Below are 51,606 nucleotides of genomic sequence, written 5' to 3'. Positions count from 1 at the left end.
AGTCTCTATCTTTGCACCCGCTTTCAGGAAATAATTACTGGGAAGCGGAATATAAAAAGCGATCTTTAGGATATTTACATATACGTTTTAAAGAAGACAAAGCAGAGTATACAAGGGATCTCGGGGCGTTAAGCCGCCGAGATCAAATTGGTACCCGTTCAATAAAAACAGGAACTATTTCGATAAGCCGGGGACAGAGGCAAACTTGTTTTGCCATGACAAGGCGCGGAATAGTGTCCGGCAGGAAAAAAAGAGATAAATCGTGAATTCGGAGGGTCCGGGGGAGAGAGTCTTTGCGTGGTTTTTTGTTTGTCCGCTTCACGGTTCAGTCCGTGGAGGCGGGGGAGGATATTTCAAGGAAATATAAAAAAACAAATATACAACGAAGAGTTTGATCCTGGCTCAGGATGAACGCTAGCGATAGGCCTAACACATGCAAGTCGAGGGGCATCACATGAAGTAGCAATACGGATGGTGGCGACCGGCGCACGGGTGAGTAACACGTATGCAACCTGCCTTCAACAAGGGGATAACCCGTTGAAAGACGGACTAATACCCTATAACACAGGGGCCCCGCATGGGGATATTTGTTAAAGATTAATCGGTTGAAGATGGGCATGCGTTCCATTAGCTAGTTGGTGGGGTAATGGCCCACCAAGGCAACGATGGATAGGGGAACTGAGAGGTTTATCCCCCACACTGGTACTGAGACACGGACCAGACTCCTACGGGAGGCAGCAGTGAGGAATATTGGTCAATGGACGCAAGTCTGAACCAGCCACGTCGCGTGAAGGAAGACGGCCCTACGGGTTGTAAACTTCTTTTGCAAGGGAATAAAGTGAGTCACGTGTGACTTTTTGCAAGTACCTTGCGAATAAGGATCGGCTAACTCCGTGCCAGCAGCCGCGGTAATACGGAGGATCCGAGCGTTATCCGGATTTATTGGGTTTAAAGGGTGCTCAGGCGGGCGATTAAGTCGGCGGTGAAATTTTGCGGCTCAACCGTAAAAGTGCCTTCGAAACTGGTTGCCTTGAGTGTGGATGAGGTAGGCGGAATTTGTGGTGTAGCGGTGAAATGCATAGATATCACGAGGAACTCCGATTGCGCAGGCAGCTTACTAAGCCATAACTGACGCTCAAGCACGAAGGCGTGGGGATCAAACAGGATTAGATACCCTGGTAGTCCACGCAGTAAACGATGATTACTGGCTGTTTGCGATATAATGTAAGCGGCTGAGCGAAAGCGTTAAGTAATCCACCTGGGGAGTACGTTCGCAAGAATGAAACTCAAAGGAATTGACGGGGGCCCGCACAAGCGGAGGAACATGTGGTTTAATTCGATGATACGCGAGGAACCTTACCCGGGCTTGAAATGCATCTGGCGTCTCCAGAGATGGGGATTTCCTTCGGGACAGATGTGTAGGTGCTGCATGGTTGTCGTCAGCTCGTGCCGTGAGGTGTCGGCTTAAGTGCCATAACGAGCGCAACCCTCATCGTTAGTTGCCATCAGGTCAAGCTGGGGACTCTAACGAGACTGCCATCGTAAGATGCGAGGAAGGTGGGGATGACGTCAAATCAGCACGGCCCTTACGTCCGGGGCGACACACGTGTTACAATGGGTGGTACAAAGGGCAGCTACATGGCGACATGATGCCAATCTCCAAAACCACTCTCAGTTCGGATCGGAGTCTGCAACTCGACTCCGTGAAGCTGGATTCGCTAGTAATCGCGCATCAGCCACGGCGCGGTGAATACGTTCCCGGGCCTTGTACACACCGCCCGTCAAGCCATGGAAGCTGGGGGTGCCTGAAGTCCGTAACCGGTGAGGAGCGGCCTAGGGTAAAACCGGTGACTGGGGCTAAGTCGTAACAAGGTAGCCGTACCGGAAGGTGCGGCTGGAACACCTCCTTTCTGGAGAAATGCCGCCTTGCTTGAGGCAAACGGAAATACAACCGGCAAAAAGCTTTATTGACGGAGCTTCCGGTTCACGGTTATTTTTTTTCTGAAAAGAAAAGGAAGAAGACAGGGTACCAATGGTATAGATGTATAAAGCTTTGTGAAAAGATGAAAGGTCCTGATTTTGAATCTTGAATCTTGAATTGACGTAAACGTATATTTAAATGAATGATATAATCCACTATAAGGGAAGACATCCCCCCGTTGCAGACGGCAAGCAAGTATGGAACGAGGCAGAAAAAGAGGGATGCCGACACGAAACCAGCCAGTCCTATAGCTCAGTTGGTTAGAGCGCTACACTGATAATGTAGAGGTCGGCAGTTCAACTCTGCCTGGGACTACTTGAAAATCAATTGACAATTGACAGTTGACAATTGACAATGAAGGAAACGGGGAATTAGCTCAGCTGGCTAGAGCATCTGCCTTGCACGCAGAGGGTCAACGGTTCGAATCCGTTATTCTCCACCGTTTTTTTAAGGGTGAAAAGGTGACAGGGCGGGAAGGCTTGAAAAGCAGTGGACAAGAAGGCGGGAGGCATGCGAGCCCGAAGCGCGAATAAAGGAAATATTGATGTTTGAAGTCCGTCGGGGACACGAATAATGGAAGCATGGACAGGATGCGGTGGAAAACCGGAGGATCCTTCATTTTCAATTGTCAACTGTCAATTGTCCATTAGGGAAGAGCGGTTCGACTCCGTGCCAGACAGCTATCGATTGCCCGTGTGACCGAAGGGACGCACAAGGGGATGACAATTGAAGAGAGATCTTTGACATGATGAAATAAAAACAAGAGCAAAAAACAAAAAAAAGAGTTCATTGAAAATGGCTTTCCCGCCATGGCAGACGTCAAGTTTGCCCCCATATGGCAATAAGGGGAAAGACAGACAGATCAAAGACGCTAAAGTATATTTATCATACCCGGCTGTCTTTTTATCCGGTGCGAGCACTGAAAGGAAAAGACATACCGGACGGCGAAATAAAAGTGAATAAGGGCACATGGGGGATGCCTAGGCTCTGGAAGGCGAGGAAGGACGTGATAAGCTGCGAAAAGCCGCGGGGATTGGCAAATACGAATCGATCCGCGGATATCCGAATGGGGCAACCCGGCACGCGAAGAGCGTGCCATTCCGTTGAATGACGGGAGGCGAACGTGGGGAACTGAAACATCTAAGTACCCATAGGAGGAGAAAACAAAAGTGATTCCCGGAGTAGTGGCGAGCGAAACGGGAGGAGCCCAAACCGGATCTGTTTCGGCAGATACGGGGTTGTAGGACTGAGGCATGGCAAGAGACCAGGAAAGTGGAACCATCTGGAAAGTTGGATCATAGAGGGTGAAAATCCCGTACACGACTTTCTGGCGAAGCCTATCAGCATCCTGAGTAACGCGGGACACGAGAAATCCTGTGTGAAACCGGCGGGACCATCCGCCAAGGCTAAATACTCTCCAGAGACCGATAGTGAACCAGTACCGTGAGGGAAAGGTGAAAAGAACCTCGAACAGAGGAGTGAAATAGACCCTGAAACCATGTGCCTTCAAGCGGTCGGAGCCCGTTTACGGGTGACGGCGTGCCTTTTGCATAATGAACCTACGAGTTACTCTTGCCTGGCAAGGTTAAGTACAACGATGTATACAGCCGCAGCGAAAGCGAGTCTTCACAGGGCGCACAGTCAGCAGGAGTAGACGCGAAACCAAGTGATCTACCCTTGGGCAGGTTGAAGTATTGGTAACACAATATGGAGGACCGCACCGGTAAACGTTGAAAAGTTTTCGGATGACCTGAGGGTAGGGGTGAAAGGCTAATCAAACTTGGAGATAGCTCGTACTCCCCGAAATGCATTTAGGTGCAGCCTCGGACTACGAACTTATATGAGGTAGAGCTACTGATTGGATGCGAGGGCTTCGCCGCCTATCAAGTCCAGCCAAACTCCGAATGCGTATAAGTGATATCCGGGAGTGAGGGCGCGGGTGCTAAGGTCCGCGTCCGAGAGAGGAACAACTCAGACCATCAGCTAAGGTCCCGAAATATATGCTCAGTTGCATTTAACGAAGTCCTGCCGCAGCGACAGCTAGGATGTTGGCTTGGAAGCAGCCATTCATTTAAAGAGTGCGTAACAGCTCACTAGTCGAGTGGCGGGGCGTGGATAATAATCGGGCATAAGCATATTACCGAAGCTATGGAATTGGCAAATCGCCGCAAGGCAATTTGCCACATTGGTAGGGGAGCATTCCATCACGGCGTTGAAGGCGCACCGCAAGGTGTTCTGGAGCGGATGGAAAAGCAAATGTAGGTATAAGTAACGACAAAGGGGGAGAGAAACCCCCTCGCCGAAAAACCAAGGTTTCCTGATCAACGCTAATCGGATCAGGGTTAGTCGATCCTAAGGATAAGCCTAGAGGCGATTCCGATGGAAGAAACGGTTAATATTCCGTTACTGTCATGATAAGCTACGCGGGGACGCAGGAGTGACACCACTGCCCACTGACGGAAATGTGGGTTGAAGGGGGTAGGCGTCGAGAGGGGTAGGCAAATCCGCCCCTCGAGCCGAACCTGAAAGTATGGCAAGTCTTCGGATGAGCCAATAACGTGGGTAAGCCGACTGCCAAGAAAAACCGCTACGCGCCAATTATCATGGCAATCGTACCGCAAACCGACACAGGTGGTTGGGTTGAGAATACTAAGGCGCTCGAGTGATTCACGGTTAAGGAACTAGGCAAAATAGTCCTGTAACTTCGGGAGAAAGGACGCCGGCAGCAATGTTGGCCGCAGAGAAATGGAGAAGGCGACTGTTTAACAAAAACACATGGCTATGCAAAGTCGAAAGACGCGGTATATAGCCTGACACCTGCCCGGTGCTGGAAGGTTAAGAGGAGATGTCATCTGTCAAAGGAGAAGCATTGAATTGAAGCCCCAGTAAACGGCGGCCGTAACTATAACGGTCCTAAGGTAGCGAAATTCCTTGTCGGGTAAGTTCCGACCTGCACGAATGGTGTAACGATCTTCTCACTGTCTCGACCGTGAGCTCGGTGAAATTGTAGTATCGGTGAAGATGCCGATTACCCGCGATGGGACGAAAAGACCCCGTGAACCTTTACTATAGCTTTACATTGATGTTGGGCATCCGATGTGTAGGATAGGCCGGAGGCAATGAATCGGTGACGCCAGTCATCGTGGAGCCGACGTTGAAATACGGCCCTTCGGGTGTTTGACCTCTAACCCCTTTTGAAGGGGGACACTGTATGGTGGGTAGTTTGACTGGGGTGGTCGCCTCCAAAAAAGTAACGGAGGCTTCTAAAGGTGCGCTCGGGACGATTGGTAACCGTCTTTGTAGAGTGTAATGGCATAAGCGCGCTTGACTGGGAGACCCACAAGTCGATCAGGTAGGAAACTAGAGCATAGTGATCCGGTGGTTTCAGCATGGAATGGCCATCGCTCAAAGGATAAAAGGTACTCCGGGGATAACAGGCTGATCATTCCCAAGAGCTCATATCGACGGAATGGTTTGGCACCTCGATGTCGGCTCGTCACATCCTGGGGCTGGAGAAGGTCCCAAGGGTTGGGCTGTTCGCCCATTAAAGTGGCACGCGAGCTGGGTTCAGAACGTCGTGAGACAGTTCGGTCTCTATCTATCGTGGGCGTTAGAGATTTGCGAGGCCCCGACACTAGTACGAGAGGACCGTGTTGGACAGACCTCTGGTTTGCCGGTTGTTCCGCCAGGAGCACTGCCGGGTAGCTAAGTCTGGGCAGGGATAAGCGCTGAAAGCATCTAAGCGCGAAGCCTACCTCAAGATTAGATCTCTTTATAAGGGTGGTTGCAGACTACGACCTTGATAGGCTGCAGGTGTAAAGGCGGTAACGTCACAGCCGAGCAGTACTAATTGCCCGTAAGCTTTGTTTTGTCAGGTCCCTGCAGGGTTTGATAAATAGCATTTGGAGCGTCCGGAAGGATTTGAAGGTGATCTTGGATATTTTTGGATAATTGCTCTTGTTTTTCGTCATGTCAATTTTATGGATTAAGGGTTAAGGGTGAAGAATTTCATTATTCACTATTCATTATTAACTTACAATATTAAGGTGGTTATAGCGTTGGGGATCCACCTCTTCCCATTCCGAACAGAGAAGTTAAGCCCAATGGCGCCGATGGTACTGCATCATTTGTGGGAGAGTAGGTAGCCGCCGTCCTTTACACAGTCAAGCCTCCGAAGTGAACTCTTCGGGGGCTTTTTTATTGCCATGGAACATTATCTTTATAAGCGAAATACCATCACCCTCAGTGGAAAATATAATTTACTTCGCAACAATTGCTTGAACAAGAACAAGAATAAAAATATGTAAACTTTTTGTATTCCGTTCAGCTTATGTTATATTTCGAGAATACAAGAGGCGCCTCGGAAAAGCCCAAACAAGCTTGGCTTTTCTCTCGACTTATGTTATATTTGTAGCGATTAAGACAAAACAATTGGCAATCGTCTTAAAAAAATAAAAATAGAATTATTTTTTTAAACCTTAGTGAAAAAATGCGTCAAAGTGTAGTATTTCGGAAAAATAAACCATGAGCATATCAATACGTTCGCTGAATAAGGTTTACCCAAATGGTAACCATGCATTAAAAAATATCAGTATGGAGATCCCGACTGGTATGTTTGGACTGTTGGGACCTAACGGAGCGGGAAAATCCACGCTTATGCGAATCCTTGTGGCCCTTATGGAGCCGTCGTCCGGAGAAGTCGATGTATTTGGATATAACCTGCTGAAAGAGCGTAAAGAGGTGCGTGCTATCCTTGGCTATTTACCCCAGGATTTTCGTTTTTTTGCCAAATATAAAACACATGAATTTTTAGACTATGCTGCACGATTGTCCGGTATGAACAACAAAAAGAAACGTCGCCAGGCGGTTGATGAGATGTTGGAAAGTGTCGGATTGTTTGATGTGCGGGAACGGTATGCCGGAAGATTGTCGGGTGGGATGAAACGTCGTTTGGGCATCGCGCAGGCGTTGATTCACAATCCGAAATTGATTATCGTGGATGAACCCACCACAGGATTAGATCCGGAAGAACGTATCCGTTTTCGTAACCTGCTTGCAAAGATCAGTGAACAGGATGTAACGATCATTTTATCGACGCATATCGTGGGTGATATATCAAGTACCTGTAATTGCATGGCTTTGATGAACAAAGGCGAAATTGCTTTCTTCGGTTCGCCGGAAGATATGCGAAAGACAGCGGAAGGGAAAGTCTGGCGTATGCAAATCAGTGGCGACGACTTGCCCCTGATAGATAAAAAATATCCGGTTATTACTACCATACCATCCGGCACAGGATGGGAAATTCAGGTCGTTGCCGACGAGATAAAGGGCTACGATGCGGAACCCTATCCGCCCAATCTCGAACATGCGTATGTATATTATATGGAGAAAAAGCTGAACCGGTGGATTGATGGTTAGTAAGGTTGAAGCTGAATGACGTACGAAGAAAAGAATTGAAACAAGGGTTGAATGGGAATATTTTTTGAAACAAAGAGATAAAGCATGTCCAAACTGCACAATATACAGTCTGTTGCTAAGTACGAGAGTAAGCTTCTGATGCGAAGCTGGTTTTACCGTATCTTTCTCGTGCTGGCAATCTTGTTTTTGTGCATATTTAATTTTGCAACATTGGTCGCTGATGGTGGCGGATTCTGGATGATGAAGGCATTGCCGGCCAACATCCCCTATGTTAACCTGATGTTTCTGAATACCGGACAGGCTATCATAGCCGTATTTCTGTCATCCGAATTTTTGAAATCAGATAAAAAGCTCGATACTTCCGAAGTTTTCTATGTGCATCCCCTTAGCAATGCGGAATATGTGATCGGTAAGATTTTGGGAAATATGGGGGTTTTTATCCGGTTAGACCTTTTTATCATTGTGTTGGTTGTTGCTTTCAATCTTATTTCAGGCGTATCCATCGACTGGATGGCTTATCTTGTTTATTTTCTGTTGATCTGTATCCCCACTTTGGTTTATATTTTCGGCCTCTCCATCGGACTTATGCTTGTCCTTAAAAGCCAGGCCATTACTTTTGTTGTTTTATTGGGATATATTGCACTTACACTGTTCTATATTGGTGATAAGTTCTATTACCTGTTTGATTATATGGTGTATAATCTGCCTCTGGTAAAATCTACGATCATTGGATTTTCAAATTGGGGAGCGTTGATCAATCACCGTATGATTTACCTTTTGCTTGGATTGGGATTTATTTGTTTGTCCATCTTCCTGTTCAGGCGACTTCCCAATACAAAACAGGGAAGTTATCGTTGGATTTTCCTGTCGTTGCTTTTCGTTGCCGCCGGGATATGGGCTGCATATAATCATGTGGTGTCCATCACCCAAGCGGCAAAAATGCGTCAATTATATACCGAAGTGAACAATCAATATGTGAACAGGCCGAAAATGGTGATCGACCATTATGATATCAGCCTGGATCAGCACCCTCAAACGATCTCATCGGAAGTGGAGATGCGTGCGGTAGCATTGGACGGAGCGGCTGTTTTCACGTTTTGCCTGAATCCCGGATTGACCGTGAGCGAAGTGACGGAAAATGATAAAGCGTTGTCATTTACGCGGGATCATCAAATCCTGTTGATTGATTTTGGACGTGAAATTGCGCAGGGAGATTCGGTTCGGTTTAAAGTGAAATATACCGGATCTATTTATGAAGACTTTTGTTATCTGGATATTCCTGCCGGGTTATTACAGGAGGAATATGCAAGAGAAATGTTCAAGATAGATAAGAAATACAGTTTTCAGGATAAAAACTATTTGCTTTTCACACCTGAAACTTATTGGTATCCACGTCCCGGCACGTCTTATAGTAGTGAAAACCCGGATTGGCAACAGGCTTATTTTAGTCATTTCCGTTTGAAAGTGAAGACGATAGATAATTTGAAAGCGTTGTCTCAGGGTACCATGAAATGGCCGGTCGTGAAAAGGATCGAGGTCGATCCCGATAAAACAGAAGAGTCTGACAGCGAGTTGACAGCTTCGGGAGAAGATGATCGTACTGTCAGGGATAGGTTCTCTCGAAGAGATTCAATCCGAATCTCTGGTCGGGATAGAGATACAACCCGAGCCTTCGCCCGGGATTCGCTTCGTAGACAACGAGGAAATCGGGAGGGGAGAATCGATGCGGGAAGAAGCCAGGAAGAAGGAGTGGTTCGGGGTGAAGGGCGAGAAGGAAGAACGGGCAGGGAAAGAGGTACAGATCGGGGAGAAAATCGTGAATGGGGTGAAGGAGGTAGAAGTCGTGAAGGAAGACCGGAAAGAGGAGAGAATCGAAGGAGACCAGACAGAGGGGGCGATGTAGGAAATAATCGAGGCCGGGAAAGGATTACGGATAGAGGTGCTGGGCAGGATTCAGTTGCGGTCAAAGGTAAGGAGTTGGTGGAAAAAAGGCCGAAAGTGATCACGGAAGTTTCCTACGATAGTATTTTTATTTATGAAACTGATTTTCTGACCCCATCCATCTCGCTTATTATCGGCGATTATGAACAGAAAAGTATTGATGTGGATGAGACACTTTTTAGTATATGGTATTTGAAAGGGCATGATTATTTTTCAACTGTGTTCGATCAGATCGCCGATACGATCCCGGCACAGATCAGAGAGCGCAGACGCTCGATTGAAATCGCCTATTCACTTGATTATTCCTTTAGTCGCTTTTCTCTTGTCGAGGTTCCTGTGCAGTTTTACAGTTATGCGCGTACATGGACACAGGCACAGGAAGTGATGCAACCCGAGATGGTGTTATTCCCTGAAAAAGGCAGTCTGATCAATGATGCGGATGTGGTGAAAGGAATTCAGGATGAAAAAAACCGGGCAAGACGAAACGGACAGGAGATCAGCGATGAAGAAGCGGCTATGCGTGTCTTGAACCGGTTTACACGATTGTTTGAGCGGACGGAAAGCAATGTTGACTGGTCGCAGGACCGGGGGACGGTGAATGTTTCCGTGAAACCGAATCCTTATTTTGTTTTCCCGCAATTGTATAATTTCAGGTACAATATTTTTTCTTCCGAGTGGCCGATTGCCAACCGCTTAATTGAACTATACCTGCAGGATAAAGCGGATAATAACAATTGGATCAGGCAAATGAACGGGATCAGCAATAATGAAAAAGCAAACTTGCTGATGGAGAAATCACCATTCAAAGAACTTCTTGCCGATGTAGAACAGCGGGATTTACTCGATAATGTCACTTCTCTGAAAGCCAATTATTTATTTGCTCACGCAGAGCGGAATGTAGGGTATAAGGAATACAGGGATTCGTTACGTGCTGTTTTGCAGCGTAATATATTTACCAACCTGAGATTCGAGAGCCTGTTGGATACCATGGGGATGATTGCTGATGTGGACCTGCGTGCTTCTCTTGGGGCATGGTATCATCCTACTCCTCTTCCTGTCTATCTCATCGGAACACCGGAAGTTGTCCAGATTACGAATCGTGACAGGGAAGTATTTGTTGTGAAGCTACAGATTACAAATGATTCAGATCATGATGGGGTGATCAACGTGGAAATAAATATGGGAGGGGGACAAGGCGGTGCAATATATGACCCGCGTGCAAAGCGGAAAGTACCTCTCAAGGCGCGTGAAACGAAAAACTTAGTGTCGGTATGGGACGAACCGCCGCGTAATATCAATGTCAACACGCTGATATCGGCAAACCTACCCAGCGTGATCGATCTTCCGGTAAACAATATCATTCGTGAACGGAATAAACCGGTAGATGAAGAAGGTGATTTTGTCGTGGAAAACGCTTCCCACGACATACCCGGAGAGGTAATTGTCGACAATGAAGACTCGACACTGTTCGTGTTGTCAGTACCAGATGTCGTGGGGCTTTTGCCGCAATGGCTTGATCAGGTGGATGACAACTCGTTCCGCTATTCGGGTGTATCGGGATGGCGTCCACCGTTGCAGTGGACATTGACTACGAATGATAAATATTATGGCAAGCATGTCCGCTCTGCTTATGTGATCAAAAGCGGGAGCGGAAGCCAGATCGCGACATGGAAAATTCCTGTTCCCGAGTCCGGCCAGTACGACTTATATTATTATATCTACAAGCCGGATGAACTTCGCAGAGGTCGAGGCAGACGCGGCCGTGGCCGGACCGGCGGAGATCCCGAATATCACTTTAAAGTACGATATGACGGTGACGAAGAAAATGCATACATTAATTTGCAGCGCTCGGAAGAGGGCTGGAGTATATTAGGTACTTACTTTTTTAGTAATGATACGGTGCAAGTTGTTTTGAGTAATGATTCCAGGCTATCTACCGTAACGGCCGATGCCGTGAGGATTGTAAGGAGATAGTTTAAAAATAAATAATTATGGATATGAAACGGTTAAGGATAAAACTTTCCTGCTTACTGGTCTTTTTTGTGGTGATATCATTGTTATCAGTCACCTATGCGCAAGTACCGTTAACCATTGAACAGGCGTTGGATATCGCGGAAGAGCATAATCCGGATCTGAAAGCATCGAAGCTCAACCTTGAAAGGTATCAACAGAATCTTGTCGCGCAGCGTGCATCACTAAAATCCAGATTTTCATTGGATCTTAATCCTCTTAATTACAGCAGGTCAAGGAGATTTGACAACAGGTTGTCTCAGTGGTATACCAATGAAACCCTTAACACAAGCGGAACCTTCATGATATCACAACCAATCTTATTGACCGACGGTGAAATTTCACTTATCAATACGTTTGGCTGGCAGGACAATAAATCGACAGTGGAAGGTGTGGATAATAGTAACAGGGCATTTAGCAACGATCTTTATTTGCGACTGACACAGCCGATTTTTACTTACAATCGTCGAAAGATGGAATTGCAACAGATTGAGTTTGACTATGAAAACGCGGGCATACGATATGCCCTGCAACGGTTAAACACGGAAAGAAGCATTACCAATCAGTTCTATGCCGTATATATGGCTCAGAATAACCTGGCCATCAGTAAGGAAGAACTTGAAAATACGCAACAGAGTTTTGAGATCATCAAAAATAAGGTAGAGGCCGACTTATCGGCAAGAGAAGAGCTATACCAGGCGGAACTGAATCTCGCCAATGCACAATCGGCTGTTGAGGAACGTGTCGTTTCACTTGAAAACGCGAAGGATCAGCTGAAACAAAGTTTAGGAATGCCGTTGAATGAAGACATTGCAGTGACTGCTGAAATAGAGGTGAGTCCTATAGCCGTTGATTTGAACCACGCTGTTCAGAGCGGCCTGAGTTCAAGAATGGAAATTCGGCAGCGTGAAATTGATATTGAACTGGGAGAACTTCAGATGATCCAGACCAAAAGCCTGAACGAGTTCAGGGGAGATATTTCACTATCGGTAGGAATCATTGGTGACAACGAAAGGTTTGGCAATATTTACGAGAATCCTACCCAAAATCCGCGTATAGCAGTAAGTCTTGCCGTTCCTATCTTTGATTGGGGTGAAAAAAGAGCACGGGTAAGAGCACAAAAAATAGCGCAAACCATAGCAAAGCTGGAGCAGGAAAATCTGCGAGTCGATATCGAACTGGATGTGAGGCAAGTATGGAGAAGACTTGAAAATCTCCGTACCCAAATTGATATTGCAGAAAAAAGTGTACGCAATGCAGAACTTACGTACGATATTAACTTGACGAGGTATCATGAAGGCGATCTTACAGGGATGGAGATCAGTCAGTTCCAGACCCAGTTGTCTAATAGGAAAATGGCTTATGCACAGGCGCTTATCAACTATAAAATTGAACTGCTCAACCTTAAGATCCTCTCTTTGTATGACTTTGAAAAGGATGAACCCATTGTACCGGTCAGGGAATTGGTAGAAGTTAATTATTGAATTTACTAACAAGAGGAAATAAATATTTTAATCATATGAAGTACAGGATCTTATTATCCGTGATAGTTATTGCTTTACTTACGGCATGTGGAAATCAGACCCAAAGCAGTCAAAGCGATATTGAAACTCCTGTCTCGGTGCAGGAACTTAAAAAAGGTTCGATCAGTAGGTTGATCAATACGACGGGAACGGCGCAGGCAACTTATAGCGTAGAACTCAATGCCGAGATGAACGGATTTTACAACCTTCAGACGAATCCCTCCACCGGCAGGCCTTATAAGCTGGGTGACGCGGTTAGAAAAGGGCAGCTGATCATACGACTTGAAAACAAGGAGTATGAAAACGGGATCGCGCTCGAATCTAAAAAACTGAGTCTTGAAATTGCTGAACAAGAACAAAACAAACAAAAAGCGCTGCATGAAAAAGGGGGCGTTACCTTAAGTGAAATGCGCAATACCGAGGTGAGAGTCACCAATGCCCGTTACGACCTTGAAAATGCAACCATAAATCTTGAGAAAATGAATGTAAGGGCTCCCTTTGACGGAATCATCGTATCCCTGCCGCATTACACGCAACAGGGTCAGGTCACGCAAGGAAGTCTGATGGTTGGATTGATGGCCTATACGCGTATGTATATGGATATCAATCTCCCGGAAAGTGCGATTGGATATGTAAAATCAAATCAACCGGTACACATTACCCATTATACTTTACCTGATGATACGCTTCGGGGAGAGATAAGCGAATTGTCACCGGCTATCAGTACGGAAACACGTACATTCAAAGGGAAAATATTGATTGATAACGACCGGTTGAAACTGCGTCCCGGTATGTTTGTAAAAGCCGATATCGTGGTAGATCAGGCGGATAGCGCAATTATTATTCCGAAAGACGTTGTCCTTTCAAGAAGGAACAGAAAATATGTCTATATCGTGGAAAGAAACACGGCCATTTTACGGGATATTCAAACCGGGCTTGAAGATGAAGATAACGTAGAGGTTATCGAGGGGCTGAAAGAAAATGATAATCTGATCATCAGGGGATACGAGACGCTGCGTGAAAATAGCCGTGTCAAAGTATTGAAATAGCCTGTCCGGTAGAATAAATATATTTTTAACATGACAAAATAAATGAGGAATATAGTCAGATTCGCATTAAAAAATCCCGTTACCATCAGTATGATCGTATTTGCGATCTTGCTGTTAGGGAAGATCTCGTACGACCGGCTAAGTGTGGATCTATTGCCTGATATGAATACTCCACGCCTCTTTGTAGAGATTGAAGCCGGGGAGCGCCCGCCGGAAGAGATCGAGAAAATGTTTATCGAAAGTATGGAGTCGATGGCTATCCGGCAAAGCGATGTCACGCAGGTATCTTCCATTATCAGGGCAGGATCTGCCCGTGTAACGGTGGAATACGTGCAAAATAAAGATATGGATGAGGCTTTCCTCGATCTTCAGAAAGCCATGACCCCGTTTTCACAGAACCAGGATATTGAATCGGTCAATATCACGCAGCACGATCCGAATATGGCGCCGGTTATGCTGATCGCCATGTCTCACCATTCAATAACGGATATGGCAGAGTTGCGGAAAATGGCGGATAGCTATATACGTAACGAGCTCATTCGTCTCGAAGGGGTAGCCGAAGTGGCTTTGTCGGGTCAGGAAGTACCTGTGTTAACCATAGAGACCGATCCCTATAAACTGAGTGCTTTCGGTATCACCATGGAAGAGATTGCCTCGAAAATCGAAACAAATAATCAGAGTATCTCCGGAGGAAGAGTGAGTGAATTGGGATTGCAGTATTTAGTGAAAAGTTCATCGATGTTTACTTCCGAATCGGATTTCAAGAATCTGATCATTAGTTATAAGCCTATCGAGACAAGCACTACAGGAGCCGCTTCGCAAAATACAGATGGCTATACAGAAAGGGCGCCTTTGTTTTTAGGTGAAGTGGCAACCGTAAAGTTTGAAAATGCACGTCCCGATAATATTGTGCGGATCAACGGGGAGCGTTGTATCGGCCTCTCCGTCTACAAAGAGACACAATTTAATACGGTCAGGGCTGTCAATTTAATAGAAAATCAGTTGCGTATTATTGAGCAGGCGCTGCCGGGATATGAGTTCCAGGTCATCAGCAATCAGGGAACCTTTATTAAACAAGCGATTGGGGAGGTAAGAGACAGTGCTCTCTTCGGTATGTTACTGGCCGTATTGGTCTTGTTTTTCTTTCTTCGCCGGATAGGTACAACGCTTATTGTAAGCATATCCATACCAATATCCATCATCGCTACGTTTAATATGATGTATTTCAATGGTTTGACACTTAATATTATGACGTTGAGCGGTCTGGCTTTGGGAGCAGGGATGCTTATCGACAATGCTATCGTGGTGATAGAAAGTATATTCCGAAACCGGGAACAAGGCCTGGATCGTGAAGAATCGATTGTCAAAGGGACAACTGAAATATCTGGTGCTGTCATTGCCTCTACCTTGACAACCATCGTTGTATTTATTCCGATTGTCTATTTGCATGGCGCTTCGGGAGAACTTTTCAGGGATCAGGCATGGACCGTGACCTTTTCGTTGCTGTCATCACTATTTGTCGCCTTATTGGTGATCCCCATGTTATATGACAGGTTTTCGGGACGGAAGAATGTGAAAACCGAGACAAAGGCCGTACAATTCAAAGGGTATAGTAATCAACTTCGGGCTTTGCTCAAACATCGCTGGTTGGTGATTGGTGTTTCGACAGCTATATTGGTTATTTCCCTGTTTCTTCTTCCATTTATCGGTACCGAGTTTCTGCCCCGTACCGAAGGAAAAGATTTTACGGTATCGGTCAAACTGCCGGAAGGCACCCGCCTGGAACGGACCGATGCAGTAGTGAATAATCTGGAATACCTGCTTCATACAATAAGTGAGGATAGTCTGGCCACGATATATAGCCATATCGGTAAGGGGTCTTCAAATGAGATATTCGAAGGTGAACATACGGCCATGATGAAAGTTATTTTATCCGAACAGAGCCGTTTATCACCTGAAGAGGTGATCTCCCGTTTTCTGGAAGCGACAGATAACATAGAAGGTCTGGAACTTTCGTTTAAGCAGGATGACCATTCATTGGGTGAATTTCTGGGAAGTGATGAAGCGCCCATTGTTGTGGAAGTCAAAGGGGAAGATCTGGATGAGATCGCTTTTCTCACTGATGAAGTTTTATCGGAAATGGCATCTGTGGACGGTATTTATAATATTAAGTCGTCGATGGCAGACGGGGCACCTGAATTGAACGTCTCTATTAACCGTACAATTGCGGGAATCAATAACATTACGGTTGCCACTGTAGTCCAGCAGATAGGGCAACAACTGCAGGGACGGGAAGTCGGGAAAATGGATTATAGGGGGGAGATGCGTGATATCCTCATCAAAGTGCCGGATATCACCAGGAGCGAATTGGGAAATCTGGTGATAAGAAGCGGAAGTCAGGAATTCCGGTTAAATGAAATAGCTACCATCACCGGCTCACAAGCGCCGAAAGAGATATTCCGTCGTAACCAAAGCCGCATCAACAAGATAGTTTCCGATATGGAAACAGGCAGGTCACTTGACAGGGTAGCCCAGGATATTCGCGTTGCTGTCCGGGATATAGAGCTTCCCTCCAATTATTCCATCACAGTAACAGGAGAAGAGGAGAAACGTAAGGAGTCGATGGAGAGTCTTTTGTTTGCATTATTGCTTTCCGTGGTTTTGGTATACATGGTTTTGTCTTCCCAGTACGAATCATTACTCTATCCGTTCGTGATATTATTAACCATACCGTTTGGCCTGGTGGGTGCCGTCATGATCTTTCTGATAACGGGGATACCTCTTAATATCATGGGTGTGATAGGTATCATCATGTTGGCCGGGATAGCTATCAACAATTCAATCCTGTTGGTCGCGCGCATCAACCAGTTGAAGACAACGATGGAACTGACAGAGGCGATCGTGCAAGCGGGACAACAGCGTATACGGCCGATCATCATGACAACGCTTACGACCATACTGGTGCTGTTGCCGATGACATTTGGTTTCGGGGAAGGGGCATCAATGCGTTCGTCAATGGCGGTGGCCGTGATTGGCGGACTGGTTACTTCAACGTTGATGAGTCTGGTTGTTATCCCCTGTGTATATTACGTCTTTGAACAAATGAAGCGGAGTTTGGGGAGACGAGGAGACAGGGTTTGAATGAGATTGATGGAAGCTGAATAAGATTGAAACGAAAAGGATGGACTTTCTTTTAAATAGAAGAATAACAATCAGTATGTTGTTTATTGCATTTACCCTGTTGGGGTATGTGTCTTATAAACAATTACCGGTAGAGCTGCTTCCCAATGCGGAGTTGCCGATGCTGTTCGTATCTGTCAGTTCACAACAGGATATGGATCCTGCCTATGTGGAATCGGAAGTAATCATCCCGCTTGAAGGAGCCATCAGCTCCGTGGGTGGAGTTGACAAGATACAATCGGAGATCAGCAGCCGGCAATCATCCATACGCATTGATTTTAAGAGCAATGTGAATTTCAAGACCACTTCGTTGAGGCTGGAAGAGAAGATGAAGGAAGTATCGGCTTCACTTCCCGATGGTTTCACCGTACGTGTGCAGAAAATGGACGTGTCGATGATGAGTAATGCTTTCATGTCACTGCAGGTGCGTGGGTACGGGGGAGTCGATCGGGTACGTAATATTGTGGACGAGGAAGTGGTATCCGAACTGGAGAATATCGACGGGATCGCCGCGGTTCAGGTTTTCGGTGGACGTGAGCGGGCCATCGAGATACAATTGAATAAAGAGGCGGGCAGGGCATTGAATATCACTCCCTCCCAGATAAGCAATTTGCTGAACAGTAACGCGCGTGAAAAAGTCTTTGTCGGTACTGTTAAAGAAACCGAAAGCCAGTATTTCGTGCACATAAACTCATCGTATACCAAAGTGTCGGATCTGGAAAATCTTGTGATTGCCCCTGGGCCCATTCTATTAAAAGATGTGGCAACTATATTCTTCGATTTGAAGGAAGAAACCTCTTTTAGCCGTGTCAATGGCATGGAGGCGATATCTGTTTCACTTGTCAATGATGCACAGACAAATCTGATTGACCTGTCGCATCGTACGTTAGAAACCATTGACGAACTGAATGAACGCCTGGCAATTCTGGATGTGGAGATCGTTGTCGACTCCAATACGGCCGAAACGATGGAGAATAATATCAACCAGATCATCAATCTTGCCTTGATGGGGGGATTGCTGGCTGTCCTGGTGCTTTGGTTCTTCCTGAAAAATGTCCGGTTGGTATTTTTTATTGTTCTTTCTATCCCGATATCAGTCTTTACCGCTTTCAACTTCTTCTATTATGCAGGGATCTCTGTCAATAGCCTTACGCTTGTCGGGATGGCTTTGGCTGTAGGTATGTTGCTGGATAACAGTATAGTAGTCCTGGAAAATATCTACCGGTTGTCTGGCACGGGTATGCCGCCCGGCGAGTCGGTTAAGCAGGGAACTAAAGAGGTGTGGCGTTCGATTGTGGCGGCAACGTTTACCACGGTAATTGTTTTTCTTCCTTTTATTTTTTCGGATAATTTTTTGCTCAAACTCATGGGAAGCCATATCGGTGTATCGATCATCTCTACCCTTTTGGTCTCTCTGGCCGTGGCGCTTTTGTTCGTGCCGATGACCACCTATTTTGTTTTGCGCAGTAAGAAAGACGAAAGTGTTTTTTATGAAAAAGTATCCTTGTCGCAACGCCCGACTCAGGTATACCTCGTGCTGTTAAAGACATGTATGCGCAACCCCGGTGTGACCATCTTCGGCGCCATCATCCTGCTTTTTCTTGCCCTGATCTTATCGCTTTCGACAGCTACGCGACAAAACAGGGAGGTGGATTCGGACCGTTTTAATATTTATGTTACGATGCCCGCCGGAAGCACATTGGAAAATACCGATAATATAGTTGTAGTGTTGGAAGAACGCCTTGAGGAGATCCCCGAAAAACAAGACCTTATCAGCCGTGTCAATGAGGAAGAGGCTGTATTGACGCTTGTTTTGCAGGAGAACTTCCAAAAGATCGGGAAACGTAAAATATCCGATATCAAAGCGGATGTACAGGCCCGAATTCCCAATGTCGGGGGAGCAGAGATATATGTGGCTGACGCTACGGGAGGTCGACAGAGTGATGCCGGAGGATTGAGCGGAATGGTCGGTTTCATGAGCATGTTGGGTATTGGAGATAATCAGGAGCGGATTGTTATCAAAGGGTCGGATTATGAAATGATGCAACTGGTGGGCGAAGATATTCAATATCAAATCGACCAGCAGGATTATATACAAAATTCCCGGGTCTCTTTTATGCGTCGTCAGCCGGAGATCCTGCTCGATTTCGATCAGATATTACTCACTTCCTATGATATTACACGTGCTAATATATTGACCGGGTTATCCGAATTGAATACGGAGTTTTCGTCGGGAACCACGTTCAGGGTAGGCGATGAATCGTATGATATTATTATCCGGGATCAAACACCCGAAGAAGAGGAGGAGCAACGTAGAAAACAAAAAACGATAGATGATCTTGAAGCGGTACAGATCATGAATACAAGCGGAGGTTTGCATAACCTGCAAGATATTTCGACTATCAACAAAGGATTCGGACGAGCCCGTATCACGCGTGTCAATCAGGATAAACAACTTGAGGTACGCTACTCATTCTTACGGAGCGCCGAGCAATCCAAAACGTTGCTTGATAGTTATCGCAACAATATTGATGAGTTGATTGCCAACTATAATCTGCCGGCAGGTGTAGCTGTCGAGGTGATCCATGAAGAAGATCAGTTCGGGGAGTTTAGATTTCTTATCCTTGCTGCTTTTTTATTTATATTCATGATCCTGGCGGTTGTGTTTGAGTCTGTCACTACCCCTTTGGTCATGCTCTTTTCCATCCCGCTGGCTGCCATCGGTTCGTTGCTTGCATTGATCATCACCGGAAACAGCCTGCTGAATGCGAATACATTAATGGGATTCCTCATCTTGCTGGGTGTGGTGGTAAATAACGGTATCATTCTGATCGACTACGCGAATATCCTTCGAAAGCGCGGATTCCGCCGTGAACGGGCGTTGATGACAGCCGGACTGTCGCGTATCCGTCCGATCCTGATCACGGCTATCACGACGATTATAGCCATGCTTCCGTTAGCTATGGGCGATACGGAATATGCGGGAGCTATCGGCGCCCCATTTGCCATCACCGTGATCGGAGGTCTTGCGTTTTCAACTTTGTTGACACTGGTGATCATCCCAACAGTGAATATGGGACTGGAAAATGCGTTGGAATGGTATCGTACGCTGCCGGTAAAAACAAAAATAATCCATCTCGTGCTTTTTGTGATGGGTGTGGCATGCATCTATCTGTATGGAGACGGAGTGTTGTATCAGGTGTTATACCTGACGGCGCTGACAGCACTTATCCCGGGGGTTACCTATTTCATGCAGACCAGCCTGCGGCGTGCCAAAGCGGATGTGGTTGATCCGGATCAGGAAATACATATCGTGGTGCGTAGCCTAGTGAAGATATATGACCGCTCCGGACGTTTTGTCCGTGAATGGAGCAGCGGATTGGCAATACGACGACGTTTGGGACTGAGTGGTGAGTACCATTCGCTGAAAGATTTTGTCAATGTCAGCTGGCAATTTATCCTTTGGGGATTTGGCTTCTATTTCACTTACTTTTATATCGAAAGCAAGTTATGGAGTTTCCTGCTCTCTTTTGTTATGTATGCTGCCACACTTTATTTGTGGCGCAAGATAAGGGCATACCTTTTTTATCGGTTTGAAGGAAGCAGGGTGGTGAGATATGTGAACCGACTCATTTTCTGGAGTATACCGCCTTTGATCTTGTTTGGTCTCTACACGAAACTGGATAATCTCCCGATGATCTTGATTATTGGAGTTTTGTGGGGAGCAGGTATTGCTATTTATGTCACGTCTCAATACCTGTATGCAAAGAATATCAATATCGAACGCGTAAAAGGCCGGTTTGCAGGGTTGAAACGTTCCTATTTCCGTCTGGTCATGAATATTCCTGTAATCGGAAAGCGTCGTCGTCCGTTTAAGGCACTGCGTAGTGTATCGTTCGAAATAAAAACAGGTATGTTCGGATTGCTTGGACCGAACGGAGCGGGAAAATCCACCTTGATGCGTATTGTTACGGGTATCCTGGAACAAAGCTATGGAAGCATCTGGATCAACGGGTTGGATACCCGTGTATACCGGGAAGAACTGCAAAGTCTGATCGGCTTCCTTCCGCAGGAGTTCGGTACGTATGAAAACATGACTTCCCGGGAGTTTCTGGATTATCAGGCTATACTTAAAGGATTGACCGACACCAAAGTGCGCAGTGAACGGATCGAGTATGTATTGAAAGCGGTACACATGTACGAACGCAAGGATGATAAGATCGGTTCTTTCTCGGGCGGAATGAAGCAGCGGATAGGTATTGCCCTGATACTTTTGCATTTGCCGCGTATTCTTGTTGTAGATGAACCTACGGCAGGGCTCGACCCGCGTGAGAGGATCCGCTTTCGTAACCTATTGGTAGAGTTGAGTAAAGATCGCATAGTCATCTTTTCCACACATATCATTGAAGATATTTCCAGCTCTTGTAACCAGGTCGTGGTGGTCGACAAAGGGGAGCTGAAATACTTCGGAGTACCGGAGAAGATGGTGGATATGGCTGTGGGTAAAGTATGGCAGTTCCTGATCGATAAGGAGTCGTTTGAGGAAAAATTAGATAAATCGTTGGTAGTAAATAATATCCAGGTGGGAGACCGGATACAGGTACGCTATATCTCTGTGACGGAGCCTTATCCGGATGCAGTACAGGTAGAAGCCAACCTTGAAGATGCTTACTTATGTTTGTTGAAAAATATATGATGCTATGAGCTTAAAAGAATATATAGTTTTAACAACCAGAACCGTACGGTATAACTTAAAAATAATATTTGCCGGTAAATTTTTCTGGTTTCTTTTGGCGGCTTTTGGCTTTTTTTCCTTTTTCATGTTTCAACAGGCATGGAACCGGGCGGAGATCAATGAAGGCTCGATCTATAGTTTATTACTGTTTCCCTGTTTACTGCTCATTTTCTATCCGGTTGTTTTCGGTATTCAGAATGATGAAGACAACCGGATTCTGGAGATTATTTTCGGTATACCCAATTACCGTTATAAGGTATGGGGTGTGCGTATGCTGATGATGTATGTGGCAAATTATTTTATCCTGGTTGTTTTTGCTTATGTTGCCCGTATTTTACTTTATCCGGTCAATGTGTTTGAAATGGCTGCACAGCTTATTTTCCCGATGCTGTTTTTCGGCAATCTGGCTTTTATGTTTTCGACCATCACCAGGAGCGGTAACGGTACGGCTGTGATCATGATTATTTTAGGGCTTCTGTTATTTATCTTCATGAATGCCAATCGCCAGATTGCTAATTCCTTTTGGAATGTTTTCCTGAACCCTTTTTCCATACCTGAAAACATCCACCCTATGATCTGGCAAAACACTATCCTTAAAAGCCGTCTTTTTCTGATAATCGGCGGTATAGTGTGGCTGATGGTCGGCTTTCTTAACCTGCAAAAACGTGAGAAATTTGTGTAAATTTATAGTTTAACTTTCGTAATCATACAACACCCGAAAGTTGAATTTATAATTTCAAGGGATTGGGATACTCCTTTCCCATTATTTTTTTGTATTCTATCAGGAAAGAAAGATACTTGATCTTGGCGCCTTCATGCATCCCCAGTTTCTGCATCGCCTTGATCATACAATTGAGTGCCGTTTCATTCATAGGGTCGATATGAAAAGCGGCTTGTGCAAGATCAATAGTCGTCTGCCACTGCTCCTTATCATAACTCTCTTCCATAGCACGGATGATGAGCGGTTCAATCCGTTTTTCCGTCTTCTCCTTCAACGAATCGTAAAACGGTTTATCTTCATTTTCCATAAATTTGCCGCGGATTACAATCTCGATCAGCTCTTTGTATTCAGCTTCCCACTGATTTGAAGAAAGAATCTCCATACACCTTGTATAATCACAGTAAATCGGACTTTTTAGCGTGATAGTGAACATACCTTTCTCATAAAGAAGTTCTATCCCATCCAGCTCTTCCAATATCTTGCGGAGACGGTTTAAAGTTACATTCCTTATGTTTTTTACTTCCTGAAGCGGTTTTTCAGGCCATAACAGCCTGCTCAGATGCTGTGAGGTGATACCTTCCTTTTCCTGGCTGTATTGTAATAGCAAACAAAATGTTTCTTTCAGCTTTTTACTGAACATATAGGTGATATTGCGATTATCGCGGTTACACACTGTAAATTCACCGAACAGATAAATAGAATTGGTCTTAGGTTGTACTTTGTTTTTGTGATTGAGTTTATTAAAAGTGTTACTGATATCAAATATCTGTACATCTTTTCTTTTACCCCTGCCCGACCTGTATAAAACAATTCCTGTGCCGGTTAAGATCGCTACTATTATCAGGTAAATAATCCATGTGTCACTTTTCTTTCCTGTTGGCGGATGGTTGGCAAGCTCCTTTTCCGTAATCGGAGGAAAAGCGAGAGAATAGATATGCAAATCGGATTTAATATCATCTTCAAATTCATGAACAACAGCATAAAGGGTGTTCAAATCCTCGTCATAGTAGAGATTGGCGTTGGTATTGATTTTGTCTGAGTAGATCGGGATGGAGTCACCCAATATGGTATAGTCTCCATCCTGCAGGGAGAATCGATAAAGTTTCAGGAACGACTCGGTGAAGTGCTCCGGGTAACACAATGTATAGAAAAACGATTTGTCATTGATAACCATTCCCCTCACCGGTACTGCATTTTCCTGATTCCATGGGATTTCCCATACTTTTTTGAGCACATTGGTTTGTAAATTCAACCTGTAAAGATCATAAAAATACTCCCTCCCCAGTAACTGGTCTCCCGACAAGTTTCCCGTACCCCCGAAAAGATAAAGTCGGTGACTTTCTTCATGATGTCCCAATGATGTAAAGTATCTGGGAGTGATACCCCCTTGATTATCTATAGGGAAGGAATTCCATTCCTGTGCATCGAGACTATATCGGTAAAACTGGTCGCTGAAGCGCATATTGCCGAATCCGCCGAATATCATGTATTGCCGTGACGATGCGTCGAACCATGAAGCATGATGATGAAGCTGAGTGGGTAGCCTATCGTAGCTCTCGATCCGCCATTCGAAAGTGTGCAGATCAAGACTTGCAACGGTCGGACCTTGATAGGTGCTGTCATAGTATACTTCGTAGCAATATAGCCGGTCGTTCTCCTGGTCCATGAAGTTTGTACCTAATTGAAGATCAACGGGACAAGGTGCATTGAATATGACGGTTTCAGAATTCCGCGTTCTTAAATTGAATATCAGGATTGAATCACGATTAAAATAATAGAGTTCTTTTCGTCCGTCATGATAATTTGTACCTGAAACAGTAGAAGAACTGAATTGGGATTCTAATTTCCAGTGATAGGAGTCGTTGATCAGCCAATCGGGATTGGCAACACTTCCCATTTTCTTTCCCCGGATATCATGCACTATATTACCCTGATATTCATCGAGGAGAAATCTGAACTTTCTGTTGTTACCGACAGAGAGATCCTTAATGGCAAAAGGGGGTACATCTATGATGTGGTCGCTTCTTCCGAATACAATAGTCGGAGCGAAATTATCAGGAAGAGAGATATTATCCGACTGATAGATCTGATCTGCAACAGTAAGAGTAATTATATTACGTTTAAGATCGAATCCGATATGTATAGAAAACCATTCACGTGGAGGATAGACCGACTTATCCAGAGCGACGCTGATCAGATTGCTTCGCCCTTCTTCATTCAACAGGAAAAGATGATCTTTCTCATGCCCGTCGTAAAACAGATTGAATATACGATTGTCACTGTCTTTAATCCGGACAATATTGCCTATGTCGGATGTTAAGTATAAAGAAAGATCAAAGCTGATTTCGTAATTATCTGAAAATGTGACAGGATGCTCACTGAAAACATTATAGGAGGTTCTTTTGTCTATCGGATAACCGTTACCGAAAAAACGGAGTCCTTCCGCAAAAATTCCCTGTAAATTCAATGAGTAAAATATAAAAAAAATATATAATAGTTTCTTAGTGACTACATACATACGATGAATTCCTATTCCTGAGTCATATCATAATCCCCGATATTTAAGAATACCGTTATAAAAAACTCTTTCTACAAAGATAATATAACCACTCACATAATACAAACGGATCACTTTCGTACGGATGATAAAACAGATAGAAGAATAGTTAATAGTTTGATGGATTACTGTTAATTTAAAAAATGTAACCCTTATTTAACCCGCTGATTAACCACGCCGCCTCTATATTTGAAGCCAACGACGAGGTGCATATTTTTAAATATGTGAAAAATGTCAGTGAGGCTGAATGTATTATGTGAAAAACAGAGAAATGTAAATAAATTTATAAATCAGATGAAAAACTTATTCTATGTTGCATTAATCGGATTAATGCTATTGTGCCAGGTTTCCTGTGAAAAAGATGAAGGAACTGTAGATAATCGACTCGGTAAAATTGCCGGTATTGTTACAGACGCCAATGGTGACCCTATTCCCGGAATACAGATCACTCTTTCGGGTATCAAAGAAGAGGATATGTCCACAACGAGTGGGGATGATGGTAGGTACATTTTTGAAAATGTAACCTACAAAACGCATGCTCTCACTTTCTCTAAAGATGGATGGCTTACGGTTAGCCTTACGGTTACTGCCGATAAATTTGATGAGAGTGGTATGGCGAATGCCGATATGGAGATGATCAAGGCTTCTGCCAGAATTATCGGGAAGGTTACAGATGCCAAGAATGACGGTGCACCGCTTTCAGGAGTGAAGGTCACTATTGGTGTCGCAGGGACTGTAACAACAGGTGAAGACGGAACCTATGAGATACGTAACCTGGTTGAGGATGATTATACCGTAACATTTACCAAGGATAATTATGTAACGGTAGTACAGCAGGTGTCAAGTTCCGATTTTGTGGACGAGGTGGTAACAGTGAATGTGCAGATGGGCGGAGAAGAGTTACTCCGGGGCCTGACTGCCGCAGATTTGCAAAAAGCGGAGAAATGGTACTATAATGAATACCGGGGAGGTAGGAATGCCGATGATTATCCGCACTGGGACTGGGCATGTAACTATATGAGTACGCTCGATTTCAGGGGTGCATGGCAGGAACAGAATGAAGGTACCACGCTCCAGATCCGTAACAACGGAGATGAACAGAAAAACCCTGCTGATCTGGATGTATTCGACTCTTTCGTGTTCGGTAGCAAGTTGATCACCAATGAGAACAGAATTCTTTCATTAAGACTGCGTACCCATAATGCAGATGAATCGGCTCCTGCCTACTTTGGCGTGCAGGTAGTGGATCTTTCTGCTGAACAGCCCAAAGCTGAAAAAGTGGGTGAAACCCGTACGTATGGTTCGGGAGACTATACCGATTTCGATTTCGACCTGAGCGCTTATGTCGGAAAGGAAGTGATCATCGCCATCGGGATCTACCGGCAAACCACCGGTGACTACTGGAAACAGCTTGTACTTCGTGCTATCCGCTTTGCCGATAGAAAAGTAGAGGGATGGGGTTGGTTGCCCGGAACCGAAGTCATTGACGGATGGAAACTCAGTCGTGAAACTGTACTTTCTACCATGCCGCATACCAAGAAGAAGTTTACCGGAATCAGTCCTGTTGGCGGAAACCGTGACGAATATGTTACCGCGTACCGTGCATGGAGAGGGGTAGCTCATGTAGCAGCGGAGTGGATGTTTATGCCTCTGAAAAAAGATCCGGAAGTGTTCCCGTCAGAAGGATATCTGATCAAAACACGTGGTGATGCTGAGGTGAATACCACTGTGCCGGAAGCATACCTCTACGCGAAATTCCCCATAGCCTCCGGAAACAACCGACTGACTCTTAGTACCCGCAATTTCGGGAGCAACTATACCTATTTTAAATTAACCGCGATTGAAGATGACGGTACGGTAACTCATCTTGCACCGGTATCCAATACAGCAGACGAGGCGGAAGCCGCGGAAAACGGATGCTGGAGATTCAAACACGGGGATGGTGGTAAAGATAATCCCGAAGGATATGCTCTGTTTAATTACGACCTCTCACAGTTCAATGGCTCCAATGTTACCCTGGCACTTGGTATCTATAAGGGAGAAACCAACAGGGATGAAAATAAACTGGTACTGCATAATATCGAACTGAAATAAAAATTGATTGATGTGATGAACCCGATAAATCGGGACAACCTTGTCCCGATTTATCGGAAAGTAGTGATGATTTAACGATGTAATGACGTGTCAAACGGAATAAAATAAGTGTCGTTAATCCAATTTAATCTTATTAATATAGAAAATAAAATAAATAGTATGAAGAAAAATGTGATTATTGTAATAGGCACTCTTTTCCTGCTCATGACCTGTGCTTGCGGAGAGACTACGCCGGAAAATGGTAACCAGGAACCTCCTCCTTCGCAGGAGGAGAGTCTTGCGGAAAGGAATCTGACGCGAGCCATGGAACTCGCCGATAACGCGATTGCCGCTCATTTTACGGGAAGTGCGATGACTATGGCCCGGTATTACAATCCTTATACCGATACCCGTTCAGATGAGGTGGGGAGTATATGGATGTATACCAGTGCTATAGAAGCAGTCAATGCGATCCTTCACGCACTTCAGGCAGAAAAAGAGCAGGGAAACGATTCGCGCTACAATGAGCACTTCGACCGCTACTCGGAGCAACTCAGTAACCTTTATGACAATGCTGATTACTATCTGGGAACATTCACGCTAACCTCATATACCCAGACGAAGGAATGGACGGTCTACGGTGTCAACCGGGGAGCATCCAAAGGAGGGGCCCGGGTAGATGGGATTGAAAATGTGTATGATGACCAGATGTGGTTGATACGGGAATTGCTGGAATCTTATAAACTGACGGGCGAAGAGCAATATCTTGAAAAAGCAGAATACCTTACTGAATATGTACTCGATGGTTGGGACTGTACTTTTGATGCGGATGGAAACGAGATCGGAGGTATCCCATGGGGGCCGGGATATGTCACCAAACACTCTTGCAGCAACGGACCGGTGGTGAGTCCTTTAGTCTGGCTCCATGAACTCTATAAAGGAAAAGATGATGAGGTGACCCATCGCTATATCGATCCGGAAGACAGGAGAACAAGGAAGACGCAACAGATGAAGAAAAGCGAATACTATCTCATGTTTGCCGAAAAGGTATATGACTGGCAAAAGCAATACCTGCTCCGGGCCGATGGTGTGTATGACGATATGATGGGTGGATGTACCCCGGGAAATCCTGAATTGGAAACAATCGACGGAGTTACATACCGCAAGGGGATCACCTGCCGCGACAGGGTAGGACCCGCAATCACCTATAACAGCGGTACCATGCTGTCGGGTGCTGCCGATCTTTACAGGGCGACGGGCAATGGGAAGTATTTATCCGACGGGTCGGGGCTGTCAGATGCGAGTTTCACCTATTTCGCCAGGAAAGACATGAATGTGGAAGGATATTATACCTATGATATCAGTGGCTTCAGAAATTGGTTTAACGGAGTACTGATGAGAGGATATGTGGATTTTTACCCCTCCTATTCGAAAGCTGGTACTTACATCGACTCTTTTCAGAAGAATCTGGATTATGGTTACGACCAGTTCCTCTATAATGGGTTTCTACCCACCAACCTGCTGGTCGGATGGAGCCGGGCCAACAGTAACAACAATACGGAAGGGATGTTCAATTTTGCTTTTGCGGCTGAATATGCAGTGCTGTCACGGTATGAGCTGACAAAATAAAACCAATAAAAATTTTAAGGGTATGATAAAAAGATTTTTTACCGGAGTGAGCGCTTTTCTGCAACTGGCATTGCTGGTGCTTCTTCTGGTTCCGGCCACATCATTGGCGCAGAATATCAATGTAACGGGGGTGGTCAGGGATACCGATAATGAGCCACTGCCCGGAGCAACGGTAATGGTAAAGAACAGTACTGTGGGAACTGTTACCGATATCGACGGGCGTTATTCGATCAATGCCCCGGAAGACGGGGTCCTGGAATTTATGTTCCTGGGATTCATTACAAAGGAAGAACCGGTGAACGGTCGTTCCGTGATCGATATGATTCTGGAATATGAACAGCAGAGCCTCGATGAGGTGGTTGTAGTAGGTTATGCCACACAGAGAAAAGTTACGCTGACAGGTGCGGTATCGGGAGTGAAAGGTTCAGAAATGATACAGACCAAGAATGAAAACCCTCAGAATATGCTTACCGGGCGTATACCCGGTGTAAGGGTATGGCAAAAAAGTGCGGAACCCGGTACATTCAACAATAATTTTGATATCCGGGGACTGGGTAGCCCGTTGGTAGTGATTGACGGGATACCCCGGAGTACCGGAGAATTTCAGCGGCTCAATCCCAACGATATCGAAGACATATCAGTGTTGAAAGATGCGTCGGCTGCCATTTACGGAGTACGTGCAGCCAATGGGGTAGTGCTGGTGACAACCAAGAAAGGTTCCAGGGAAGGAAAGACCAGTATAGAACTCAATACCTCGTATACTTTCCAGCGGCCATCGGGCATGCCGGTGCTGGCCGATCCCTATGAGACGATGACGATCTATAACGAACGGGCTATGAATAATATCAGCGGGGGAAATATCATTTATACGGAAGCAGATTTTGAAGCGTTTCGCAATGGTACGCGCCGTACCACTGACTGGACTTCACTGCTCTTCTCCAACTATTCTCCGCAAACCCAGTCGGATCTGAGTATTACCGGTGGGACTGAGAAAACCCAGTATTATATCGGATTAGGGCATCTTTATCAGGAAGGATTTTTCAAGTCGGGCGATCTCAACTATAATAAGATCAACCTCCGGTCGAATATCACAACTGAGATCATCGACGGCCTTACTTTTGATCTTAACCTGAGTGGTATTGCCGATCAACGCAATACCCCCTATGCCAGTTCGGTAGATATTATCCGGAATTACTGGCGTCAGGGAGTACTCTTCCCGGCCTATGCAGATCCCGAAAATACGATGCTCAATCATGAAGGGCTTGATCTTGAAGAGAATACGGTGGCGATGATCTATTCCGATGTGTCGGGTTACCGGAAATACGCCCAGAAGTACTTTCAGTCCTCTGCTGCCCTGAACTATGACTTCAGTAAGATTTCCGGCAGCCTGCAAGGCTTGTCGGCCAAAGCACTGGTCAGCTATGACTACCGGATGGATGATAATAATATCAATAGGAGAGAGTATTATCAGTATGCTTATAATACAGTAACCGGCTCCTACGATGCGAAACTGTATAACAGGAGTTCTCCCAACCAGATCAGAAGGGAGATGTATAGTAAGAGCCAACTCCTGGGTCAGTTTATCCTGAACTATAACCGTACGTTCGACGACAGACACTCTGTAAGCGGTTTGTTAGGGTGGGAAACACAGAAACGTGTCGGTGATAATTTCTATGCCCAGCGCGATCTCGCATTCAGGATGGAATACCTTTTCGCCGGTGTGGACGAGAACCAGATCGGAGGAATGAGATCCGGACAAGACGATATCTATGAACTGGCCAATTCGGCACTGATCGGTAGGCTTAATTATACCTACGGAGACCGGTATATCGCTGAGGCACAATTTCGTTATGACGGCTCTTCAAAATTTGCCGAAGGTTATCAATGGGGATTCTTCCCTTCGGCATCCGTCGGATGGCGTATCTCTGAGGAGTCGTTCTTCAAAGAGTGGGAACAAGCATCATTTGTAGACCAGTTGAAGCTGCGGGCAAGTTACGGGGTGCTGGGTGATGACGGTGAGTTGAGGTACGACTGGGCAACCGGTTACACCTATCCGGCCACATCCGGAAATGCCGAGAATGGGTATTACAACCAGTATGCTCCCGGTTATATTTTTGGAGATGAATTTGTATACGGGGTTTCGACCCTGGCGTTGCCCAACAGGATGATTACCTGGTTTACCGCGCATACGTTCAACGCAGGGATCGATTTTGACGGCTGGAACGGACTCTTCGGCTTTTCATTCGACTTCTTTAACAGGGAAAGGCATGGACGTTTTGCCCGCCGTGTGGGTGACCTGCCTACAGTGGTGGGAGCGGAGGCCCCACGGGAAAATCTCGACAGCGACCGCCATTTCGGAATGGATCTGGAATTGTCTCACAGAAACAGGGTTGGTAATCTCTATTACAGGATGAAAGCAATGGGGACAATCACCCGCCAGAAATATCTGACCGCTTCTGAGAAAGGACCTTGGGGAAATTCATACGACAGATGGCGTAATGATAACCTTACCAATCGTTACCAGGGGATGCAGTTCGGTTTTGCTACGGACGGACGATACCTGAGTTGGGAGGATATATGGAGTTACCCTATCTATAAAGAGCGGGGTACTTTGCCAGGCGATTATAAATACCTCGACTGGAACGGCGATGGAGAGATCAACGATCAGGACCAACACCCTATTGCCTTTGACCAGACTCCGTGGTTCAACTACAGTTTCACGTTCGACGCGACCTATAAGAATGTGGATCTTAGCCTTCTCCTGCAAGGATCGGCGCTTGGTTCCATGGAATATAAGGAAGCGCTCTACGGAATATGGGGAAGTAACGGCGGTGGCACACTGACGCAATACCTTGACAGGTGGCGTCCCGTCGATCCGTTGGCTGATCCCTGGGATCCGTCCATTGAATGGATCAGCGGTTACTATGGATTTACCGGGAACTATCCCCGTGCAAACTCTGGCTTTAACCGTGTAAGTACCGCCTATCTCCGTCTTAAAAGTATTGAAATAGGGTATACATTACCTAAACTGAGATCTTTCTCGTCAATGGACCTGAGACTATTTGCCAACGCATATAACCTGCTGACATTTACCGGAGTGAAATTTGTGGATCCGGAACATCCGGATGATGAACTGGGAAGACTCTACCCATTGAATAAGACATTTACCGTGGGACTCTCTCTTAAATTTTAATGCTGCTTTTTGAGTAATATATTAAATGAAAACCGTATGAAACAAGAGTATAAACCAATAACACATATAAGATAAGAATTAAATGTCTTGTGTCTTGATTCTTGTGTCTTACGTCTAAATTAATAATCGTATGAACAAAATATATCAATTAATATTGGTACTGCTTCTCTTCATTACCTCATGTGCGGATCTCGATATCCCGCCGAAGAATATTATCAGTGATGAAGATCTGCTGACCAGCGAGTCGGGTATGAATATCTATCTGGCACGTATGTATAGTAATATGCCGTTTGAAGATTTCAAATACATGGCAGAATGGGGTGTAGAATTCAATTCCTGGCTCGGAGCACTGGGTATTGAGGGTACGGGTGAAGCACTGAATCGTGACGGTATCAGTACTGCTTTTAGAGGTGAGAGAACTCCTTACTGGGGTAAAGCTTTTACTCTTTTGAGGGATGCAAACTACCTGATTGAGAATCTGCCTCTCTATGAAGGTTCTTTCCCTGAAAACATGTATAACCACTATTTGGGTGAAGCTTATTTTGTAAGGGCATTTGTATTCAATGCCATGGCAAGGCGTTTTGGCGGCGTGCCGCTGGTTACAAAGGTCATTCAGTATCCTGCAGAACAGGATGCCCTGGAGGTACCCCGTGCAAGCGAAGAGGAGACCTGGGACCAGGTGCTTGCCGATTTCGACCGGGCGGTTGAACTGTTACAGCCGGCAAGTCCCAAAAAAGGTTATGCCAACAAATATGTTGCACTGGCTTTTAAATCGGAAGCGATGTTATATGCCGGAAGTGTGGCTAAATACAATGAAACGGTATCCGGCCGTCTTACCGGCTTCGGTGAAAAGACCGGAGTACGTGTGATTGGTTTTGCTGAAAACGCATGGGAAGCAGCTTCCAGAAGATATTTCAAGGAAGCCTACCTCGCTGCCCGGGAAGTGATCGAAAGCGGAAACTATGCTCTTTACAAGAAAAGATGGGCTGCCAATAATTCCGAAGCACAATATCAGAATATGGTGGATATGTTCAGTGATCCCGAAAGTCCTGAGAACATTTATGTGAAACAATATTCCTATCCCACTATGACTCACGGATATGATGCTTATAGTGCCCCCTTTATCTTTAAAGCACCACTTGCTTCCGGCACCTGTCCGACGCTCGATTTTCTGGAACTGTTCGAAGGATTTGACAGGTATCCTGACGGTACGGTGAAAGTAACTACCGGCAATTCCAACACCCAGGGCGAATACCTTATGTATGACTCTCCTCTCGACTTCTTTGCCGAAGCTGAACCGCGGCTGCGGGCCTATGTGATTTTTCCGGGCGATCGATTCAAAGGAAGAGATATCGAAATACGTGCCGGTATCTATACCGGAAACGAACCTGTTAGTCCGCTCTTTAATGATTATTCTTATCAGACAGCTGAAACCAGATATCAGCATCTGGATGCTTACAGAACGAATCCCAAAACCCTTTATCTTAGTCCGAGAGAGGGCAATAGTCAGGAATTGGTTGAATATAACGGCACACAGATGACAGCAGCCGGCGCGAACGGCCCTTTCTATGACAATGGGGAAGGATGCCTGACCGGCCTCTATGGAAGGAAATGGCTGAATCCCGATCCCTCTTTCGAAGCAGGTGAAGGAAAATCGGATCAACATTTTGTACTGATGCGTTATGCCGATGTATTATTGAATGCCGCAGAGGCTGCCGTTGAACTTGCTCTGTTCGGTGAACCCTCTCCCGACGGTGCAGATCTGATGCAGGTAGCCACTGATGCTGTGAATAATATCCGGGAAAGGGCAGGTGCAACTTTGCTTACCGGTTCCGTCACTCCCGATGTGAGTGGGCGTAATATCGTGCGAAAAGAGAGACGTAAGGAGTTGGCGCTGGAACATAAGACAAAGTGGGACCTGCGTCGCTGGAGAGTACAGCATTACGAAAACCGGGATGGTTTCTGGGGTGAAGTGAGGAATAAAGATTCCTTCAGCAGCAATACCCGTTACCGCTTCCGCGGCCTCTATCCTTTCTTCTCTACCGGGAGTGGAAAATATTTCTTCGATGCCCGCTTCCAGTGGGTCAGCCTGAAAACCTTTGAGTATAATATTATAGATTACTACTTTGGTATTCCAGGCGGAGAAGTGACCAAGAGTCCGGTTATCGATCAGCAACCCAACAGATAATATTTCACAATGTAATGATTCGGTGATGTGATGATGTATGTAACGATGTGGCGATTCATTTTTAATTCCCATATCCCAAATCAAACATCCCAAATCTTTACGCTTTACTCTAATAAAATTAATCAAATGAAGAAGATCGCATATTTTATAATATTGGTTGCCCTGCTCTCTGTATCTTCCTGCAGTATGTTTGAGCTGGATAACTATGAAGCTCCCAAAGAGACGTTACAGGGAGTAGTGGTGGATGCAGCTACCGGAGAGCCGGTACTGACCGACCAGGGGAGCGAAGGGATCAGAGTACGGCTTACAGAACTCAGCTGGGGAGATAATGTGACGCATAATCCCGATTTTTTCTGCATGCCCGACGGTACTTTCCGGCACACGAAACTGTTCAAAGGACACTACAATGTCCGGATTGACGGCCCGTTCATTCCCCTGTTAAGAGAAGACGACCGTGGTGTTCCTCTTGCCGACGAAACGCAGGATGTGGATATTGAGGGTGTGACCGAGGTTAAGTTTGAAGTGCAACCATTCCTGAAAGTGGAGTGGGTGGATGAACCTCAGGTAATTAACGGTAAGGTACGGGCAAAGGTGAAAGTGACCCGTGGAGTATCGGAAAGTGAATTCCGTGAGAAAATTGAACCGATGGGCGGTTATAGTAACAGCTTCCTGAATGTGACGGATATTCAGCTTTTCGTGAGCTATTCTCCCACAGTGGGATACCGTGCCCGCGACGAGCGGTGGTCGAGTTCCATCGAATATTCCGGCACCTCTTTTAACAACCTGCTGGGAGAAACAGTTACTATAGAATCCAACGGAACGATCCCATCCGGGCGGGTTGTCTTTATCCGTGCCGCAGCCCGGATAAACTACGATACGCCCAAAGGTAGTGGTACCCGCCGGTGGAATTATAATGCACCATTGGAGGTGTTGGTACCGTAAAATATGCTATATTTGAAGTTTAAAGTCTTTCTGATCGAAGGAAAGACTTTAAACTTCTTTTTAATAAAATATAACCTATGAAGAGATCAATGATCACCCTGTTTATCGGATTGTGTCTTTTGATACCATTGAGCGCCCAACAGGAGAAGAAAGTGAAAACTACACTCCAGACATCCCGGGAGTGGAGGCCCACTATTGATGTGAGATCAGATGCCGTGATGGTGTATGGAGTAGGAGGAAATCCTTCCGATAAATCAAGAAGAATACCTTTTGAAGACCGGGTACAATCCTGGCGTGACAGAGGTTATATAACCCATTTTATGACCGGGATAGCATGGGGTGAATACCAGGATTATTTTACCGGGAAATGGGATGGCAAGATGCATCTCGACGAAGGACAGGTGCAGCAGAGCGGCGATACCATCTGGCATGGACATATGGTGCCTTATATTGTCCCGTCGGAGAATTTCCTGCGCTATCTCAAGGAGATGCATGTGAAGAGAGTGATCGATGCCGGTATTGATGTTATCTTCATGGAAGAACCTGAATTCTGGGCGAGGGCCGGATATAGCGAAGCCTTCAAGCGGGAATGGAAAAAATATTATGGTTTTGACTGGAGACCTCAACATCTGTCCCCCGAAAATACCTATCTGTCCAATAAACTGAAATATCATCTCTATTATAATGCTCTCGACGAGGTCTTTTCTTTTGCCAAGGAATACGGGAAGAGCAAGGGGATGGATGTGAAATGCTATGTCCCCACCCACTCCCTGGTCAATTACGCCCAATGGATGATTGTCAGTCCGGAAGCAAGCCTGGCCTCGCTTCCCTCGGTCGACGGTTATATCGCCCAGATATGGACCGGCACTTCCCGTGAGCCGAACTATTTCAATGGCAAAATGAAAGAACGGGTTTTTGAAACGGCATTTCTTGAATACGGCTCTATGGAATCGATGACTGCCCCTACGGGCAGGGAGATGTTCTTCCTTACAGATCCGATTGAGGACTGGCCACGCGATTGGGTGGATTACAAGAAAAATTATGAAGCTACCTTTACGGCTAAGTTACTCTATCCGCGTATCGATAAGTATGAGGTGATGCCCTGGCCGGAACGGATCTATGAGGGGCTATACCGTACCAGTCCCGATAGTGATAAGAGAGAAAGGATCCCCCGCCATTACTCCACCCAGATGCAGGTGATGGTCAATACATTGAATCTGATGCCGCAGAGTGAGAATCGGGTGGACGGATCGCACGGTATAGGGGTACTTATGTCGAACTCATTGATGTTTCAGCGTTTTCCCGAACATGACGGGTATGAAGACCCCCAACTGGCTAACTTCTACGGGCAGACGCTTCCGCTATTGAAAAGAGGAGTGCCGGTACAGACCGTGCATATGGAGAATCTGGCCTATCCTGAAACTTTGAAAGATATTAAAATCCTGATCGCTTCCTACTCCGGCATGAAACCTATGGAGTGGCAGTCACACCGCTTACTGGCCGAATGGGTGAGAGATGGAGGTGTATTACTCTACTGCGGGAGGGACGACGATCCCTTTCAGCAGGTGACAGAGTGGTGGAACAGCGGTGGAAATAATTATGCTACTGCTTCCGCACACCTTTTTGAAGAATTGGGATTGCCGAAGCCATATGCAGCAGGTGAATATACTGTAGGGAGCGGAAAGGTCCATATCCTGCGGAACGATCCCAAAGAGTTCGTCCTGGCCGAAAATGGAGATGCCCTGTTTCTGGACTTATTGAAGAAAACCTATGGCAAGGTATCAGGTGAACCACTCCTTTTGAAAAATTATTTCAGCCTGAAAAGAGGCCCTTACCTGATGATTTCCGTACTGGATGAGTCGGTCGGTATCTCGCCTTTTATTGCAGAGGGTCGCTTTATCGATCTTTTTGATCCGCAAATTCCGGTCCTGCGGAAAAAAGTGGTGAATCCGGATCAGCAAGCGTTGCTGTATGATATCGATGCGATAGAAAACAGGGAGCACCCCTGTGTACTGGCGACGGCAGCACGCGTGAGCGACGAGAAGAGAGAAGATAGTAGCTACAGCTTTATCGCGAAAAGTCCGATCCACACTACAAATGTGATGCGCATTCTCTTGCCGGAAGAAGCAACGACCTGCAAGGTGATGAACAGCGCCAGCGAACCTGTCGATCACGATTTCTCCTGGGATAATGAGAGCGGAACCGCTTTCCTGAAGTTTGAGAACGATCCCGACGGTATCGCTGTGCAGTTGGAATGGAAATGACTAATGTGCCAATGAGACTAATGTGCCAATCCCGACAAGTCGGGACAAGTAGTGAATAATGTGTTGATGTGATGATTTAATGATTAATCTGCTAATCAGTAAATTTACAAATCGGTAAATCGTCTTTGTTCTTTACTCTAAAAAAAATTATATGAAGAAAGTCCTGTTATTGAGTGTTGTTTTTTTCCTGGGGATATTCCTGAAGGTGAGTGCACAACCTTTTAATCCGGTTGATTATGTGAGTACGTTGGTAGGAACCGATTCCAAGTATGAACTCTCTACCGGGAATACCTATCCTGCGATTGCCCTGCCATGGGGGATGAACTTCTGGTCGCCCCAGACCGGTAAGATGGGTAGCGGATGGATGTACACTTATCATTCCGATAAGATCAGGGGATTCAAGCAGACCCATCAACCCAGCCCCTGGATGAACGATTATGGTCAGTTCTCGCTGATGCCTCTTACCGGGAAGCCGGTTTTTGACGAAGAAGAGCGGGCAAGCTGGTTCTCCCATAAGGCGGAGATTGCCAAACCGCACTATTACCGGGTTTACCTGGCCGATTACGATATAACCACTGAGATCACTCCTACGGAACGCGCTGCCATGTTCCGTTTTACCTTTCCGGAGAACGATAGCGCCTACATCATTACCGATGCTTTCGATAAGGGTTCCTCTATCCGTATCATCCCTGAAGAGCAAAAGATTGTGGGTTATACTACCCGCAACAGCGGTGGGGTACCTGATAATTTCAGGAACTACTTTGTGATTATTTTTGATAAATCTTTCACTTATATTGCTGCCGTAAAAGATGGTGAGATTGCCGAAAATGAGAAGGAATTTACCGGAAACCATGCCGGTGCGGTGATCGGTTTTAAGACGGCCAGAAAAGAGCAGGTGCATGCCAGGGTAGCTTCTTCCTTTATCAGTGAAGAGCAGGCAATGCTTAATCTGCAGGAGTTGGGAAACGATTCATTCGAAGCCATCAGGGAAAAGGGTGAAGCCCGCTGGAATGAGGTGCTGGGACGAATCAGGGTAGAGGATGACAATATCGATAACCTGAGGACATTCTATTCCAACCTCTATCGTACGCTGCTTTTCCCGAGAAATCTCTCCGAGATTGATGCCGATGGCAATATATACCATTACAGCCCTTACAACGGGGAAGTGCTTCCGGGCTATATGTTCACCGATACCGGTTTCTGGGATACTTTCAGGAGTCTTTTCCCTTTCCTTAATTTTGTCTATCCCTCCGAAAATGTGAAGATGCAGGAAGGGCTGGTGAATGCCTATAAGGAGAGTGGTTTTCTTCCCGAGTGGGCCAGCCCGGGACATCGTAATATCATGGTGGGTAATAACTCCGCCTCGGTGGTAGCCGATGCATATATAAAGGGATTGAGGGGATACGATATCGAAACGCTCTGGGAAGCGCTCAAGCACGGTGCTAACAACGTGCATCCCACAGTGCCGGCTTCGGGTCGTACCGGTTACGCGGAGTATAACAAGTACGGATATATCCCCAATAATGTGAAGATCAGCCAGAATGTGGCACGTACGCTGGAGTACGCCTATAACGACTGGACCATCTATAGCCTCGGCAAAGCTTTAGGTAAGCCGGAGCCGGAAATTGCCATCTACGGCGAACGGGCGATGAACTACAGGAATCTTTACAATCCTAAACATAAACTGATGGCGGGTCGTGCGGACGACGGCTCATTTTCCGACTCGTTCAACCCGACCGACTGGAGCCGTGATTTTACGGAAGGGAACAGCTGGCACTATTCATGGTCGGTCTTCCACGATCCACAGGGGTTGATTGACTTGATGGGAGGACGCAGGGAATTCGTCAATATGCTCGATTCCGTCTTTGTCATTCCCGGATTGGAGGGGATGCAGAGCCGCTCCATGATCCATGAGATGCGTGAGATGCAGGTGATGGATATGGGGCAGTACGCACATGGAAACCAACCCATCCAGCATATGGTATATCTCTATAATTACGCCGGTGAACCGTGGAAAGCCCAATACTGGGCCAGGGAGATCATGGATAAGCTCTATTCCGCTGCCCCTGACGGTTATTGCGGCGATGAGGATAATGGTCAGACCTCCGCTTGGTACGTCTTTTCCGCATTGGGATTCTATCCTGTTTGTCCCGGCAGTGATGAGTATATACTCGGTTCACCACTATTTAAATCGGTAGAGATTGACCTGGAGAATGGCAAAACTCTGCAGATCCAATCAACGGATAATGCAAGGGGGAATCGCTATATCGAAGAGATGGAACTGAACGGCAAACAATATACAAAGAATTTCCTTACCCATGGCGACCTGATGAACGGGGGTGAGATCACATTCAGGATGAGTTCCCAGCCCAATAAGGAGAGAGGAATTCAGCGTGAGGATTTTCCTTACTCCTTTTCGAATAACAGATAAGATAGACAATAGGTCTTCTTATAAGTTATCGGAAAGGTAATTGTGGTAATCGGTGAACAGATCTTTCACGAAGTCAATCGTTTTTATCCTCCATTTTTCTGAAGATTTCAAAATATCCGTCTGATCCTTGTTGAGACTTACATCGTCTGCGATCGTCTCTTCGGCGGTATACCGTTGATCCTCATATTTATACCTGATCCTAATAATTGCCATATCCACGGAGCCAGGGCTACAGACCGCATGGATGTTATAATTGATATCCGCCTGATCCAGCAGCAACAGCGCTGATCTGAAAATGAGTTTTTCATTGCAACCAGCGACGATGGATCCTTTTTCTTCATCGAAAATCAATACCCTGCGGGAACGGTTTTCTTCTTGATTGTCTCTTCCGTCGATCCAATCCCGGGTAAGGCTCATAAGTGAATCGCGGCTCATGTTTGGCGCACTGAAAGATTTACGGAAAACGATTTCTCCATCTTCCATCGGAACAGCTCCTTTCAAATATTCTGAAGAAGTACGATTCTGGGCCGACAAAGAAACCACCGTGCAAAACAGGGACATGACCGTTAATAACATAAAATTAGTGGCATGTTTTTTCATCTTCTAACAATAAATCTGGTTATCACTCTTTTTTAAGCGGGCCATAAGAACTCTTTGCCCTCTTCTTAATGGCAAAGGTAATAAAAATCCATCCATCTGCTATACTGACAGGTGGATGGATTTTATTGAGTTGCCCGATCTATGATTACCCTTCTATATCCGTTTCAATGCTTCAAGGAAATAGTAATCGGCGTAATTCAGATGATAGTCTCACTGTTACGTTTTTTCTACCGTAACGATTACTTCACCCGGTCGACTAATATCGACAGTCCCCCAGGTAAGAAAATTGATCTGATTAGTAGTTTCCGCTCTATCCAGGGAAAATCGGTCTTCTATCTTGAGTTCGTTTTTACCTAATGTATATGTGCGTGTCCACCGGTTATGGCTTTCGTTGTTCTATCCCCCCTTTTGTTGCCACGAAGAAACCGTTTTTGTTCGACATGTATAAAAATTCCGTTTCGGGATACCATGTGTAAGAAGGTATTTCATATGCCGGAGAGACTTGTTGCATCATCTCCTCGCTTCCCACTGCCTTTCCGTAACGATAAATCAACGGACCGTTGCCACCGTCTTTGCCGAGACACATCCTATATTATTCAAATATAATAACAATAATATAAAATTGCTAATATTTGCTAATATATCTCTTTGGCTTTCAGTGAGCAACAGTTACACTTTAATAATTAATTTTTTGCAAGTTGTATACATATAGTCGGATATACATGCTAAAGTTGGATTTATGACAATACAATCATCGCTTCTTCACAGAGAGTGATCTTTTCAAAGCCCGATTCGTGTACCACATAGGTATTCTCTATCCCTACGGCGCCAATGCCCGGAAGCACGAATTTAGGTTCCAGAGCAAATGCCATTCCCGGTTCCAGTATCTCTTTCGAACGGGAGGTAAGCACCGGCGGCTCGTTGATTTCCAGCCCTACGCCGTGCCCGATAAACTTGGCCTGTTGTACGGTTCCCATAAAATAGGGTGTTAACCCGTTTTCTTCGACCATCTCCTCTGCCAGGAGATAGAGTTCCGAACACAGGGCCCCTGCCCGGAAACTTTTCATAATGGCATTGTGGATATCAATAGAGACCTGGTGAGCTTTATAGGCGATATCGGGAGCATATTCGATTGCAAAAGAACGGGTCATATCATCCATCCAGGGGCGGTAATTTCCGGCCATATCCACCATCAGCGTTGTACCGGGTAAAAGAAGAGTGCCGTTGGCTCCCAGCGGTAACAGAGGCGAGATACCTTCACCTCCCAGGGCGTAATCATAAGGCGATGCCGTTTGGGCATTGTCGCCTGCCAACATACTTCCCATAAAGATATCCATGTTTTCTCCAAAGGAACGGAAAATACCTACCGACCCATGCAGACGCATCTGCCGTTCTATTTCTATCTGTAACTCCAGATCGGTCATTCCCTCATGATACAAAGAGGGGATTAGTGCATATACATAGGCATGGATCCGGGCACTTTCGCGCATCTGCTCCAGTTCGTATTCCGATTTTACCGCCCGTATCTTCCGTAATTCTCCTGAAATGTTTTTGATTTCGGCCATATCCAACGCTGCCTGTAAGCGGGTGGCTGCATTGAAAGTGAGTTGGTCTGCTTCAATCAGAATCCGTTTGGGTAAAGATATTCCGACTTCTCGCAGCATATCGGGGATCTGTTCCGGTTTACGAATCAATCTCACCCGTTCATCCGTAATATTGGAAGGACGTTTTACAAACAGTATAGGGTCTCCTTCGGGAAACAGGAAGAGAAATCCGTCGAAAATAAATCCGCAGAGCCAGTATTGGTTGACGGACGAGGTGATGATACAAGCGTCTGCCTGCATCTCTGTGATAGTTTGTTGTATCTTTTTCAGCCTTGAGTCGGCTTCATGTAGCGGTAATTTGTTCATATAAATGTGGTTTTTGACATCAAAATTAGGTGATTTTTTTGAAAAACCACTATCTTTACACCATAACTGGTGGGAGAAGTGAATAACAGACGAATACTTATAGTAGAGGATGACCGTTCTTTTGGAGCCATGCTTCAGAAATGGTTCGAAAGAAACGGGTTTTCGGCAACTTTATGTTCCGGTATGGTGGCGGCGCAGGAAGCGCTTTCCCAAACGGAACCTTATCAGGTTGTCTTGTCGGATTTGCGTCTACCCGATGGTGACGGTATTATGCTGCTGAATTGGCTGAACGAAATGCGGATGTCGATACCGGTAATTATCATGACAGGGTATGGGGAAATCCAGACGGCGGTATCGGCCATCAAGCTGGGAGCATTCGATTTTCTGGAGAAACCCATCAATCCCGATATCCTGACGAAGAAGATTGAAACGGCTTTTGATGCGGGACAGGAAGAAAGTTCTCCTCCTCTGAAACAACAAACGGAAAAAAGATCCTATAAAGAGAATAAAGAATTTGTGGAGGGGAGAAGTCCACTATCTACACAGATGTATACTCATATCGACTTAGTGGCACCCACCCAGATGGCAGTGATGATCATAGGTGAAAGTGGAACAGGAAAGGAACATGTTGCCCGTCTGATCCATACCCGGAGCAACCGGGCCAATGGGCCTTTCATTGCTGTGGACTGTGGAAGTTTGTCCATCGAGTTGGCGCCGAGTGAATTGTTTGGACATAAGAAAGGATCGTTTACCTCTGCAATAGAAGATAAGACCGGATTTTTCAGGGAAGCTCACGGAGGGACCCTGTTTCTCGACGAGGTGGGAAACCTGCCTTATGGTGTGCAGATGCAACTGCTGCGTACCCTGCAGGAGAAAAAAGTAAGACCGGTAGGTATTTCAACAGATCTGAATGTGGACGTCCGGATAATCACTGCTACCAATGAAAACCTTGAAAAAGCGATCGACAAAGGAAATTTCAGGGAAGATCTTTATCACCGTTTGAATGAATTCATGATCAGGGTGCCATCACTCCGGGAGTGCGCCGAAGATATTCCATCCTATGCAGATCATTTCAGAGAAGAGGCCAACAAGGAACTCGGCAGAGAAGTGGCTGACATTTCCCCCGATGCGTTGGTGGTGCTGAAGAATTACAACTGGCCTGGAAATCTGAGAGAATTGCGAAATGTGATCCGTAGGGCGGTTCTTTTTACAAGAGGTGATAGTATCACAGTCGACAGTTTACCCGTACTTACTACAAAAAAAGAGGAATCATTGCCAAAAGCAGCAATTTCCCTCTCTATAGAACCCGAAGAGGAGAGAGAAAAGATTTTGAGAGCACTTGAACAGGTGAAGGGAAACAAGACCAAAGCGGCTATCCTGCTTCAGATCGACAGGAAAACACTCTACAATAAGATGCATCAGTATAATATCGGCTTATAGGGTACCTGACTCCACTATGACAGTTCTTATGACAAGTAGTTTTTACTGATATCGACAGTAAATTTTCTTATTTCATCAACTGTTTTTAATAACTCTTCCTTCCACTCGGGATAGGCCGATTCATCCTCTCCTCTCAGCATGTCTATTTTGCGTAAAGCAGTACAAAGATGATCGGCATCGAGCTGGCTGAAAAAGGGATGTATCCTGTGACTTAGTTGTTGTGCTTTCTCAAAGTCGCCTTCTTCAATGTAGGTTGCCAGAGTGTCCATATCCCTATTGGCCGACTCTACAAAACCGGCCAGGATATCTTTGATAGATTGTTCATCTTCCTGAAAAAGAGCAGAAAGTTGGGGAAATTCCTTTCTGAAATTGTTTTTTCTTTGTTCCTGAGCAGGTTGTTCTTCTTGCTCAGATTTTCTTACTCCTTTCAAGTTCAATTCTCCCACTTCCAGATTTTTTATCGTCTCTTCCGGGGTTTTCTCTCCTTCCTCCACGCTCCGTTCTCTCCCTTCCAGGACCTTTTTTTCTCCTTTTACATTCTTCTCAGGAGCCTTTTTGCCCATCAGAATATCTGCAAATTCGCTCATTTGGATAGGCTTTCTGATTAAACCGGAGAATCCCTCCGAAAGAGCTCTCTCTGAAGTATAGTCGTCGTGTGCCGTCATTAACCAGACCGGTATTTGGGTGTCTTTTTCCCTGATTTTATGCAGGATGTCCGTTCCCGTTATTTTCGTCATTTGCATGTCGGTGAAGACAATATCGAACAAGGAAATGACCCTCAGAAATCCGTTGACATCCCGGGGGTCATTACATAGCTTTACTTTGTAACCATTGCGTACCAGATACTCTCTGATCATATTTCCCAATGAAAGATCATCTTCAAAAAGCAATATTTTTCGGAAATGTGTATCATTTTGTGCAGTGCTATTACTTCCGGACAGGACCAAATTGCCGTCGCCTTCCGTAGCAGCTTTACCCGATACCTGCCGGACAGGAAGAGTAATAGTGACGCAGGTTCCTTTTCCTTTCTCCGAAGTTACCTGTATCGTTCCTCTTAACAGATCTACCAGCCCCTTTGTGACATACATTCCGAAGCCGCTTCCTTCTGCTTTCAACGGGTTCTGCATGCGGGAGAAAGGCTTAAATATTTCCGGCAGTTCATTGGCATCCATGCCTATACCACTATCGGTTACAGTGAAGATCAGTTGACCTTCATTTTTCAGCCGTATGGTGACACCGCCCCGGAGGGTATACTTTACTGCGTTGGAAACTACATTGGTGAGTATTTGTTTCAGGAGCGTATGATCCGTCTCTATATAGAGCGGAGAGGAGGCTAAGTTCTCAAACTTCAGACTCAACGCTTTTTCTTCCGTAAAAGGTTGGAACATGCGGATGATGTCTTCCATCAATTCGATAAGGTTGAACCTGCTGTAATGGAGTTTGGCTGACTTTTGTTGCAGCCGTGAGAATTCAAGCAGGTTGGTCAGCATATTCAGGATGTGTTTTCCTGAATTGCGGGCAGACTGCAGCTGCCGCTTTTTGCCTTCATCCGCTTCTTCCGAATCCCACATCTCCATATATCCCATCATGGAGCTGAGGGGTGTCTTCACATCATGCGATACGGATAACAGCAATTTATGACGGCTCTCGATCAGTTCTTCGGTGAGTTGTTTCTCCTTTACCAGATCAGATCGTGCTTTTTGTCCTTTATTGAGGTCGTCGATAATGAAGAGAATAGTGATAAGGATCACGAGGATGGAGAGTGCGCCGACAACGAGGGCGAATCTGAAAATCCTTTGGGTGAGTTCTTCGCTGTTTTCAGTCCCTTTCCAGGCCAACTGGGTGGTTTCATTGTAAAGTTCAGTGGTAAGCTGGGAGATATGAAGGGAGATATTCTGTTCGGCAAACAGCAGTTCACGTACCTCCCTCTCAATCCCTTCAATCTGGGAGGAGTAGGACTTGGACGCCTCCTCCGTGATATTCTTGAGGTCGGCATACATCGTGGTATCTACTCTCGATGTTGATCTTGACTCTTGTTCGGTGCGTGCAATGCTGATGGTAGAATCCGGTACGGCTGCCGGGTCAATAAGATTTCTGAGCCGATCCCAGAATCCCTTTTTTTGTTTTTCCATACGCGTGGTGTCGATACTGGTGATCACCACTACCGAATCCTGGATGATCTCATCATATTGGTTGATTTTCTTGTCGAGTTCTATCAGAGGATTTTGAGACCTGAACAGTCCTGTCAACCTGCGCACCATCCTGTTTTTTTCCTGGAGCAAAGAGTCGATATCTTCCAGTAGCATATTCTGCTCCTTCTCGGGTTTCATGCCCTGTATGTTGAGTATTTGGAGGGATATGTCGGAAGAGATGGAGTCGTATTGCTGTTGCAGTCTTCGCCGGGGAGATACCAGGTACATGTTCAATACCTCCTGCGCCTGCTGTATGGAGATAATCAACTGATTACTTCTGGACAGCACTTTATATGAATTGTCCATCTCCGCTTTCTGGATATCCATATTCTTTTTAAGGGAATAGGAATAGATAAACAATCCGGTAAAATAGAGAATGACTACAAGGAAGATCAAACCTATTTTTATCCTGACCCTTTGTTCCGGTGATTTTTTTTGCTCCATTCCTCCAAATTTACCCCAAATATAATGAAAGCCGAGAGAAGAGCTAAGCTTGCTTAGGCTATTCCGAGGCGCATTTTATATTATACAAATATAATGAAAGCCGAGAGAAAAACCAAGCTTGCGACTCAAATAGTCTCACTCGTGAATTTTTTCGAAGCGCATCTCATATTAGGAAATATCATTTAATTATCGCAGCTTTCTATACAGACTGGTGGTTGTGGAAATTGTGGAATTACACACTCTGATTGGGGAAAAATTCCACAATTTCCACAATTTTTCCCCAATGATGATGTTTGGCATGTTTATTACAATTCCAGATTAATTTGTTTATAATCAATGTCTTTTAGCGGAAGTTCACTTCGCCGATCTGGTTTGGTATTCGATTTGATATATACATAACGGCGATAAGTCGCCACAAAAAACAAACGGAATAAAAATTCAATAATGCAGTTTTTATTTTTCTAAAAATTTATCGTTATGAAAAAAGTAATTTTATCAGTCGCAATTATCGCAGGTATGCTTATTACGACAAACGTTCAACAAGCACATGCTATTCAGGAACAACCCACTGTGGCAATAGTTTTAGATGATGATGGTTTTGTGGATGTACAGTTGCAGGATCTCAGTGAAGCCGTTCAGGCAGCGATAAGCGCCTTTACCCAGGAATATGATATTAAAGCGCTTAAGTATAATGCTGAAAAGCAACTCACAAAAGTGAAACTGACGAAAAAAGATGATCAGTCTGAAAGAGTAGTTTATCTTGATGCTGAAGGAAAAGAAGTAGAAGCTCCGGCAAGGACCGAAGAGTCAGGAACAATAGAACAGGAGACTCCGTCGGCAGAATTGTCGGAAGTGATGCAAGACAACGGATTCGTGAATGTTAAGTTCGAAGAACTGAACGAAAAAGTACAGAATGCTATCCGTACTATTACCGAGACCTATGATGTAACCTCGTTGAGATACAACACAGAGCAAGGTATCACTGAGGTGAAGGGTACCAGTAAGACGGATCAGTCTGAGAAAGTATTCTACCTGAATGGAGAAGGGGAAGAAGTGGCACCGCCTGCTTCTCAGGAGCAACAACAACAGGAAGAAACAGAAGAAGTTCCGATGTCATTGTAAAAAACAAACTACACTATCGCACCTCTATATATTTCTTAGTTAACATATTCTTCTTAATACAATGACTAAGGATTCGATCGCCCCTTTACTGAAAGAAGTAAGGGGGCGGTTATTTTTGCCATATCTCCCAGGCAGCCAGTGCCTGAAGCTCCAGCATCTCCCTGCCGTTTTTGGTCGTGGCACCCTGTGCTTTTCCTTTTTGCAGAAAAAGTGTCTCTTCGGGATTGTAGATCAGATCATACAATAAATGACGGGACGAGAGAAGATCATAGGGTATATCGGGACAATGATCTATTTCAGGGAAGGTGCCTACCGGAGACGCATTTATAATAAGAGTATACTCTGAAATGACTGCTTGCAAAAGATCGTTATAGGTAAGTCTGTCATTCCCGGGAGTACGCGATACCTGTTTCCATTCGATTTGCATGTCTGTAAGCGCCTGGGCAACTGCTTTCGATGCTCCACCGGTACCCAATATCAGTGCTTTTCTGTGGGATGCCGGATCTATCAGCGGCGCAATTGATCGTTTGAATCCTATATGATCCGTGTTGTAACCGGCAAGCTTGTAATAATACATATCCCCTGGTCTCCTCTCCACTTTGATTACGTTCACGGCACCAATTTTTTGTGCTTCAGGTGAGATTTCATCCAGAAAAGGGATTACCTGTTCCTTGTAGGGAATGGTTACATTCAGACCTTTCAGTTTTTGGTTGAATAGGATAATTTGGCAAACCTCCTGGATATCTTCGATTTCGAAGTTAAGGTATTCAGCGTCGATCCCTTCACGGCAGAATTTCTCCGTGAAAAATTTTGCCGAGAAAGAGTGTTTCAGGGGAAAACCGATTAAGCCATATGTATCCATTCGTAAATTGAAAGTTGAAAATTGAAAATTGAAAATGACAGAACCAAGACTTCTTTACTTCCGATTTCTTTTTAATTATTCTTATTGGCACATTGGCACATTAGTCAATAGGTTTTTCTGCAATATAGAGGGTGACAATCCCGAGCGTATACCTTCTTAACCGGATATTCGTAAAGCCATTCTTCTTCAGGATCAACATCATCTCTCTTCCCTGTGGAAAAGCAGCGATAGATTCGGGCAGATAGTTGTATGCACGCTGTTCGGTCGAGAATATACCCGATAAGACCGGCATCACATATTTGGTATATGTGGCATACAACTGTTTCATTGGTGTTTCCTGCGGCGTGGTAAGTTCGATAAAAAGAAACAGGCCACCCGCCTTCAGCACGCGGAGTATTTCCTGAAAACTTTTGTCGATATCTTCAAAGTTACGTACCCCAAAAGCGATAGTAACTGCATCGAAACTATTATCAGCAAAAGTGAGGTTTGCACAATCCTGCACTTCGAAGGTGATGATATCCTGCAATCCTTTTGCCTTAACTTTTTCTTTGCCGACATTCATCATCCCTTCGGATATGTCCACCGCCGTGATCTTCTCCGGCTGTAGTATCTTCTGTGCCAGGATCGCGAAGTCTCCCGTGCCGGTGGCAATATCCAATAACTGTTTGTGGGGGTATTTTCTTAGTTCTTTCAGCGCATCGTTCCGCCAATAATCATCAATCCCCAGTGACAGTGTTCCGTTCAGTTTGTCGTATTTCGGGGCGATACTATCGAACATCCGTTTTACCTGCTCCTTCTTCGGCTGATCGGGATTATAAGGGTTTACCTTTTCTACTTTGTAAGCCATTCTTGTAGTCTTTGTTGCTGATTGAACATACAACCATTAGTGAGTTTGCAAATACTCGGTAATATTTTTTTCAATGCGCGATTCCAGATTGTCGGTATCGGCTTTCACAAACTTTTCGCCTACAATTTTCTCGTACAATTCTATATACCGTTCCGATACGCTCCGGCAGTATTCATCGGTCATCTCGGGCACCTGTTGTCCGGGTTGTCCCTGAAATCCGTTATCCATTAGCCATTTGCGTACGAATTCTTTAGAGAGCTGTCTTTGTTCTTCGCCTTTCTCGAAACGTTCCTGGTAGCCTTCGCTGTAGAAATAGCGTGATGAATCGGGGGTATGGATCTCGTCAATCAGGTAGATCCTGCCATCTTTCTTGCCAAATTCATATTTAGTATCGACCAGGATCAGCCCTTTCTCGGCTGCCATTTCGGTACCACGTTTGAACAATGCATAAGTATATTTTTCCAGTTGTTCGTACTCTTCCCTGCTTACCAATCCCTGCGCGATAATCTCCTCTTTTGAGATATTCTCGTCATGTCCTTCATCAGCTTTGGTAGTAGGGGTGATCAGAGGTGTTTCGAACTTCTGGTTTTCACGCAGTCCTTCCGGTAGCGGGAGACCACATAACGTACGTACTCCCTTTTTATACTCTCGCCATGCACTGCCGGTAATATAACCGCGGATTACCATCTCCACCTTGTAGGGTTCGCACTGGTGTCCTACAGTCACCATCGGGTCGGGGGAAGCTGTTTTCCAGTTGGGCACAATATCGGCGGTAGCATCGAGGAATTTAGCTGCGATTTGGTTCAGCACCTGTCCCTTATATGGAATGCCTTTTGGCAATACTACATCGAATGCCGAAATACGGTCGGTGGCAATCATTACCAGTGTCTCATTACCGATGCTATATACATCGCGTACTTTTCCGTGATACACACCCGTCTGTCCGGGAAAATTGTAATCTGTTCTTGTCAATGCATCCATATTATTGTCTGATTTGATGATTTAATTGAACTTAGAAGTCAAGAAGTGAAGAAGTCCAAGAAGTGGAGAAATTGAGAAGTTCAAGAAGTAGAGAATTTTGAATTCTGAAATCCTATATTTCAAATTGTTTTTATTCTTTGTTCTTTATTCTAAACAGTCTTGGTGCTTGAATATTGGTTCTGATATTCCTTTTCACTCTTCACTCTTCACTCTTCATTCTTCATTTTTCACTCTTCACTTTTTTCATACGCCTCCACTATTTTCTGTACAAGTTTATGGCGTACAATATCTTTCTTGTTGAACTCTACCGTACCGATACCTTTGATACCCTTCAGTACTTGCATGGAGTGGATCAATCCCGACTGCTGCGAGTGTGGCAGGTCGATCTGCGTGATATCACCTGTGATGATCATTTTGCCGTTCAGTCCCAACCGTGTCAGGAACATCTTTATCTGCGGCTTGGTGGTATTCTGCGCTTCGTCAAGGATGATGACGGCATCGTTCAATGTACGTCCCCGCATAAAAGCAAGCGGGGCGATCTGTATGATCTTGCTTTCGATATACTCTTTCAGTTTCAGGGGAGGGATCATATCCTCCAGCGCATCATAGAGCGGCTGCAGGTAAGGATCGATCTTCTCCTTCATGTCCCCGGGCAGAAATCCCAGCTTTTCACCTGCTTCCACGGCGGGGCGGCTTAGGATAATCTTGCGTATCTTCTTTGTTTTGAGGGCTCTGACTGCCAGTGCGATGGCCGTATAAGTCTTTCCTGATCCGGCCGGACCAATGGCAAACACCATATCGTTTTCGTCGAAAGCTTCTACCAGTTTCTTCTGATTGGCAGTACGGGCAAGGATAGGTTTTCCGTTCAGTCCGTGAATAATAAGATTGTCCACATTCACAATGGCAGGTGCCTTGCCTTTCACAATGTCGAGGATATCCTCCTCTTTCAGCACATTCATCTCGTTGCTGAACTTTTCCAACTCGTGGATCTTCTCTTCAAAGCCGGCCAGTTCTTCCTCCTCGCCGATCACCTTGATCACATTACCCCTTGCCACAATGCGTAGTTTGGGGTATAATGTCTTTATCAACTGTATATTACTGTTGTTGATGCCAAAAAAGACGACCGGATCTACATTCTCTATGATAATGATGCGTTCAATCATTCTCCGCTCTTTGAGAAGTTTAACGAATATTGGTGCGATTTGTTCTCCTGACCTTCAATATAATTGATAAACGCATTGTTTACAAGCCGATTCCCGCCGGGAGTGGGATAGTCGCCCGAAAAGTACCAGTCGCCACCGTGACCGGGGCATGCCTTGTGGAGGTCTTCAATACTTTGGAAAACGATTTTCACTTCAGCTTTTATATCTTTG

Annotated in this window: 29 protein-coding genes, 2 tRNA genes and 3 rRNA genes (1 of these 34 cut by a window edge); 24 read left to right on the top strand and 10 right to left on the bottom strand. The window is 45.4% G+C overall.

Annotated features, from left to right (window positions below; translation table 11 throughout):
• The 14 genes from F597_RS22685 to F597_RS0102120 all read left to right on the top strand — a co-directional run.
• On the top strand, positions 1–266 hold a 266-nt coding region (locus F597_RS22685), incomplete at its 5' end, for a hypothetical protein (protein WP_026327029.1).
• Between the two features lie 113 nt (positions 267–379).
• Positions 380–1,910 (top strand): 16S ribosomal RNA (locus tag F597_RS0102175).
• Between the two features lie 209 nt (positions 1,911–2,119).
• The gene (locus F597_RS22970; protein ID WP_281167170.1) at positions 2,120–2,245 is read left to right on the top strand and encodes a hypothetical protein; all 126 of its coding nucleotides are present in this window, start codon (positions 2,120–2,122) and stop codon (positions 2,243–2,245) included.
• A tRNA-Ile gene (locus F597_RS0102170) sits at positions 2,223–2,296 on the top strand. The genes F597_RS22970 and F597_RS0102170 overlap by 23 nt, the downstream gene beginning before the upstream one ends.
• A 50-nt stretch (positions 2,297–2,346) precedes the next feature.
• A tRNA-Ala gene (locus F597_RS0102165) sits at positions 2,347–2,420 on the top strand.
• Positions 2,421–2,930: 510 nt separating this feature from the next.
• A 23S ribosomal RNA gene (locus F597_RS0102160) occupies positions 2,931–5,851 on the top strand.
• A 172-nt stretch (positions 5,852–6,023) separates the two neighbouring features.
• Positions 6,024–6,135, top strand: a 5S ribosomal RNA gene (gene rrf, locus F597_RS0102155).
• Together the 16S, 23S and 5S rRNA genes with 2 tRNA genes alongside form the textbook arrangement of a ribosomal RNA operon.
• Positions 6,136–6,505: 370 nt before the next feature.
• Complete coding sequence (locus F597_RS0102150; protein WP_019538068.1) at positions 6,506–7,399, top strand: ABC transporter ATP-binding protein; 894 nt, start codon at positions 6,506–6,508, stop codon at positions 7,397–7,399.
• Between the two features lie 84 nt (positions 7,400–7,483).
• Positions 7,484–11,314, top strand: coding sequence for a golvesin C-terminal-like domain-containing protein (locus F597_RS21440; protein ID WP_019538067.1), 3,831 nt, complete (start codon positions 7,484–7,486; stop codon positions 11,312–11,314).
• 17 nt (positions 11,315–11,331) lie between these two features.
• A complete protein-coding gene (locus F597_RS0102140; protein WP_019538066.1) occupies positions 11,332–12,834 on the top strand; it encodes a TolC family protein in 1,503 nt (500 codons plus the stop codon).
• A gap of 35 nt (positions 12,835–12,869) precedes the next feature.
• Positions 12,870–13,922: an efflux RND transporter periplasmic adaptor subunit gene (locus F597_RS0102135; protein ID WP_019538065.1), complete on the top strand. Its 1,053-nt coding sequence runs from the start codon at positions 12,870–12,872 to the stop codon at positions 13,920–13,922.
• A gap of 42 nt (positions 13,923–13,964) precedes the next feature.
• Complete coding sequence (locus F597_RS0102130; protein WP_019538064.1) at positions 13,965–17,063, top strand: efflux RND transporter permease subunit; 3,099 nt, start codon at positions 13,965–13,967, stop codon at positions 17,061–17,063.
• A gap of 40 nt (positions 17,064–17,103) precedes the next feature.
• Positions 17,104–21,798 (top strand): efflux RND transporter permease subunit, encoded by a 4,695-nt coding sequence (locus F597_RS0102125; protein WP_026327028.1) that lies wholly within the window; start codon positions 17,104–17,106, stop codon positions 21,796–21,798.
• Between the two features lie 4 nt (positions 21,799–21,802).
• Positions 21,803–22,519: a hypothetical protein gene (locus F597_RS0102120; protein WP_019538062.1), complete on the top strand. Its 717-nt coding sequence runs from the start codon at positions 21,803–21,805 to the stop codon at positions 22,517–22,519.
• A 46-nt stretch (positions 22,520–22,565) separates the two neighbouring features.
• On the opposite strand, the gene F597_RS0102115 is transcribed toward F597_RS0102120, so the two are convergent.
• The gene (locus tag F597_RS0102115) at positions 22,566–25,025 is read right to left on the bottom strand and encodes a Kelch repeat-containing protein (protein ID WP_245541972.1); all 2,460 of its coding nucleotides are present in this window, start codon (positions 25,023–25,025) and stop codon (positions 22,566–22,568) included.
• A gap of 384 nt (positions 25,026–25,409) precedes the next feature.
• Between F597_RS0102115 and F597_RS0102110 the strand changes: the two genes are divergently transcribed.
• The 7 genes from F597_RS0102110 (at position 25,410) to F597_RS0102080 (ending at position 39,835) form a co-directional block, all read left to right on the top strand.
• Positions 25,410–27,209, top strand: coding sequence for an MSCRAMM family protein (locus F597_RS0102110; protein WP_026327027.1), 1,800 nt, complete (start codon positions 25,410–25,412; stop codon positions 27,207–27,209).
• Positions 27,210–27,368: 159 nt separating this feature from the next.
• Positions 27,369–28,817, top strand: a complete 1,449-nt coding sequence (locus tag F597_RS0102105) for a glycoside hydrolase family 76 protein (RefSeq protein ID WP_019538059.1) — start codon at positions 27,369–27,371, stop codon at positions 28,815–28,817.
• 22 nt (positions 28,818–28,839) lie between these two features.
• Entirely contained in the window at positions 28,840–32,010 is a 3,171-nt protein-coding gene (locus F597_RS0102100) for a SusC/RagA family TonB-linked outer membrane protein (RefSeq protein ID WP_019538058.1), read from the top strand.
• A gap of 130 nt (positions 32,011–32,140) precedes the next feature.
• Positions 32,141–34,198 (top strand): RagB/SusD family nutrient uptake outer membrane protein, encoded by a 2,058-nt coding sequence (locus F597_RS0102095; protein ID WP_019538057.1) that lies wholly within the window; start codon positions 32,141–32,143, stop codon positions 34,196–34,198.
• Positions 34,199–34,324: 126 nt separating this feature from the next.
• The gene (locus F597_RS0102090) at positions 34,325–35,140 is read left to right on the top strand and encodes a DUF3823 domain-containing protein (protein WP_019538056.1); all 816 of its coding nucleotides are present in this window, start codon (positions 34,325–34,327) and stop codon (positions 35,138–35,140) included.
• Between the two features lie 77 nt (positions 35,141–35,217).
• Positions 35,218–37,404 carry a hypothetical protein gene (locus F597_RS0102085; RefSeq protein WP_026327025.1) on the top strand — a complete coding sequence of 729 codons (2,187 nt, stop codon included), beginning with the start codon at positions 35,218–35,220 and terminating at the stop codon, positions 37,402–37,404.
• 151 nt (positions 37,405–37,555) lie between these two features.
• Complete coding sequence (locus tag F597_RS0102080) at positions 37,556–39,835, top strand: GH92 family glycosyl hydrolase (RefSeq protein WP_019538054.1); 2,280 nt, start codon at positions 37,556–37,558, stop codon at positions 39,833–39,835.
• An 18-nt stretch (positions 39,836–39,853) separates the two neighbouring features.
• On the opposite strand, the gene F597_RS19965 is transcribed toward F597_RS0102080, so the two are convergent.
• Positions 39,854–40,435 (bottom strand): DUF4468 domain-containing protein, encoded by a 582-nt coding sequence (locus F597_RS19965; protein ID WP_081624306.1) that lies wholly within the window; start codon positions 40,433–40,435, stop codon positions 39,854–39,856.
• A gap of 201 nt (positions 40,436–40,636) precedes the next feature.
• Here F597_RS19965 and F597_RS23065 point away from each other — a divergent pair, with 201 nt between their 5' ends.
• Positions 40,637–40,792 carry a hypothetical protein gene (locus tag F597_RS23065; protein ID WP_245541971.1) on the top strand — a complete coding sequence of 52 codons (156 nt, stop codon included), beginning with the start codon at positions 40,637–40,639 and terminating at the stop codon, positions 40,790–40,792.
• A gap of 22 nt (positions 40,793–40,814) precedes the next feature.
• Here the strand turns inward: F597_RS23065 and F597_RS23060 are convergent, their stop codons facing one another.
• Both F597_RS23060 and F597_RS0102065 read right to left on the bottom strand, forming a co-directional pair.
• Complete coding sequence (locus tag F597_RS23060; protein ID WP_026327024.1) at positions 40,815–41,021, bottom strand: hypothetical protein; 207 nt, start codon at positions 41,019–41,021, stop codon at positions 40,815–40,817.
• A gap of 151 nt (positions 41,022–41,172) precedes the next feature.
• Positions 41,173–42,345: a M24 family metallopeptidase gene (locus F597_RS0102065; RefSeq protein ID WP_019538052.1), complete on the bottom strand. Its 1,173-nt coding sequence runs from the start codon at positions 42,343–42,345 to the stop codon at positions 41,173–41,175.
• A 69-nt stretch (positions 42,346–42,414) separates the two neighbouring features.
• Here F597_RS0102065 and F597_RS0102060 point away from each other — a divergent pair, with 69 nt between their 5' ends.
• A complete protein-coding gene (locus F597_RS0102060; RefSeq protein WP_019538051.1) occupies positions 42,415–43,785 on the top strand; it encodes a sigma-54-dependent transcriptional regulator in 1,371 nt (456 codons plus the stop codon).
• 26 nt (positions 43,786–43,811) lie between these two features.
• Here the strand turns inward: F597_RS0102060 and F597_RS0102055 are convergent, their stop codons facing one another.
• Positions 43,812–46,421, bottom strand: a complete 2,610-nt coding sequence (locus tag F597_RS0102055) for a hybrid sensor histidine kinase/response regulator (protein WP_019538050.1) — start codon at positions 46,419–46,421, stop codon at positions 43,812–43,814.
• A 477-nt stretch (positions 46,422–46,898) separates the two neighbouring features.
• Between F597_RS0102055 and F597_RS21435 the strand changes: the two genes are divergently transcribed.
• On the top strand, positions 46,899–47,543 hold the full coding sequence (locus F597_RS21435) for a hypothetical protein (RefSeq protein WP_019538049.1): 645 nt from the start codon (positions 46,899–46,901) through the stop codon (positions 47,541–47,543).
• 109 nt (positions 47,544–47,652) lie between these two features.
• Here the strand turns inward: F597_RS21435 and F597_RS0102045 are convergent, their stop codons facing one another.
• The 5 genes from F597_RS0102045 to F597_RS0102025 all read right to left on the bottom strand — a co-directional run.
• On the bottom strand, positions 47,653–48,405 hold the full coding sequence (locus F597_RS0102045; RefSeq protein WP_019538048.1) for a shikimate dehydrogenase family protein: 753 nt from the start codon (positions 48,403–48,405) through the stop codon (positions 47,653–47,655).
• 100 nt (positions 48,406–48,505) lie between these two features.
• On the bottom strand, positions 48,506–49,252 hold the full coding sequence (gene ubiE, locus F597_RS0102040) for a bifunctional demethylmenaquinone methyltransferase/2-methoxy-6-polyprenyl-1,4-benzoquinol methylase UbiE (protein ID WP_019538047.1): 747 nt from the start codon (positions 49,250–49,252) through the stop codon (positions 48,506–48,508).
• Between the two features lie 36 nt (positions 49,253–49,288).
• Entirely contained in the window at positions 49,289–50,233 is a 945-nt protein-coding gene (locus F597_RS0102035) for a phosphoribosylaminoimidazolesuccinocarboxamide synthase (protein WP_019538046.1), read from the bottom strand.
• 227 nt (positions 50,234–50,460) lie between these two features.
• A complete protein-coding gene (locus F597_RS0102030) occupies positions 50,461–51,396 on the bottom strand; it encodes a PhoH family protein (protein WP_019538045.1) in 936 nt (311 codons plus the stop codon).
• Positions 51,393–51,606, bottom strand: the final stretch of a protein-coding gene (locus tag F597_RS0102025; protein ID WP_019538044.1) for an amidophosphoribosyltransferase. The gene runs 1,715 nt beyond the window's last position; 214 of the gene's 1,929 nt are visible here — the last part of the coding sequence; its start codon lies off the right edge, out of view; the stop codon is at positions 51,393–51,395. The genes F597_RS0102030 and F597_RS0102025 overlap by 4 nt, the downstream gene beginning before the upstream one ends.

Origin of the sequence: Proteiniphilum acetatigenes DSM 18083, assembly GCF_000380985.1 — a bacterium.
Classification (GTDB): domain Bacteria; phylum Bacteroidota; class Bacteroidia; order Bacteroidales; family Dysgonomonadaceae; genus Proteiniphilum; species Proteiniphilum acetatigenes.
Note: the sequence above shows the minus strand (reverse complement) of the source record. Positions and strands in the feature narration are given on the sequence as shown.

What these genes read in the sequence shown, in the direction of transcription:
- F597_RS0102135 (WP_019538065.1), top strand. Translation starts at nt 12,870, where the DNA reads ATGAAGTACAGGATCTTATTATCCGTGATAGTTATTGCTTTACTTACG.
- F597_RS19965 (WP_081624306.1), bottom strand. Translation starts at nt 40,435, where the DNA reads ATGAAAAAACATGCCACTAATTTTATGTTATTAACGGTCATGTCCCTG.
- F597_RS0102110 (WP_026327027.1), top strand. Translation starts at nt 25,410, where the DNA reads ATGAAAAACTTATTCTATGTTGCATTAATCGGATTAATGCTATTGTGC.
- F597_RS22970 (WP_281167170.1), top strand. Translation starts at nt 2,120, where the DNA reads ATGAATGATATAATCCACTATAAGGGAAGACATCCCCCCGTTGCAGAC.
- F597_RS0102120 (WP_019538062.1), top strand. Translation starts at nt 21,803, where the DNA reads ATGAGCTTAAAAGAATATATAGTTTTAACAACCAGAACCGTACGGTAT.
- F597_RS0102100 (WP_019538058.1), top strand. Translation starts at nt 28,840, where the DNA reads ATGATAAAAAGATTTTTTACCGGAGTGAGCGCTTTTCTGCAACTGGCA.
- F597_RS21435 (WP_019538049.1), top strand. Translation starts at nt 46,899, where the DNA reads ATGAAAAAAGTAATTTTATCAGTCGCAATTATCGCAGGTATGCTTATT.
- F597_RS23065 (WP_245541971.1), top strand. Translation starts at nt 40,637, where the DNA reads ATGATAGTCTCACTGTTACGTTTTTTCTACCGTAACGATTACTTCACC.
- F597_RS0102030 (WP_019538045.1), bottom strand. Translation starts at nt 51,396, where the DNA reads ATGATTGAACGCATCATTATCATAGAGAATGTAGATCCGGTCGTCTTT.
- ubiE (WP_019538047.1), bottom strand. Translation starts at nt 49,252, where the DNA reads ATGGCTTACAAAGTAGAAAAGGTAAACCCTTATAATCCCGATCAGCCG.
- F597_RS0102105 (WP_019538059.1), top strand. Translation starts at nt 27,369, where the DNA reads ATGAAGAAAAATGTGATTATTGTAATAGGCACTCTTTTCCTGCTCATG.
- F597_RS0102090 (WP_019538056.1), top strand. Translation starts at nt 34,325, where the DNA reads ATGAAGAAGATCGCATATTTTATAATATTGGTTGCCCTGCTCTCTGTA.
- F597_RS0102035 (WP_019538046.1), bottom strand. Translation starts at nt 50,233, where the DNA reads ATGGATGCATTGACAAGAACAGATTACAATTTTCCCGGACAGACGGGT.
- F597_RS23060 (WP_026327024.1), bottom strand. Translation starts at nt 41,021, where the DNA reads ATGTGTCTCGGCAAAGACGGTGGCAACGGTCCGTTGATTTATCGTTAC.
- F597_RS0102150 (WP_019538068.1), top strand. Translation starts at nt 6,506, where the DNA reads ATGAGCATATCAATACGTTCGCTGAATAAGGTTTACCCAAATGGTAAC.
- F597_RS0102080 (WP_019538054.1), top strand. Translation starts at nt 37,556, where the DNA reads ATGAAGAAAGTCCTGTTATTGAGTGTTGTTTTTTTCCTGGGGATATTC.
- F597_RS0102085 (WP_026327025.1), top strand. Translation starts at nt 35,218, where the DNA reads ATGAAGAGATCAATGATCACCCTGTTTATCGGATTGTGTCTTTTGATA.
- F597_RS0102125 (WP_026327028.1), top strand. Translation starts at nt 17,104, where the DNA reads ATGGACTTTCTTTTAAATAGAAGAATAACAATCAGTATGTTGTTTATT.
- F597_RS0102130 (WP_019538064.1), top strand. Translation starts at nt 13,965, where the DNA reads ATGAGGAATATAGTCAGATTCGCATTAAAAAATCCCGTTACCATCAGT.
- F597_RS0102055 (WP_019538050.1), bottom strand. Translation starts at nt 46,421, where the DNA reads ATGGAGCAAAAAAAATCACCGGAACAAAGGGTCAGGATAAAAATAGGT.
- F597_RS0102140 (WP_019538066.1), top strand. Translation starts at nt 11,332, where the DNA reads ATGGATATGAAACGGTTAAGGATAAAACTTTCCTGCTTACTGGTCTTT.
- F597_RS0102095 (WP_019538057.1), top strand. Translation starts at nt 32,141, where the DNA reads ATGAACAAAATATATCAATTAATATTGGTACTGCTTCTCTTCATTACC.
- F597_RS0102065 (WP_019538052.1), bottom strand. Translation starts at nt 42,345, where the DNA reads ATGAACAAATTACCGCTACATGAAGCCGACTCAAGGCTGAAAAAGATA.
- F597_RS0102045 (WP_019538048.1), bottom strand. Translation starts at nt 48,405, where the DNA reads ATGGATACATATGGCTTAATCGGTTTTCCCCTGAAACACTCTTTCTCG.
- F597_RS21440 (WP_019538067.1), top strand. Translation starts at nt 7,484, where the DNA reads ATGTCCAAACTGCACAATATACAGTCTGTTGCTAAGTACGAGAGTAAG.